Here is a 57,671-nt window from a genome sequence, read left to right as displayed (position 1 = left end):
GGGGATTTCTTGATGCACCGTTTCCGCCCGGAGTATAATGAGGTGAAAGCAGCCGGTTCCGGTATGCTGGAGTTTTCGAATATAGGGAAAATATATACGAATGATCTGCTATGGGCCCGTGAGGCGGCTGTCTTCGGAGAGGATGATTGGAATGTCTTACCTAGCTTGCGTTTGAATGCGGGGCTTCGGTTTAGCCTGTTCAATGTAGAGCGGAAGGCTTATACCTTATTGGAGCCTCGCGCTTCCTTGAGATGGTTGCTACGTGACGATCTTAGCTTCAAAGCCTCATACGCCCGTATGGGGCAATATATCCATTTATTGGGCAACAGTTATATAAATTTGCCGACGGATGCGTGGATGCCTGTTACCCGTAAGTTGAAACCTTTAATCAGCGATCAAGTCTCCGCTGGTTTCTATTATAATCTGATGCGTTCTTATAGTTTCTCGGTAGAGGGGTATTATAAATGGATGAAGAACCTGTTGGATTATAAAGACGGCTATTCCTTCTTGCCCGGTACGGCGGCTTGGGAGGAAAAAATGGCGGTCGGCAAGGGACGTTCGTATGGCGTGGAGTTCTTGGCTCGCAAGGAAAGCGGACGTACGACCGGTTGGATAGGATATACACTTTCATGGTCGGATCGGCGTTTCGATGAGATCGATAACGGGCGACGCTTTCCGGCACGTTACGATAACCGGCATAAGCTGAATATCGTGGTTTCACATAAACTGTCGGATAAGGTGGAACTGACAGCCGCTTGGACGTATACTTCCGGCAATCGAATGACCTTGTCGTTGGAGAGTTATGAGCAAGCTGGTACGCTTACTATTTCCAACCAATACAAGATAAATAACTGGTGGGAACCATCCGGGGAAGTGGTGGATTTGTATACACGTCGTAATAATTACCAGATGCCGGCTTATCATCGTCTGGATTTGGGACTTAATATTTACCGTCCGAAGAAGAAGGGACGAATGGGCATCTGGAATATCAGTATTTATAATGTATATAGCCGGATGAATCCGTTTATGGTCTATAAAAGTGATAACTGGGAACGAACGAATAACTTAGTCCCAGATTCTTCTTCTCCCTATAGCGGTAAAACAAAACCTTGTTTTAAGTTGATAGGTATTATGCCTATCATACCTTCCCTATCATATACTTATAAATTCTAGGAAGATGAAACAGATAAAGAATATTCTAATAAATACGATTTGTATAGTAAGCCTGTTTGGTTTGATGTCTTGCATCAAGGAGATCGACCTTGAATCCTTACGGCCGGATCCTACCTTGGTAGTGAACTGTGTCGCTATAACCGGCGAACCCTTAACCGTAAGTGTCTCCCGTACTTGGTTTTTCACGGATGATCATCCGAACGTGACTTTGGATAAAGCCGAGGTGAATTTATTCGTGAATGGCGTTTTTAAAGAGCGTATGAGCTTTCAGGAGGGGGATGAGGCATTTAACACGAAAGGTTATTTCAAGTCTGATTTTATACCAGTGAAAGGGGATCGTATCCGTGTGGAAGCTTCTTATCCGGAATATGGGGTGGCAAGCGCTGAGACGGTCATGCCAGCGCCTGCTCAGGTCTTGAAAGCGGGGGTAGCATATGCTACGGTAGCTGGCTCTTTTGGTTCTGCTCGCCAGAATGCGATTTATCAGGTAACGCTCAAAGATAACCCTGCCGAGGAGAATTATTATTTACTCCGTATGGAAGAGGGCATTCCTGTTTTTGATGGAATAGCTAAGGAATATACAGGAGAATATAAATGGTTCTCGGTGAGTCCAAACTATGCGACTGAACCTGTTTTTGGGGAATCCTTGACTGCCTTGGATCAGATATTAGGCAATGATTGGATCTCCGGAAATGGGGGGAAAGTCTTTTCAGACGAATTGATCAACGGTAAAGAATATACCTTGCGCCTAACGGATGAGTATTATTATGAACCTTATTATGGATCATATCCGCTAAAAGTAGTTCCAGATTCGATAGGGATAGAAGATCTAAATGAGGAAGATTTTCTTCCGATTCCTCCTAAGCACCTACGGGTACACCTATATGCTATCTCGGCGGAATACTATCGATATCTGAAAGTTTTGCAAGATAAAGACACGGATTCAGTTTCGAACCTTTTGATCAATGGCGGTCTGGCCGAACCGATCCGTGTATTTAGCAATATAGACGGTGGCGTCGGTATCCTAGGCAGTTGCCACGTAGGAATGTTTGAGACGGAAATAGCGTCTTCCTCACATTCCAATCTTGAAGCGGCCCGATTTGAAGACGGGATAGACTAGGAACTGTGGTTCCATTTTCCGTCGTACCGGGTTGTATTCATAGTTGATACCGGCTCCCATCCAAAAATTATCAGTAACCTTGAACTCCATTGAGCCGCCCACTTGGGTATGGTAGAGAAAAGGGTTGCTGAGCATATGGGGGTTGTTGTACTCGTCGGCGTAATAAGCGTATTGTCCCCAGCCTTTCAGTTTCAACCAGTCAGTAGGTTGATATTCCACTTGTACGTTTGCGCCCGCTGTTATTCCGGGACTAGGGTTGAAGGGACTAAAGAAACGACCCCCGAATCCTCCGCCATAAAGACTCCAATTGCCGCTGTGCCAAGAAATACCCCCGTTCATGATCGTCATGCCTCCGACTCCCGGCCATGTATATTGAACACCGTTAGCGATAAGATCGAAACTTTCGTTTAGCCGTTTCATATAAGTCTCATTGAAATCCAACGCCATTGGCGATACCTCCCGAAGCATCGGGGTATATACGTTAAAGAACGGCTGATAGGCGGCGGAAGATATCTGCATATCCATCGGACGCTCTTGTAGGGACGTATGGGGAATATCGGGCGTGAACTCCCGCAGTTTAATATCGATATCCCGTGTCCCCGCAGGGGTAAATGTCTTATAAGAGGCTTTCGGGATGTTCAACTCATACGTCTTGTTTTTAGGCAGGACGATGATTTTACCTTCTTTATTTAAAATAAACAAAAAGTCAGACTGTGCCTGGATTCCAACGACACATATCCATGCCATGAATATAAATAATCCTCGTCTCATACACTCTCCTCCTATTTTTGATGTGAAGGTAACTTTTTTTTGAATAAGATGCAACTTTTAGGATACCTATTTCATCCATATAATAGAGAGCATAAGTACTTATGGATGAACAACTGTTAATCGATGGATGTATGCGAGGCGAATCATGGGCTCGTAAGGAATTGTACGAGCAATATGCTCCTGCTATGATGAGTGTTTGCATGCGTTACGTGGGTGACAGGGAGACGGCCCGTGATCTTCTGCAGGACGGGTTCGTGAAGATATTTACGAAGATCCGGTCGTATTCCGGCTCCGGGGCTTTCGGGGGGTGGATACGGCGGATCTTTGTCACTACGGCTCTTGAATATCTCCGGTCTTCAGAGAACACGAGGCTAAGTGTAGGTTTGGATGGCTATGACGACAGTTTGGAAGATATCAACTACTCCGTATTGGACCGTTTATCGGCGGACGACTTGTTGGCTTGCGTGGCCCAATTGCCGTCGGGATATCGTACGGTCTTCAACTTATATGCGATAGAGGGATATACGCATAGCGAGATCGCCGAGATGCTGCATGTACAGGAGGCGACTTCCCGCTCCCAGTTTATCCGGGCGAGGAACGCTTTGCAAAAGAGTGTACAATCTTTAATAAGGCATGAAAATGCGGGATGATAAGGATCATAACGAACGGCTGGATGATTTCAGCGGCTATATGCGGCAGCGCTTGGAAGAGCACCGGTTGCCGGTAGATGCCGGCTGCTGGGATGAGGTGGAGGCCCGGATGAACCGGAGAGCGAGACCACGGGGTTGGTTGTGGACGGGAGGCTTGGTCGCCGCCGCAGTGCTGGCCTTGGTTATTTGGCTGCTACCTTCCCCGGAGAAGATGCCATTGGAGGAATTGAGCCCCTTTCAGAAAGAGATATCGGAGAAAGCGGAGGAAATGAATATTCTTCCGGAGCGTCCCGTTTTACCTGTAGAGCCTGTAAAGAAACGTATAGCGAAAGTGCTGAAATGGGGAAAAAGGGCTAAGCCTTCTGCTATTGTTTGGGAAAAGGAAACGATCCGGAAGGATGAGAGGCGTGAGACTATCGAGATTATTGAGAAGGATGCGATTGCGGCTATCGTAGAAGAACCGTCTGTGAAGGAGGATGCGTCCGAGGATTCGACGGACATAGTCGTTAAGCGAGGTGACTCTACGGTCCCTCTACCGGAAGGCGAACGGAGTCCCCGACGAAAAGCCTCTTTGAAAAAGAAAGCCAAGAAGAGTAAACGGAACAAGTGGTTATTGGCCGCCGCCGTTGGCTCTAGTGGTTATGTAGATAGCTTTTTAAATACGGATATGAGTTATGGCGATGCTTCTTCTCCGGGAGATATGAATAATTCGGCAGGAAGCCCCGATCCGGATAAGCCGGATAAAGACGATGATGAAAAGGAGAGTGGTAATACGCCTCCCCAAACGGTCTCATTCCGTAATGCCCCGGTATTACGGAGTTCTAAGGTGGATGAGAACTTCTTGGATAATCGTTCGTTCGAATCTTATCCGGACGTTAGCTACTCCCTTCCGATATCATTCGGTTTTACGGTACGGAAGGATTTGAGCCGGCGTATAGCCGTGGAAAGTGGATTGATGTATACGTATTTATCCACTACATTCAAGAGGGGAGGGGATTTCCCGTCAGAGGTGAAATCGTCTTTGCATTATCTGGGTATTCCCTTGAATCTGGTGGTTTATTTATGGAAGAATCAGCGATGGAATGTCTATCTCTCCGGAGGCTTTATGATGGAGAAGGGTTTGCAGGCCGTGTATAGTGGCTATATCGCCGGAAACGGAACGACTATCTCCAAGAGCAAAAAGGAGGGCATCCACGGTATGCAATGGTCCGTGAATGCCTCGGTCGGTGCCGCTTATCGTTTCTATGGGGATTGGAGTCTCTATTTAGAGCCTCGCTTCTCCCATTATTTCGACTGTGATCAACCGGCTAGTATTCGTACGGACAAGCCGTTGGGATTTGGGTTGAGCGCAGGTATACGATATGCTTTTTAATGATTAAATCTATTATAATTATGCGGAAACTTTTTTATTGGGCGTTTGCCTTTAGCCTTTGCGTCTTAATGGGATGCAAGGATGATGGAGTGAGAGTGGAGGTCGTGCGGTATGCTATCAACGAACCGGTATTCATGTCGATCTCCGAGTTTCGGAATTCAGTGAAGGTGACGGATGAGGTGGTGCCAATCACCAAGCGGGGTAAGATCTGTTTCTATAAGGGTTACCTGTATATTTCTTCCCCAGATAAGGGCATCCATATCGTGGATAACAGGAATCCGGCATCTCCCCGGATAGCGGGCTTTGTAGAGTTGATCGGTAACGAGGATCTCTCGATCAAGGATGATAAATTGTATGCGGATTCGTATGTGGATCTGGTCTGGTTCGATATCTCCGATCCGGAGAGACCTGAATTGGAAGGTCGTGTGGAGAACGCTTTCCGTTATGCGCTTCCGACCATAGAGAATGGCTATGGGTTCGATTATAATATGTGTTATTCGGAAGAAGCGAGAGCGAAAGGTGTCGTGGTCGGTTGGGAACCGAAGGAACGGGAGGAAACTATTTACCATTATCCGAGTTATGGCGGTGATCTGATGGCGAACGATGCGGCGCCGGGTACTTCCACGCAGGGAGTGAACGGATCTATGGCTCGTTTTTCTATTTATGGTAAGTACTTATATACGGTAGAACAGAATGTCATGTGCGTTTTCGACCTTTCTGGGGACAAGCCTGTCTTGACGACAAACGACATTTGGTTGCAACGTGATGTTGAGACTCTTTTCAATTATGAGGATAAGCTGTTCATGGGAACTCCGACCGGTATGTTGATCTATTCGTTGGAAGATCCGCTCGTACCTAAGTATCGTTCTTCCGTAAGTCATGTCTTTGGCTGCGACCCGGTTGTCGTGGAGGATGATTTAGCGTATGTGACCGTGCATTCCGGAAATACTTGTGGGCAAAATGCCAATGAGCTGATGCTCATAGACGTAAGTGATGTGGACCAACCGAACCTGCTGGTTACTTATGGCATGAAATGTCCGAAAGGATTAGGTATCGATAACGGTACTTTATTCCTCTGTGACGAAGGGTTAAAGGTCTTCAACGCGAAAGATCCTATGACCTTGCTGGCTAATCAGCTTGTTCATTATGCAGGTATGGAGGGTTACGATGTAATCCCTTTTAAGAATACCTTGATGATGATCGCCGATGATGGCCTTTACCAATACGATTATTCCAATTTACAGGCAATATCTCAGTTAAGTAAATTGCCAATGGGCGAATAGAGTTTAATATTCCTCTTCGCTATTCGCTTCGCAAGGTGTTTACCGGATTGCGGGATGCCGCCTTATAACTATGCCTGCTTACGGTCAGTAGCGTAACCATCAATACGATACCGCCGGACAGCAGGCATGTTCCTATGGATATGTCCACCCGATATACGAAATTCTCCAGCCAACAACTCAGCGAATACCACGTGATAGGAACGGCAATCGCGAAAGCGATCCCTACCCAGCCGATAAACCGACGATTTAATAGATACAAGATCTCCTCGGCCGTAGCCCCGTTTACCTTACGGATACCGATTTCTTTCGTACGCTGCCGGATGGCATAGAGAGCCATGCCGAATAATCCGAAGGCGGTTAGCAGGAGGCTGATGATCGAGTACATGATGAGCAAATGTGCCAGTTCGATCGTTTTTCGGTTAGATAACATAAATTCCTCGTATATATCTTGATATTCGAAAGGTACGTTGGGGTTGATCTTTTCCCATGTTTGTTGCAGTAAAGCTAGAGCCTCGGCTCTGCGCTCCTTTTTCAGTCGGATTTGGACGAGGTTATAGGGGGGAGTATGCGTTAGGTAGGTCAAGCTAGGGTAAACCTCTTGTCGTAAGGTTCCTGTATATAGATTCTCCACGATCCCTGCTATAATCGCTATCGGTTCTCCTTCCTTTTCCATCTTCCCGAATTCAGTGTCGTAAAGGCGGACAGGCTTACCCACGGGATTCTCGCCTTTGGGCACGAGCAAACGTGCGTATTGTTCGTTAATATAGACGGGTGTGCTGTATTGTTTTAGAGCCTCTCGCTCTGAGAGTCCTTGATGAATGTTTATCTTCATAACCTTTAGGAAAGTACTATCACCTTCGTATTGGCCTAGCGTATAATTTAGTTCGTTTCCGTTTTCGTCTTTCAAGACCATTGTCCGCAAGTTGAACTGTATGATCCCGCTTCTCGAAAGGCACATCTCTTCTATGGAAGGATAACGCCGGATCTCTTCAGAGAAGGTCTGTATATGGTTCCCATTCCAGTCGGCTATTTCGATGAGGTCCCGGTAACGTTCACCGTTTGTCTGAGTGAGCGTTAGTTGCTGCCGTACGGTTAGCGTGGCGAATACCAGAGCTATTGAGATGGCGAATTGTAAGATGGAGAGCCCGCCTATGATTGTCCGCTTCCGGGTACCGGTGGTGAATGATTTATACTCGGAATGGGAAAGGGAGTTGATCTTATGGCTCATATATAATGAGGGGATAATGGATAGAGCTAGGATGAGTGCCACGATCACAGGTAAGACCTGTCCACTGAAGAAAAATCCCAAGGAGATACGTCCGGAAACGATCCGGTTGAAAGCCGGCAGGAAATCTAGTGTAAGTAATAAGGATAAAAAGAAAGCGATCAGCACGGTAAGGAAAGTATCCAAGAATAGCTGGCGATGGATTTGCCCAGCCGATGCTCCCATCACTTTCTGGGTGTAGATCATCTTTACCTGTTGCAAAATGCGGGAGAAACTTAGGTTGGCATAATTGAAACAGGCGATCACGAGGATTAGGATGGCCGAGAACAAACCAACGTACAGTAAGTCTTTCTGGTTTCGGTGGATATAGGGGATGTATTCTTGTGTATAGGTTTGCTCTTGGAAATAACTCTCTTGGAGGGTATAGAAATAATACTGTCCGGTTCCGTTGAAAGTAGGTACCTTATCATCCTTTAGTTTTTGAGTGAACGTATCGATGTTGAAGAGATCGTTTACCAGTAATAAGGTAGGGCCGCCATTGAATTGGGAGGTAGTGCCTGCCAATGCGTTGAACTTCAAGAATGATTGAGGGTACTCTTTGATAACGGCGGCGACCTCGTAGGTAATCGTCTCGTTCTCATAAGCGTACTTTGCCAAGAAGGTTTTACCGATAGGATCCTCGTTCCCGAAGAATATCTTCGCTTGGTATTCGGTCAACGCAATTGCGTTTGGTTGGGTTAATGCCTTGTTTATATCTCCTGCCATTACCTTGTAAGGGAAAAAGCGAGGAAAGGAGGGATCAGCTCTGACGATCGAGATTGGGTCGAAGCGCTTTTCTCCTATCGTGATGGAGGCGGCATTCTCTATGTTCAGTCGTAAATAATCCTCAACTTCCGGGTATTGGTCTTTTAGCTGCACAGGGATCGGCCCTTTAATAAAAGATACTTTCTCTCCGGAGGTCAAGGGAGAGTCTTGTGCCATATAGATGATATGCGACTTATTGGGATTATGGGCTTCTATCCTAGATTCATAAATGACGTATGAGATCAGTAGGTTGGTACAAGTGATGCCTGCCGCCAGGCTCAATAAGGAAATGACGGCGAACGTCTTGTTTCGCCACCAGCTACGGAATATAAGTTTTAGAGATATGGATTCCATGGTTTTATCTGTTTGTTGGTTCAAAGCTATCCGGTTGCGTGGAATATGGCAAATAAAATCGGAGGAAACGATCGTAAAGAACTGGATTTGTCTAAATATTGGACACTGAGACCCGGGAAAAGATCGTATCTTTGCGTACGAAAAAAAGAGGAGGCTTAATGCGTGACGCGAAGATTATAGTCGTAGATGACAATGAGGCGATATTGAGAAGTCTGCGGACGGTCTTGTCCCATGAGTTTAAGACGATCGTTACCGTATCATCTCCCGTATTATTGCCTGCCCTTTTGCGGAATGGAGATGTGGATTTGGTTTTACTGGATATGAACTTCGGCACTGGAAAGCAAGGCGGAGGGGAAGGACTTTTCTGGTTGGATCGTATCTTGGAGCTTAAGAATCCTCCGGCCGTTATCTTGATAACCGCTTTTGGGGATATCGAGTTGGCTGTATCTTCCCTTAAAAAGGGAGCCACGGACTTTATCGTGAAACCTTGGGATAACGAGAATTTGATTCAAGCACTTACCCACGTCTTGGAACGTCGTGCGGAATCAGATGAGAGAGAGATTTCCTCTGTGGCAGAATCTCTAGTCTCCCATCCTTGTACGTTGGAGGATATGGAGCGGCAGTTTATCGCCGAGGTATTGAAAGAAAAGAAAGGGAACCTGACGCTTGTGGCTCAACAATTGGATATTAGCCGCCAGACCCTTTATAATAAGATGCGGAAATACGGGTTGTAGATTATAAGGAGAGTAACCATGGTTAACCGGAATTTATACCTGAAGATTATAGGGAGCGTTTCCTTAATCGTACTTTTTGCGTTACTTGGATCTGTATTGTTGATAACCGGTATTTCTTATTTTTTATCCTTTGTATGTCTGTGTGTTATCCTGTTGATAACTCTGTTGCTAATCCAGTGGATAAACGGTACAAATCGTAAGATCGCTATTTTCTTCGAGTCGGTTCGTAATGGGAATACAACTTTGCGATACCCGGATAAAACGAATGATCCCTTTGTAAAGGACTTATATGCGGAAATGAATCGGATTATCCTCCTATTCAGTCAAAACCAGAATGAGATGGAAGAGAAGCGCTTGTATTACGAGAGCATCTTGCGGGTACTGACGCATGAGATTCGTAATTCGATTACGCCAATCCGTTCCTTATCTGCTGATCTGTTGAAATATTCCGATACATATACTCCGGAGCAATTACGGGAAGGTTTGGAGGTTATTCATGGGCAAGCGAAAAATCTATCCGCTTTCTTGGATTCCTACCATCGTCTGACGCATCTTCCGGAGCCGGAAAGAACCGAGGTGCCTATAACCTCTTTATTTCGGAAGATGGAACGGTTGTTGTGTGCCGAGGCGGGTAGCGACCGTATTCGTTTCTCCTCTGCGGAAGCTTTAACGGTACATGCGGACCAAAACTTGATTGTGCTGGCTCTGATTAACTTGATCCGTAACGCATTACAGGCGATAGAGGGGCAAGCGGATGCCATCGTCTCCGTAGAAGCCTTGGAGGCTGATGGTAGGGTATATATAACTATAACAGACAATGGCCCCGGCATTTCTCCGGAACTATTGTCTGCTATTTTTACGCCTTTTTTCTCTACGAAGTCCGGTGGTAGCGGCATCGGTCTCAGTATCTCCCACCGCATAATGCGATTGCATGGCGGCGATTTAACCGTTGATTCCTTGCCTGGTGTCCGTACCGAGTTTCGTATGACGTTCTAGAATATGACTTTCTTGATTTTTTCAACAATCAAGTTGAAAGGCTCGGCTTTTACATGGCTGCATATTCTCACAACGTCTCGTTCAGTGTAACCTCCTATTAATTGGCAAATAACGAAGCTTTTCTTTGTTAAGTTTTTTGTTAGCATAGAGTCTTCTAAAGGAAATGTATATTGTGGATTATAGTTTTTGGAAGATATCATAGCTAGGTAAAAGAAATCTTCAGCTGCTTGCAAATCATCGTTTGAGATGACGATAGCCATGTGAGGTTTGGTTATTCCATTAGGAAATAGATAATTGACTTCTACAACATCTCGTTGATGTATTTTCATTCGATGAGATATTTGGATATATATGCTGCCATGGATTGTCTGGAATGGGCTAGAAATAAATCTTTCTCATTCATAGGACTGAAAGGTTGGCTATCGCTTTTCCTTTGGTTGGAAATGTTGTGTTTAGCCATCTTGGGCGACGAAACATTTCTAGTTGGTCTGGTTTTTGTCGTTCTCATATCTTTTGTTTTTATGTTATTGGCAAATATACGTATTTATTTCAAAAGATCTCCTGTTTAAATGGAAAAAGAGATTATGGCTAAAGCTTATGGTATAACTATCGCTTTGGCCATAATCTCTTATAAGATTGTCTGATCAATACCCCAACTCAAATGGTTGCTCTACGGCAGGTACGCCTTCGGACATCCATTTAGGCATTTTATCGTTCTTTAGGTAATGGTTGAAGAATTGGAACATGCGGCGTTGGAAATCGATGCGGTTTGCCATATGCATCGGCCAATGCGGTTCGCCTGTATAATTCAGTAACCAGCAAGGTTTACCTAACCGTTTCATGGCAACGAAATACTCGATACCTTGGTACCAAGGCACATGACCATCGGCATCGTTGTGCATGATCAATATTGGGGTCTGCACCTTATCCATCGTGAACAACGGCGAGTTTTCCAGATAACGAAGCGGAGAACTCCATGGCGTAGCTCCTAAACGGCTTTGTGTATGCTCGTATTGGAAAGAGCGGGCCATGCCGGAACCCCAACGGATACCGCCATAAGCGCTAAACATATTTACGACAGGCGCCCCAGACTCGATAGCGGAGAATAAATTCGTGCGAGTCGCTAAATAAGCTACTTGGTAACCTCCCCAGCTATGTCCTTGCGCACCGATCCCTTTTTCGTCGATATATCCTTTGGCGATCATCATGGTGATACCCGGCATCAAGCAGTTATAGCAGCTTTCTCCCGGATAACCATCTACATAGCGAATGTCCGGGTTGAAGATGACATATTCGTTGCTATTGTATAAGTGATAATCGATCGTAGAACGATGCGGTTCCGGCATACGGTAATTATATAAAGTCTCCGAATTCCGCTCGTAGAAGTTTACCATCATCGGGTACTTCTTGTTCGGATCAAAATTCGCCGGCTTATAAACGACACCTTCCAGTGGACGGCCGTCCAAGGAAATCCATGATACCAACTCGGCGGTACCCCAGATAAAACCTTCCTGCTGTTTGTCTCCGTGTGTCAATTGCACGGATTTCTTGAACGCCAAGGTCGAATAGTGGATATCCGGGTATTGCTGGAAGGTTTCCATCGTATAGATCACGTCATCCGTATTCTTCGCCTTGTTGATAGATCGCAGCATATAATTGCCCGCCAGCAAAGTCTTCGGGGCGGCAGGAGCGGAGAGGCGTGCGTTGTAGAATCCGTATCCTTTTGTGGCCTCGTTGAATCCTTTTAATAATTGCAGTTTGCCGAGGTCGATAAAGCGAGCCTCTTTATCCAGTTGTTCCAAGCGGTAGGAAAGTTTCTCCTTCCTTCCGTTCACGGTCAGGTTGATCGGTGGGGTAGCTGCGGTCGGATCGAATTTCCAGATGTCGTAACGATCATAGATCAAGAGATTTTGATCATTCGCGGTCCAGCCGGCGGCTCCATGCGCATAAGGATAATCGGGAACGTCGTTCTCCTCGTCCCAAGCCGGGAAGCTTTCCGGAGTGGTTAGGCGATATTGCTTACCTTCCGCCAAGGCGATCGTGTACCAGCAGCTATCCGTCTCGCCATACCAATACGCATATTTACCTTGTGGGGAGAGGCGGAAACGGCCATAATCCGCTTGGGCGATTTGCTTGCGCTCCCCGTTATCCAACGATACGGTATAATAGTCGCTGCGTGTGCGGGCCTCCCACATGGAAGACAAAGAATAGGGACGGGAAGTGGAAAGGAGCGCCAAGGCTGCGTCACCCTCGTTACCCAATTGGATATTCGGTAATTCCTCATTCGCCAATTGGAAGATAGAGCCGTTGCCCAGATTATAAACCGCTTGATAGCTTTTCTTTAAGTCTTTTTCCTTGTTATAATTCTGTACGGTATATTGTACGGGCTCATCCCAACTCCAAACCTGTACGTTCGGACGATTCTCGGCTAGTTGGGTCGTGTCTTTTTGCCTCGGCTCCGGTGAGGTACCGAAGAATAGGCGGGAAGCGGATTTCGAGAATTGAAGCATCCCGTTCTCATTGATTACCCATTCAGCAGGGAAAGCCTTGTTTCCACGGGTGGCGATTTCTTTCGCGGGAGCGTTATGTTCGGATAGCCATAAGCTTAACGCTTTGTAAGAAGAATCTTTGTCGGCGCAATATAAGAAAGCCAGCCGTTCCCCTTTCTCGTCGAACGTGGTTTGTTTGAATACGCCTTTTCCCTCTTTGATGAGCGCCGGACTTCCTTTCTCCGGATTCAAAGTGAATATACCCGCTTCTCCTTCCGCCGCGCTCGTGTAATATAGCATACCGCTTTTCTTGGCGAATTGGAAATCCGTTACGGTCGGGAACTGGAAGGTCTTGCTTCCATCCAGCGAACGGACGTACAAAGTGGAGTCCTTCCGGCCTCTTTGATAAGCGATCCAATCCGCCTCGTCCGCTAATTTGAAGGTTTTGAGGGAGTCTATCGTCTCCTTTTTACCGGCGACGGAATAGATTACCAAGGTGTTCATCGGCATCTTGTCCTCTTTCGTCTTCAATACTTTCAGGGAATCTACCGTAGACTTTCCGGGTGTTTGCGTGACAACCAGATAACCCGAGGAAGCGGAGAACGCGAACTTATCGGCCGGAGAAAAAGTGGCGGTCTCTTGCCCTTGGGCCGCATACAAATAAACGGTAGCGTCACCTTCCCAAGGTTCCATCTTGCAAGCTACCCATTTTCCGTTGTCCGAGATCTCCCGGTCCGTGATTCGTTGCCAAGTGATCAGGTCATCAACTGTTAGGCTTTTAGAGGCGTTTTGCGCAAAGGCTGGGGAAAGACTTCCCAGACATGCTACAAAAGCCAAGTACTTTAAGTGTCTCATCGTGGTTGTATATTGATTTTGAAGCAAAGATAATGGCTTTATCAGAATCTTTGTTGCTTTTGACCGGAATTTGCTTCTGGAAAAACACGTACGTGTTTCCGAGAAAACATGTACGTGTTTTTTGTAAAAGTCGTACGTGTTTTCTGGATAAGGTAATGGCGTTTTTAATGTGTTGATTATCAGTGTTCTTTTTGAGCGTTCTAATGATCGCAGTTATAAGCGGCTTACAATGGGCATTATAAAGGTGTTACAATGCCTATTGTAAAGACCTTATAATGGGCATTGTGGTGATAGGAAATTCCTTTGGTCAACGGTAGGAAAAAAGGTTTGTAAGTGGTTAGTTATTCACTTCCCAAGCCGTAAGTTATTCACTAGGTATAGCCGTAAGTTATTCACTCGACAAGCCGTTAGTTATTCACTTGGGAGACCCAAAACAGGGCAGTTTATATTGAATATGTTATTTATTGTAGGAAGATTTTTAGTAAGCCTTTATTCAATGTACGCACGTACATTATATTATATACATGAAAATGAACGGTGAAAACGATCGTTTAGATTAGTCTTTTGCAAAGGTACGCGTTTCTTTGACACTTGCAACCCTTCCTTGCTATTTTTTTTGCCCCTTATCGGCTTTCTTATCAATAGAATAGCCTATCCTTTACGAAACAACCGATTCGGCAGACGAACCTCTCTTTTTCCTCCTTTAAAAACGCAAGATCTAAACGATGGTTTAGACTAGTCGTTTTCTAACGGTAGTCTGCTATCAGAAAATAGCTAAGTGCTTAATTAACACTATTATTAATATTAAATTCTAAATTATGAACAGAAAGATTTCTACATTGTTAACGGCGGGTCTGCTTGTGGCGGGGTCGCTGTGCGGTAGTGCCTTCGCTCAGACGGTTTCCATTAAAGATTTGACCGGAATCGGATCTACAGCAGCGAATGAACTGAAAAACGGGGCTCGATATGTGATGGTAGATGCCTCTTCATCGCTAGCCTATGGTCATGAAATAAGCACTACTACCGGTAAGATTGTTGAGGTAGGGGAGACTATAAACACTCCGATTTTTTACGATGACAGCGATAGCAAAGACGACGTTAAGAAGTACATTTGGACGGTCAGCGTGACAGAGGCTCCGAGAGGTTTCTTCTCTTATACCCTCACCAATGCAGAGACTGGAAAGGCGTTGAGATACAACAGCGCATATAATGCGATAGAGAAAGACCCGACAGCGAAAGCCGAGGATACCTTTAAGGATTTCGTGTTTGAGGCTACAAGTACTGTCACTTCTACTCCCACTGGTGCGAAGTATTCTGCCTCTAATAACTACATGGTTGCCTATAAAGCGGGTGCGACTACTTGGAACGGTCTGTCATGGTCTGGCAGCCCATTGACCTCTACTGTTGCGATTTCTGCTCCTGCGTTCTATGAGGTTAAATCCGAGAAACTTGAGGATGCCTCCGAGTTGAACGCATTATATAACACTTCCGGATTCTCATTCGCATCCAAACGTCTTACCGATCAAACTGCGGAGCCGAATGGTAACTTGTTCAATACGAAGAGGGTGGTAGCTCGCTATGTGTCTAGCGCTATTGATGTTGACGCTACTCAGTATCCTTCTTATGCGGGTGGAAATGATGATTTACGTATCGAGCCGGGTATGTATTTCTTCACGGAGAACGCTCCGAAAGATGGTGCTGATTATAAAGAATGGATGAACGCTACGATCTTGGTCGTAAGCTCAACTGAGACTGTTGAGGCAACAAACGCAGGACGTGCCTCTGGTGACGGTTTCGCCTTGACTGAGGTGAAAGTCAGCGACTTGAACTTCTATCAAGGTACGGATGATGCTTGGAAGACAGCAGGTAACGAGATCTCTATCAATAACGCTAAGTTCCGTGTACAGAAGAGCTATGTGGACGCTTATCCGTATGAGCTGAACGTAGACGGCTTCCGTTATCGCAAGCAAGGCAGCAAAGCTGAGCATGGAGAAGCAAATGTTAAGTTGCATGTGTTGGAACATAATGACGATTTCTTCTTGACGACTACGCATGATATAGCTAACGACCAGTTCATCTTCCAGTTGGCTGCCGCCGGTATGAAGAAAGGTATCGATTTGTTGAATACAGAGGCTAAGGTTGCCGCTTACACGATCCGTATCTTAGACGGTAAGGAATATGCGCCATCTACCGATAATATCGACAAGAAAGACATCAAGAGCGTATACGGCAAGTACTTGACGAACGCTGTTAACAACGCTTCTCAATTCGAGTTGGTAGCTAAGGCTAAGGTTCTTTCTCAATTGGAGACTCCGGCTTATCAATGGGCTATTTCCAGCGTAGACGATACATATAAGGTGACATTCACGAACCGTGAGACCGGCGAGTATTTCACAGCAAGCTTGTTCCCGAAGACTGATTTGGGTGAGAATGTTTACGAACTGGCTGTTGCTAATAATGAGAAGGTTACTGCTATCTATGTAAACGAGAACACATACAATGAGACAGAGGGTGGCGACGCAAACTTGCAACAACTAATCGTTGAGTTGACTCCGGCTGAGGTTGATCCGTACGCAGGTTTCTTGAACCTAGACGATGAGACTTTGGTGACGATGGCTTTCGCTCGCGATAACAACGAGACTTCCAATAAGTGGTATGCGGCTGTTAAGAATCAAATCGGTTCTACAACTGAATTCCAATTAAACAAGAACGGTAAGTTCTCTAACGAGGTATTTGGTGCCGCTCAATGGCAATTGGTAAAAGAGGATAACAAACGTACGATCATCGAGCGTAGCTTCGTTTACAATAGGGATGGCCGTGTGACGGTACAGGCTAGAGCAGATAAGGGCTACGCTTATGTTTATCAGTTGCAGTATATCAATGATGGTATCGAGACTGAGAGATATTTCCCGCAAGGAGGAACTTTCGTTGACGAGAACGAATCGTTAGTTCGTGAAGATAACGCTCGATTCGTGATCAAGTTGGCCGCCGATGGTTCTGTTTACTTGATTCCGGTTACAAGTACAAGCGCATCTATCGCTTCAATTTTGAACGAGAATACGAAGTCTGTTGTAGACGCTACTTATGATGCAAGCAACGACATATGTGAATATGACACTCCGTCTTCAGTTTACGCATGGCCGTCAACTTCTACACAACAAGATTGGTTATTGAATACCTACTTGATCGTAGAGGCTCCGGAGATCAGCTATCCGGCAGAGGAAGGTCATATCTCTTTGGTAGGAGAGAGCAATTATGTTTCCATGAACGAGAATCGCGACGGTATCGTTGTTAATGAGAACCAATATTCTTTCTACTTGCAAGTAACCGATGAGGACGCTGTTGTTCCTTCCTTCTATATCTCTAACAAGGGTACGGTTGAAAATGGTGACAGACTGTTCTTATTCAACCCGGCAGACTCTGTAAGCTATTATGTGGCAGACGGTACATACGACAGAAAGTATCAATGGAACGAGGATGATACGAAGGCTATCTTTAAGCCGGCTACTCTTTGGGAAACTAAGGATACTTTGACTACAGTCGTTAAGGGTAATAAGGTTTCTGTAGCTAAGGAGGCTGATGATGAGGGCGTATTAGGCGGTTTGGATTACTTCAAGGTTCAGATCATCCAGTGTGAGGATAATGAGAACGAATATCGTATCCGTTCTGTAGCTAAGAAGGGCTCTTATTTGTATAGCATTAACGAGAAGTTGTCTTGGAGCGGTGACAAGAAAAACGCTATGCGTTTCACGATCTCTGCGGGCGATCCTACTTCTAACGAGTCTATCGCAGACGCTGCTGAAGGCGTTAAGGTAATCGCAGGCAACGGTGTTGTTGAGATCCAAGGCGCAGCCGGAAAGAACGTGGTTATCACGAACGTTCTTGGTAAGGTTATCACTAGCACGGTTCTTACATCCGACAACGCTACGATCGCCGCTCCTGCGGGTATCATCGTGGTAGCCGTTGATGGTGAGGCCGCTGTTAAGGCAGTCGTTAAATAAGAATAATGACGATAAATAACATAAATCGAAAATGCATTCCTGCGGGAGTTGTAGTGATTCAAGTACCCCGTGAGGGCGAACAGGCGGGAATGGATTAATATTAATACTAAAGTAATAAATTAAAGTTCATCTGCCGTTACCTCCGTGAGGAGCGAGGGCGGAAAAGGAATAAGCCCCGGCCGGTTCGTCCAGTCGGGGCTTTATTGGTTTGGAGATTCCGGTTTTACTCAGTAGGGGAATCAGCTTCAAGACAGTTCTGTTGAAGATGTATCGTGTTGTGGCAATAAGATGTATCATGTTGCAAGGATAAGATGTATCATGTTGTGCCATTCGTTAAAGCTTAAATGGCAAAGCTGCGCTTTTTATACCGCTTTCTTATAGGTTTCAGTAGGATAAATGTAGATGTTATTGAAAAATGTATATCTTTGCTTACTATTAGAAGGAAAAGCAAATGAGGAAGTTTATGAGAAAGATCGGATTGTTGTTGATTGCCGTGATGATGATTTTACCGGCGATGGCTCAGGTTTCTTTCGGCGTACGTGCCGGAGGCGCTTATTCTTCGTTGATCCAGAAGGTGGAGGATACGTATGAGGCGGGAGCCCGCTTCGGTTTCAGCATAGCGGGTTTGGCGGATATTCCTTTGAGCAAGAATAAAAAATGGTCGCTTCGTCCTGAGGTGGCGTTCGTGAACCAAGGTGGCGCTTATTATTCGAATCAGGATATACATGGGATGGCGCTTCATAATAAATGTTGGTATTACTCTTTGCAGATTCCCGTGAATGTGGCTTATACATTTACCTTCACGGACGTTCATCTGTCCGTATTCGCCGGTCCTACCTTTGATTGGTCCTTGTTTGGCAAGATGAAGAGCCGGGAGACCAATCCGGATCTCCATTTCGGCGTGTCCGATGAGAAGGACTTGAAACCTTGCGACTTTGGCATGAATGTCGGCCTATCGGTAGAATATAGTAACTTTTTCTTCTCCGTAAGCTCCCTATGCGGCATGATAGACCGCCGGGCCTTGAAGCGTGACGGCGAGACTTCCGTTTACCAGAATAACGTGACGTTCTCATTGGGATATTACTTCCGGAAATAGGATATGACTTATAATGATAAAAAAATAGAGTTTGCCGTTTTTTGTATCGAGGAGGTCGCTAAGCGGTTGAATGAACTTCCAGAGAATGTTTATCGTAAGCTCGAATGTTCTGGCTTAATGGATGATTTCATTATAGGTTGTTATGACGCTTTACATACGGAAAGCCGGGAGCATATTGTAGATGATATCATAGAGGCTCTTAGGAATCGGGAGAAAGGAGGGGCTTCATGCTAAAAGTATACCATGGCTCTACGTTGTGCGTGAGTAACCCTTTAGCGGGTGCTTGTCGGGATAATCTTGATTTTGGAAAAGGCTTTTACGTGACTGACTTAAAAGAGCAAGCGGAGACATGGGCTAAACGGGTCGCTATGGTAAAGAATTGCGAGGAGGCTTATTTGAACGTCTATAATCTGGATATTGAAACGATAAGGTTGGAATATCGTGTGCTGAGTTTTAGCTCATACGATAATGATTGGTTAGATTTCGTGATATCTAGCAGAAGAGGTGAGTGTCCGTGGAAAGGATACGACATGGTGGAAGGTGGTGTCGCTAACGATCGGGTATTTAATACGATTGAGCTTTATTATACAGGACTGATCCCGAAAGAAGAGGCGCTTAGACGTCTTCGTTTTGAAAAGCCCAATAACCAATTATGTCTGATCAATCAATCATTATTGGATAGCTGCTTGTTTTTTGTGGAAGCCATTCTATTAATAAAGGAGGGAGAGCTTTATGTCCCAAGCAAATGAAATATTACTCCAGATGAAATATGCCCGTATTATAAACGGTCTGGCTGAGCGGCTGCATATTGATAACCGTAAAGCGTTGCGTCTTTTCTATGAATCGAATACTTATGTCTATTTGCGGAAAAAAGTGGGAGACTTGCATTGTATGAGCGATGCTTACTTGATTGATGAGCTCATGATTGAATATACGAACAAGCAAGGATCTTAATAACTTGAAAAATAGTAGGATTTGTTTGGAAGTTCGGATAAAAGCCGTACCTTTGCAAGCCGATTATTATCAAATTGTACTAAGAGTTTAGTTCTTAGCACGTTGTTGCATCATGTGTCCGTTGTGACAATGTTGGTAAGGCTAGTTTTTTGAGTTATTAATTAATTTAATTTTTAAGCAGTGGATACTTTAAGTTTTAAGACCATTTCTGCAAACAAGGCAACTGTAAACAAAGAGTGGGTCATTGTTGATGCTGAAGGCCAGACGTTAGGTCGCCTTTGCGCTAAAGTAGCGAAGCTTTTGCGCGGTAAGTACAAACCCAATTTCACTCCGCACGTTGACTGTGGTGATAACGTAATCATCATCAATGCAGACAAAGTCGTTCTGACTGGTAACAAGTGGAACGATCGTATTTATTTGAGATATACCGGATATCCCGGTGGACAGATCGAGTATACTCCGGCTGATCTTTTGAAGAAAGGTGGCGACCGTCTGTTCCGTAAAGTAGTAAAAGGTATGTTGCCTAAGAACCGTCTGGGTGCAAAGTTGTTGAACAACATGTACGTTTATGAGGGAACTGAGCACAAGCACGAGGCTCAACAACCTAAGTTAATCGATATAAACTCATATAAATAATCACGATGGAAGTAGTAAATGCAATAGGAAGACGTAAAGCGGCAGTCGCTCGCGTATTCGTTAGCGAAGGTACGGGAAAGATCACGATCAACAAACGTGAGCTGGAAAAATACTTTCCTTCTTCAATCCTTCAGTTTATCGTAAAGCAGCCGTTAGCAAAGTTGAACGTCGCTGAGCAATATGATATTAAGATCAACCTTGACGGTGGTGGTTTCAAAGGTCAGTCTGAGGCTGCCCGTTTGGCTATCTCTCGTGCGTTGATAAAGATTAATCCGGAAGATAAGGCTGTCTTGAGAGCGGAAGGATTCGTAACTCGCGATCCTCGTGCTGTTGAGCGTAAGAAACCGGGTCGTCCGAAAGCTCGTAAGAGATTCCAGTTCAGTAAACGTTAATGTTATTTGTGAGTCCCTTACAAGTAAAGCGAAGCGTTTAGTATCTAAATTATCGGGATTCTTTTTACATGTGGACATGCGGAAAGACTACCTGATGGTTGAAATTAAACAAAGAAAGTAAACGATTTAAGAAAAAAACAATGTCAAGAGTAAATTTTGATCAATTATTAGAGGCTGGTGTACACTTCGGACACTTAAAAAGAAAGTGGAATCCCGCTATGGCTCCTTATATCTTCATGGAGCGCAATGGTATTCATATCATTGACCTTTATAAAACAGTTGCTAAAGTAGACGAAGCCGCTGAAGTTATGAAGAACTTGGCTAAACAAGGCAAGAAAGTTCTTTTCGTGGCTACCAAAAAACAAGCTAAACAAGTTGTCGCTGATAAGGCTGCTTCCGTAGGTATGCCTTACGTTATCGAGCGCTGGCCGGGTGGTATGTTGACCAACTTCCCGACGATCCGTAAAGCTATCAAGAAGATGGCTACTATCGATAAGATGACAAAAGATGGTACATTTGATAATCTTTCTAAGAGAGAAAAACTTCAAATCACTCGCCAACGCGCTAAGTTGGAGAAGACTTTAGGTTCTATCGTAGACCTTACTCGTCTTCCGTCAGCGTTGTTCGTTGTAGACGTGATGAAAGAGCATATCGCTGTTCGTGAGGCTAACCGTTTGGGTATCCCTGTATTCGGTATGGTTGATACGAACTCTAATCCGAACAATATCGACTACGTTATCCCGGCTAACGATGACGCTACAAAGTCTGTAGAGGTTATCTTGGGCGCTATCTGCGAGGCTATGAACGAAGGCTTGCAAGAGCGTAAGGCTGAGAAAATTGACGCAGAGGCTGCTGAGGAAGCTCCGAAAAGAGAGCGTAAGGCGAAAGCTGCTGTTAAGAAAGAACGTACGAAGAAAGAAGACGACGATGCGTTGAACGCTAACGTTGCCGGTAAGTTCGCGAAAGACGAAGAATAATTCGATTGACAATTGACGTTGACAATTGACAATTAGAATACAAATACAATGGGCAGTTGGCTTTTGACAGGATTTGTCAATTGGCAACTGTCCATTGTCAATTTTTGAAAGTATAAACATTTTAAAGATAAAGGAAATAAGATTATGGCTGTAACAATGGCTGATATTACCAAGCTGCGCAAAATGAGTGGAGCTGGTATGATGGACTGTAAGAAGGCTTTGACAGAGTCTGACGGTGACATCGAGAAAGCAATGGAAATTATCCGTAAAAAAGGACAGGCTATCGCCGCTAAACGTTCTGATCGTGAGGCTGCCGAGGGTTGTGTGTTAGCTAAGAAGGATGGCGAGTTTGCCGCTATCATCGCTTTGAAGTGCGAAACAGACTTCGTGGCTAAGAATGAGGACTTCGTAGCTTTGACTCAGGCTATCTTGGACGCTGCCGTGGCTAACAAATGCCGTACTTTGGACGAGGTGAAAGCTTTGCCTATGGGCAAGGGTACTATCCAAGAAGCTGTTACGGATCGTAGCGGTATCACTGGCGAGAAAATGGAGTTGGATGGCTACTGCGTAGTTGAAGGTGCTTACACTACTGTATACAACCATATGGGTAAGAACCAACTTTGTACGATCGCCGCTTTCAACAAGGAGTCTGAGGAAGCCGCTCACAATATCGTTATGCAGATCGCCGCTATGAACCCGATCGCTATCGATGAGGCTGGTGTTCCTGAGTCTGTAAAAGAGAAAGAGATCCAGGTTGCTATCGAGAAGACGAAGGCTGAGCAGGTACAGAAGGCTGTAGAGGCTGCATTGAAGAAGGCTGGTATTAATCCTTCGCATGTAGATAGCGAGGCTCACATGGAAAGTAACATGGATAAGGGCTGGATCACGGCAGAGGATGTAGCTAAGGCTAAAGAAATCATCGCTACTGTTTCCGCTGAGAAGGCGGCTAACTTACCTCAACAGATGATCGAGAATATCGCTAAGGGTCGTCTGGGCAAGTTCTTGAAAGAGGTTTGCTTGTTGAACCAAGAAGACATTATGGATGGCAAGAAGACTGTAAGAGAGACAATGAAGGAGATCGATCCTGAGTTACAAATCTTGGCGTTCAAACGTTTCACTTTGCGTGCTGAATAATTGCGGTAACGTATTTGATATAAAGAAAAAGGCGGTACAACCCAATGTATCGCCTTTTTTATGAAGTATAGCTTACTTGCCCATAGAAGATATACTTACTTGTCCAATGCAGTATATCTTACTTTGCCAAGTAAGTATATCTGTTTAATTTTTTCTTATTTCAATGCGGCCAACGCATCCTTAATACGTTTGATCGCCTCCACGATATTCTCATCGCTGGTAGCGTAACTCATGCGGATACACTCAGGTGCCCCGAAAGAGGTACCACCTACGCAAGCTACGTGCGCTACTTCTAAGAGATACATAGCTAAGTCATCAGCGTTGTTGATTACACGGGTTCCATCTGTCTTGCCGTAATAATAACTACATTTGGGGAATAAGTAGAAGGCGCCTTCCGGCTTATTCACCTCGAAGCCCGGAACTTCTTTCGCTAAATTAACGATTAAGTCACGACGACGTTCGAAGGCCTTGCGCATTTCCTCAACGGGTTCTTGTGAGCCTGTATAAGCCGCTTCCGCCGCTTTTTGAGATACGGAGCAAGGGCCAGAGGTATATTGTCCTTGTAATTTATTAACCGCTTTCACGATCCATTCCGGTCCGGCGATGAAACCGATACGCCAGCCAGTCATCGCATACGCTTTGGAAACGCCGTTTACGATAACCGTACGGTCTTTCATTCCTTTGATAGAAGCGATGCTGTTGTGTTTACCAATATAGTTAATATGTTCGTAGATCTCATCCGCTATAACGATGATATCCGGATGCTTTTTCAATACTTCCGCTAAACCTGCCAATTCCTCGGCGCTGTAAACAGAACCCGTCGGGTTGGAGGGAGAGCAAAGGATTAACGCTTTTGTCTTAGGTGTAATAGCGGCTTCCAGCTGAGCTGGAGTGATCTTGAAATCTTGCTCGATACCAGCCGGAACGATAACGGGAGTTCCTTCCGCTAACTTCACCATCTCCGGATAGCTTACCCAGAAAGGGGCAGGGATGATAACCTCGTCCCCCGGATTTACCAATACCATGACCGTGTTACAAACGGATTGTTTGGCACCGTTTGCGCAAGAGATCTGGCCTGCTGTATATTCCAGTCCATTCTCGTTCTTCAATTTGGCAACGATAGCATTACGTAATGCCGGATAACCCGCTACGGGAGAATAACGTGAGAAATTATCGTCAATCGCCTTCTTTGCGGCTTCTTTAATGAAGTCGGGAGTATTGAAATCGGGTTCTCCCACACTTAAGTTGATAACATCGATACCTTGAGCTTTCAACTCACCGCTCTTTTGTGACATCGCCAATGTTGCTGAAGGCGATAAACTCGCTAAACGATCTGAGACTTGTGTCATGACATTGCTTTTTGTATAGGTTGTTTTATTATTATGCGACAAAAGTAATCAATAATCGGAATTCTTGCAACGTTCTGATAACTATTTAATGTTATGCAGCACATGCCCCATACGTTCTTTCTTCGTTTTCATGTAGAATTCGTTGTATGGATTTGGTTTCACCTCGATAGGAACGTTCTCTACTACCTCAAGTCCGTAAGCTTCCAGACCTACGCGTTTTACCGGATTATTGCTCATCAGGCGCATTTTCGTTACGCCGATATGACGTAAGATCTGTGCTCCGACACCATAATCTCGCTCATCCGCTTGATGGCCTAAATGCAAGTTCGCGTCCACCGTATCCAAACCATCCTCTTGGAGCTTGTATGCTTTCATCTTCTCCATCAATCCGATGCCTCGTCCTTCTTGGTTCAGGTAAACGATAACGCCTTTGCCTTCTTGGTCGATGCGGCGCATAGCCTCGTGCAGTTGCTCTCCGCACTCGCAACGCATGGAACCGAAGATATCACCTGTAGCGCAAGATGAGTGCACGCGTACTAAGATAGGCTCGTCTTTCTCGAATTTACCCTTTATCAAAGCTATATGCTCTAATCCATTGCTTTTCTGGCGGAAAGGAATGAGACGGAAATGTCCGTACTCGGTAGGGAGATCTACCTCTACGCCGTTCTCTACGATCGATTCGGTCCGGAGGCGATAAGCGATCAGGTCCTTGATGCAAATAATCTTGATATCGAATTTCTTGGCTACCTCAATTAATTGCGGCAGACGTGCCATGGTTCCATCCTCGTTGATGATCTCGATCAAGGCTCCGGCGGGATATAAACCGGCTAACCGGGCCAAATCCACGGCAGCCTCTGTATGACCCGCACGGCGAAGTACGCCACGAGAGCGGGCACGGAGCGGATTGATATGTCCGGGACGTCCCAGATCGGATGGCTTGGTCTTTGGATCTGCCAGCGCCAAGATCGTTTCCGCACGGTCGTACATGGAAACGCCGGTCGTACATTTCCCTCCTAATTTATCTACTGTTATCGTGAAAGGAGTACCTAATAAAGAGGTGTTATTGGCAACTTGCATATCCAGCTCCAACTCTTGGCAACGTTCTTCCGTGATCGGGGCGCATAATACACCTCGTCCGTTTTTCAACATGAAGTTGATTTTTTCCGGGGTTACTTTCTCGGCCGCGATGATAAAGTCTCCTTCATTCTCCCGGTCCTCGTCGTCTACAACGATTAAGAACTTTCCTTCACGGAAATCCTCGATAGCTTCTTCGATGGTGTTTAATTGAATCTCGCTCATATTTATTGATTATTTATATCCGAGTTATTTTTTAGCAAATGTAATGAATATATCATATTGATCAGCTCCTTACTGGTCTTTTGTACCATGACGATATCATGCCGTAGCAATTTACGTTGGTACGTAGCCAATAGGTAGATTGGCAATCCCAGTGGGAAGAAAATACCGATAGCCAAGGCAAGTTTCCCGTTTATATGCTTGCTTAGCTTATTATTGTAACCTCCGATGACCGGGTAGTCCATCAATTTATTCAGGAGTAAATTCTGGTCGGAATTACTTAATTCCTCCACGATATTTTCCGTGTCCTGAGCTAACAGTTCCGCTGTGTTATCTTTTCCGCCTTGTTTCCAAAATGTCAGATAATTGATCCAACGTTTATGGTTTGCCAGATAAGTCGTGCTTTCTTCCACCAATTTCTCCAGTTGAGGAAGGGTGGCCTCATAATCGGGGGTGTATATGATAACCTCTTTCCGCTCCACTTTTCTCCCTTCACGCTTACCTATTAAGTTCTTCAAGGCATTCACGTAAGTGTCGGCATTCAAGATAACAGAATCTTTTACCGCTTTATAGGTTAGGAATATACCCATAGGTGTTAGGACCACGGAGCTAAGCCACATACCTTCCCATGCGTCCCAAACGCCGTCGCGTGCCATCTTGAAGCCCATATTATCTATAATATAATAGAAGATAAACAAGATTACCGAGATAACGACCGGTACGCCCAACCCACCTTTACGGATGATGGCTCCTAAGGGCGCTCCGATAAAGAAGAACATGATGCAAGCGAACGATACAGTGAATTTCTTATGCCATTCCGTCAAGTGACGGCGTACCTTATAGGCCTCGTCGCCAACCGTGGCCGCGCGGAAATAATAGTCGGTCTTGATATTCTCGATCGAGGACTTGGCTCGGCCTAATAAAGCCGCTTTACTACTCGGTGCCTGCGCTTGGTAAAGACTGTCGAAATCCAACTTGATGGTAGGAGTGATTACCGGCAGTTTTTCCTGCTGCTCGTCTGGCTGCCCCTCGGCTTCACTCTCTTTTTTAGCCCGTAAGGACTTTAGTGTTTTTACGTATGAGGCATCGTAAATGCTTTTTGCGTTCACGTCCTTGATGCTATCCAAGCGTACGCCCATCGAATCGATAGAGGTTTGTAAATCCTTCAAGTTTTTTCCCATATATTGGTTCTGCATGAAAGATTCGTCGGTACGGTTGAAATTCGCATCGAATTCAATCAAGATATCTTTGCTGCTGAATGATTCTCGTCGATAGGGGACGGCGGTTCTCGCTTGCGTCGTGTTGGCTTGGCTTTTACCTACGTTCTCGAAAGATTCTCCGTTAAATAAAGATAGGACAAGGAATAATTTATCGGCGGATGTCTTTAACCGTCCGGAGTCCGCTACGATTACACGGGCGTTATTGAATCCTTCCGAATAATCATAGATCATCACGTCTTTTAATAAACCGTCCTTCGGGTCCTTTTTCTTCACATATACATTGAATCCGGGAATATCTTTGTAGAATGAACCTTCCGGAATATCCAATTCCGGTGATTTCTGGCGCATGGAATATAATAATGTATATAGCTTGACTTGGACAACGGGCATTACGTTGTTTTGGAAGAAAAAGGCGCCCACGCTCACAAATAGTAGCGTTACGATCAAAGGACGCATGATATGTATCAATGATACCCCGGCAGACTTCATGGCCAGTAATTCCAGACGTTCCCCTAAATTTCCAAAAGTCATTAATGAGGCTAATAGAATAGCCAAGGGAAGTGCCATCGGGACAAGAAACAAGGCCGCATACATAAACATCTCCGCTAGTACAGGGATGCCGAGGCCTTTTCCCACCATATCGTCGATGTATCGCCAAAGAAATTGCATCAACACAATAAACAGACAAATACCGAATGTCATAAGAAACAACGGCAGGAATGTCTGCAGCATAAATGTATATAATCGTTTTATTCTCAACATTGCCTAATCTGGTTGAAGTGGCAAAAGTAGTGTAAAAAACGATAACACCCCACAGATTTCTGTAAAACTACTCTAAATACCAAGCGTTCGCTTCAAATCTTCCACTTGCGAGTCCCATAAATTAATGGAATCTTTTTTCTCCCCGGGTTCGGAGAAATCCGTAATCTCAAGTGCCGTAGAACCTGTTAATTCGATTGTATGGATTATAAATTCGAAATAAGCGCTCTCATCTTCCTCGTCTACCCAGCGGTAACGGATAAAGTTCTCCGGCTTGGAGTCGATCACTGTTGCCTCTTGGGCCTCTTTACTCCATTTAAAGGTATAGAGATTATCATTTATAATGACCTCGTCGGCGAACCAAGCGGAAAGTCCCAAAGCGGTGGTTAGGTGATTCCACAAGCTTCGTCGTGAAACTTTATCGAAAATGTATTCGATATGAAACTTCTCTTTCTTCATTGTTCTTATCCTTATATTTGCCGCAAGATACATAAAAGATTTGAAAACGACTAATTTTAATGATGAAAAAAGTAACTAATAACTAACTGATTAGGTGGAGGCCTTAAAAATTAAGCGAATTTTTTTATTGAAAATGTTGTGTAATTCAAAAATAACCCCTACTTTTGCACCGTCAATAAGAGAGACAGTGACAATAAAATGATGGCGAGATAGCTCAGCTGGTTAGAGCGCATGATTCATAATCATGAGGTCCCCGGTTCAATCCCGGGTCTCGCTACCTAGAAAAGGAGGTCGATTTTTCGATCTCCTTTTTTCTTTTGCTATCAGATGGTCTTTTGGGAGGATAAAAAAACCTGAACAATCTTTCTCGTAAACGATCTTGATTGTTCAGGCAAAATAATTATGTAACCTCGCGGTTATGTTAATTAGGTTTGCCTACATCATAATTTAAGGGTAATTATATATGTAAGCAGGGTCATAGGGTAAAATTTCGCAAATTGCTTTGCTTGATTTATAAATACAAAGATATGTATGTCTAAATGTTTTGAGTGATGGTATTTGTCTCAATAGGAGAATGTATTTCTATCATATAAATAACGCACGCCTCGGAAATCATCTGAAGCGTGCGTTTAGCATATAAAATTTAAATCTAGTTACCCTTGTTTATGTAGTGACCCTGCTGTGATTTTTATATGCTTACCCTAATGTCTGTTGCGAATATATTCATAATATTCATAGGTTGTATCTTTATTTGATCGGTATTTGTATCAGTTTAGTGTGTAAAACTATCAACAGGTGGAGTGGGCCTTGTGATGAAGCGGGTTTCCGTTAATATTTAAATAAAGTTAAGACGGTGTTCGTGTCAATATCATGGGTATTCCTATCACGGAGAATGCGGTTTTTGAGAGAAAAACAGCGCACGCCCGAAATTCTCTAATCTCGTGACGTGCGCCAAAGCATATAAAAATTGAGGGTATCTTAATTCAGTGTTATATGTTGGATAACGGTTGCCCAGTCGGCAATTACAATATTAGCCGAAACTTCTCCAGAGTACTTGAAAGTGATCTCGGTGCGTTTTCCGGGGTTTGCAGCGAATAATTCTCCGTTTTTGTCTTTTTCGCTAGAAAAAATAAGATCACCGTCCTTGTAAAGCTCTATCGTTATATTTTGAGCCGGAAAAATGGCTTGGGCTTCTGTTGTCAAATTACCTTTTTCGTCAAAAGAAGCGGGGAAAGCGAATTCAACCTCTTCTCCTGTTGGGTTGCCATTGTAGTCCAATGAGCTTTTTGTATTTTTAATTCGATATTCAAAATTTCCGGCATTACTCCCTAGATACTTGATCAGTCCTTTCGTTGAAAGCTGGAAAATTGAAGTTTTGCGAATGATTTGTAATTCGTTTGATACGGTGGATTTTGTTGAAGAGTTCTTATGAAGCGTAACTTGTCCATAGAACAAATCGCTCGGAATATTAGCTATGCCGTTATTCTCTTTTAGACTGACTTGCAAATCGGATATAATATTGGCTTTGCTCATGTTTGAAATCTCTTCGTTTCCAGAATTGATTCCACTCCATGCGATCACGGTTATGTCATTACTGTTCGGGCAGTTAATGTCTATAGCCCGGCGAGATAAAATTGTAGATTTGTTTACATTAATCTGCTCGAAGAAATCGTTGTTTTGATCGAAGACAAATAATGTAGCTCCATTCACCTCTCCCTTGGTCGTAATGTCGTTACCATCTGAATTCATTGCTTTTAATACCACGGAGAATGGCACTTCGGCTTGTTCAATAACCTCACTCGTTGTTGCTACTACGTCATTTGAATCATCCGTGCAAGCGGAGAATGACAAAACTGTGAAAATAACAGAAACCGCAAATACGCAATTTGCGAAAAAATTACCCTTTTTCATGACCCTACTTTTTATATGCTTTACCCTTAATCTAAGTGACTTGGTTTTTTTTGACCGCCCCTCAACGGTCTTTCCTTATCACTACATCGCGAATTTATGTATAAAAATCATAGGTTGTATCTTTTATGATGGGTATTTTTATCAAAAAAGTGGGTAAAACTATCATTATACCTCTATGTCCCTTTATTGATGCATGTTTTGGATGATGCTTAAATAATGTTAATTAGTTTGTTCCTATCAATTTGAGTGGTAAATATATCATCGCTGGTCCTTACTGATAGCCTTGCCTCTGTTGTGTGATAGGAATGCAGTTGTTGTTAACGTCTATTAAAACGCCAGTAAAAAACGTTCGTTTAAATCTTGCGTTTTTATGTGTATAAATTATGAAGTCTCATTGATAATCATGTTATTTTTTTATTATTTTTATCCAACTGAATAACTGAAATTTAAATAAAATTTTTGACCTTTGTAAGGCTGCAAAAAAGTTGAAGATAAAAACGCAAGATTTAAACGAACGTTTTTTACTGGCGTTTTATATAAATAACATCTTAATAATCAATGATATGAGATCAAAAGGTTTTAAAGCGAAATTTATGATGGCATTTTGGGGCTTGTTCGTTGAAGCTCATTATATTGCTGCGGCCAATGATACAATGGAGGGCTCTCAAGGAATTCTACCTTTTATCATTTTACTGATAGTGTCCATATGTGTAATAGCTTTTTTGAGTTATTATATGTATAGGTTGAAGAAAGAGTATATTGCCAAAGATGGTGAGCTTATGGCGAGAAACGATGAGCTTCTTCGGTCTGTCGATGCGTTAAGCGTAAAAAATCGGGAGATCCAACAAATGTTGGTCAATAAAATCCGTGAGACTGATAATTGGAATAGGGATAATGAGGTAGAACGGGAGGATTTGAAAAAGCGCCTTGAGGAAATGGAAAAGCTCCATAATTCGTTTTTTGTTGAAACGATTCATGAAATGCGTACTCCACTATCGCTTGTGCTTGGTTCGTTGAGTGAGTTGTTGCAACGTAAAAATGATATTGACTCTAGTGAAGCGACTCAATTATTGTCTGCTTACCGTAATACCTTGGCTCTTCAAGACCTTATCGAGCAATTGCGAAATACCCGTCATGGAGATGACGTGGCAAACCATCTTCGGATAGCTCGTTATGACATGATCAGTATAACAAAGCAGATTTGTGATTTATTCGTGGACTGGATAGCCATGAATAATGTGGAATTTCATATTAATACCCAAACCTCTGTTCTTTGGGTCTGGATAGATCGTCGGAAGATGGAGTTTGCCTTGCGTGTACTTTTATCTAATGCGTTAAAAAATACCTACCGCTTTGGAAAGATCTCGATCAATATTTCCGTGGTGCGCTCGAATGGCAAGGCTTATTGTTCTTTCTCTATCCAAGATGATGGGTTAGGAGAAAGCGAAAGTACCCGTTTGGGTTTGAAACAGATCGTGGATATGACAGAATCCTCCGGCGCTATTTTCGAAGGAATTTCATCGGAGGACGAGACGGGAACCCAATATACGATATTGATTCCTTTGGGGAGAAGCCATTATATGGAACGTGCCGTGGAATTCATCGAGCCGGATGGTGATCTGGTAAAGCTGAATGAGATGCAGAAGGAGGAGATCGCCGAGTTGATCCAAGTTGTTCCGAAAAAGAAAGAGACCGGGAAGAAAATGCTGGTGATTGATGACAGTGATCAGATTCGTTGGTTCCTGCGTCATGTTTTTGCCAGTGAGTATCATGTTTCGGAAGCTCATAATGGCCAGGAGGGTGTAGAGATCGCACGAGCTGAACGGCCGGATCTTATTTTATGTGACGTGATGATGCCCGTTAAAGATGGGCTTGCTACCTGTCGTGAAATCAAAGGCATCCCAGAATTAGCGCAAGTGCCAGTTGTCTTGCTAACCGCAAAGGTAGAGAGTGAGGATGTTATAGCTGGCATTGAATGTGGCGCCGATGATTATATAACCAAGCCATTCGATGTAGAGGTGCTACGAAGTAAGGTAAACAGTTTGTTGAAACGTAGGGATGAGATGAGACGTTTCTATACGTCGAGTCCTGTAGGTGCGCATCCCGAGGTAGAGAAAACGGTAAAGAAAGATGATTCCCCTTCCAATCTTTTTATGGATGCGGTTATCTCGACGATCGAGAAACATTTGGATGACCCTAGTTTTGAGGCGAAGATTTTGGCGGATTCTTTAAACATGAGTCTCCCTACATTATATAGAAAGATAAAACTCTACTCGGATAGTAGTATATTGGAGCTTACCCGTATGGTACGTTTGAAGAAAGCCGCCGAACTGATCAGTATGCAGCGATACTCTATCCAAGAGGTTTCGGAAATGGTCGGCTTCAACGATACCGCCACTTTCCGTAAGCGTTTTACGGAACAATACGGCGTCACTCCTTCACAGTATCTGCCGGGTAAGAATTAATCGTTTTGCCATTTCCCGAAAATCGCCGGGGAATGGCAAAATTTTTTAGTTGTTTTTTGATACGATATTTTTCAACCTCTTTTTGATAGCCTTACAACGGTGCTAATCAGCCCGGAAATATCCCGAATGAAAATTTATAGTTTTACCTCTTATTTATGAAAGTAACACCTATTTACTTTTTTTTATAGTCCAAATACCTTTGCGATGTCATCAACGAACAACAGATTGGTCATGGGGAAGATTTGAACAAAGAGTTCTTGTTATGTGACTGAAAATGTAAAAAGTGATTGAGAAAGAAAGGTTTATATAAAAGATTTATTAACTCATAAAATTATATGTATATGAAACTTAGAAATTTATTATTCGGAACAATGATCGCTTGCGCATTCGCGGCGTGTTCAAACGAGGATGATCCTATCGTAGGACCGGATCAACCGCAAACAGGGGAAAATAACGCAACACTGACTATTTCTGTGAAAAATGTGGCTAGAAGTTTGACTAAAGCTGCAGCGGAGGGGACACAGACTGAAAATGAAGCTAAAATTACAAACTTAACAGTTGCTCTTTATGATGCTGAAACTGGAGCGCTTGTCGCTTCAACCTCTGATATTGCCAATGAGGATGCTGCTGCGGATAATGATGAGGTTCAATTTGCCGGACTGACAGAAGGTGCGCAATTACGTGCTATCGCATTTGCTAATATGCCTGAAATCTCACTGGCTGGTACAACAATTGACAACTTTGTATCTCCTGTATATACGATGCCAGCTGCCGGATTCGCAGAAAACTATTTACCAATGAGTAGTGGTTTGTCTGATCCATTCACTTTACAAGCAGGTAAAAACTATTATGGATATACTAAAACAGTGGGAGAAGGTGAACATATTCTTGTAGCAGATCCCTTGTACTTGATAAGAAATGTAGCGCGCATTGATTTTACGGGACTTAGTTTAGACATGACTAAAGCTACAAAAGATGAATACGTTGAAGGAACTGCGACAATTGTACCAGAATGTGTATTCATCATGCATGGGCGGACGAAGTCCAATGCAGCAGATATGGGTAATGGCAATAGCTGGTGGAATGTCGTTAGCAATACCGTATGGGGTAATGTGTCCGCAACTTATGCTGCTAATGCTACAGATTATGCTTCAGGTTATAGAGGAGATTTCGTGAATGATGACGCTATGTTTACGAATATGAGAGGTTCTATTATTGAAGGATACAAGGCCAGTTTACCAGCCACCGCATTGGTACAGAATATCGCAACTGAAGATGGTGTGTCTGCGACTATCAAAATCGCCCCTAAATTCTATGTGTTCGAAAATCCCCAAGTTAAGGCTGCTCGTGAAATGAATGGTGCTGAAAATTTCAAACCAGAGGATCTTTCAACTGAAATTGTAGTTAAAGGTACTTATAAGCTCGAAAATGCTAAAAAGAGCGGAAGTGATGCAGTATACAACTATGCGGAGAAAACAGCATATTGGCCTATTAAAATTGCTGCGACGAATGAAATGGCAGCAGCTACGGCTGAGTATTTAAAGGATGGAAAGATCCATCGTAATATAATTTACAGTATTGACGCAACTTTAGCCGGTAGAGGATATGATGATCCTACTGTTCCTCCAACAGACTTTGTTGAGTTGTTTGTTAAGACAAAGGTGCTTGATTGGGGTAGCGCAAATCAATCTTCAGTTGTCGAATAATATCTATTCTTTGAATAACGTCCAAAAGGCATTCCTTTTATCGGGAGTGCCTTTTTTGCATGTATAATTCTGGTTATAAATTGATCCGGAGACTACAAAATTTACTATCTTTTCCTTATGATGGCGATCCCATATGTCTTGAACCTAAGAGCCGGAATATTATTTCATGAGAATATCTACAATATCTACAATTCAACCTTATACTTATTGTAAATAAATATGTTATATAGTGGTTGCAGATGGAATAACATCTACAATTTTCATTCTGCATCTACCATGTTTTAATGGGAAACGCAAAAAAATCACTTCCCAAGCTTGCGGACTCGTATATTTAGTATTATACGATTTTATAAGAGACAGACAAAGGGATTAAAGCCAATAAGAGTTTCAATAGGTGAAGTTAGTGGTTTCATACTGAAGAAACTTTTATTTCATACTAAAGAAACAAAAGTTTCTCTATAGCAAAACTTTTGTTTTTCTATGCAAAAAACTATTATTTATTGAAATACAGAATGTTATACATTATTTATCGTTAGTAGTAATTGTTCGTGCTAATCTTTCCGGTAACCTAATGATGGTAGATCGAAGTTTGTAGTGGTAGATGTTCACTATCTACCACCACAAGATAAATTATTTACAATCAAAAGATTACATAAATAATGGTAGATATGGTAGATGATTTGGATTATTTACACATAGAATGGCATCTGGGGCGTGTCCGGAGAGAACAACTTCTTAAACATAAATCTTTTGACTTTCTAACTTTGCCAACGGGCATTGACATATTATATTTATAACAAAAAAGGCATTCCCTGTTGATAGAGAATGCCTTTTGATTATTATTCAAAGAATAAGTATTATTCGATAACAGGAGCTTGAGTAGCTGTACCCCAATTCATGACCATTGTCCTAACAAACAAGTCGGCTGTAGGATCATCCTTCGGCTGCGTAGGATCTGCATAACCATTACCGGCGATAGTAGCAGAAATCTGATAAACCACGTTTCTATGTACCTGACCGTAATACATGTTTTCGCTATCCAATCCATCGAGACCAATCTTTATCGGCCAATAGCGCAAGACAGGAGCATCCTCTTTACCAAATGTCCAAGATGTGTTATCATTCATTATAGCTTTTATATAAACTTCACCACTGACAACCAATTCGGATGCCAAAGTTGTTTTATCCAGGACGAAAGCTTGATCTTCCTCTTCCGGATCTTCTTGTTCTCTGGCCGCTCCTGTCTGATTATTAGGCAACACATAAAAATATAAAGAGTTCGCAAGAGTAATTGCTTTATCTCCGGAAATAGTAGCATCTTCCCAATTCTGAGTATATGTTGTTTCTGCTGTACTCAATGCCTTTATATAATTAGCAGCATCGACAGTTCCAGCAAAACGGCCGAATGAGTTACTAGAGTTAGTCCCGGAATAATAATCATCTCCATCAGCAGTTTCATAAGTAGCGGCAATATTACCCCAAACCTTATCTGGCAGATTGAACCACTCTGTATTACTTTGGCTTTGGTCTGCCACCTTAGCTTTTGTACGACCATGTAATACAAAAACATCCTTAGGCACAAACTTAATCGTTCCTGATTTGTATTTTTGACTACCATCAACCTTGACTTTAGTCATATCCAAATCAAGGGCATTCAATTCCACACGAGCCACATTTCTAATTAATCCTAAAGGTTTTCCAGATTCAATACTGTGTCCTCCTGTAGTGTTTGAGTAACCATAATAATTTTCACCTTCGGCAAGAGTGAATTTAGGGCTAATACCACTACTCATAGGTAACCCATTCGCTCCTTCTCCGGAAAAGACATAGTAAGCAGATGTCAACTCAAAAGAGTTAGCGGTTGCGGTAAGAGCATCCTTTGGAACATTCGCGAAAGCCAAAGCACGATAAGAAGCACCAGCCTTTAATCCCTTAAACTGAATCTCATTGTTTGAATCAGTAACCTCTTCATCCTCATTAGCTGTAAGATCACTAACTTGTAAGAATGTTCCGTCCTCATTATAAAGGGCTACAAATAAATTGTAAATCTTAGCTTCGCCTTCCTTGGCGTTCTCATCCTCGCCGGCTTTTGTCTGTGTGCTCTTTGTTAAGTTTTTCACCACAATCGTAAGATCAGCGGTGCCTGCTTCCGGTGTAGGTGTCGGATCCACGCTAGGGATAGGATCATCCTCGTTTGAACACGCCGCAAATGCGCAAGCGATCATTGTCCCGAATAATAAATTTCTAAGTTCTATTGGGGAATGGTTATAGGGGGGTGTTCTTTAGTTGATTAGGCTTTTGTTGTGTGAAGGGAAGTAACAACTCAGTAGTATTAATTACCCTCAACGTTACTTCTTTAATCGAGGTTTTTATTACATTTGCCGTATGATCTCCCGTCAGGGCGAGACTCCGTTGGAAAAAACAATTTATGTATTGAAGAATATGAATCTATTTGATATGTCCCCATTTAAAGAAAAAGAGGCATACTTCCGACGCTTGCTCGACGTAGCGAATGTGAATGCCTTGTCCCCCAAGGAGCGTGCGACGTACGATGAGAATCTGAAGATCTACCGTGACTGGAAGGCCACGATGGAGTACGCCGTGGAGGAGGCGGAAACAAAAGGTAAAGCAGAAGGTGAGCGTTTGGCTACCCTACGCAACGCTCGTAACATGAAGAAAGCCGGTGTCGATCTTTCATTAATCGCCGAATGCACGGGGCTTTCGTTGGAAATAATACAAAGTCTCTGATCTGATAAGCCAGTTGCGGACTGAAACTATAGCGGATGACACGGATCTTGGGGAGAAGTATCTTTCTTGATCCGTGCCATCCGAATCTGAAGTGATCTCCGTCTCATGCGTCTAACACCCCATTAAACCGGTCTATTGCCTGTCTTTTACTAGCATCGATGATTTTTGCGTATACTTGTGTGGAGATGATGTTCTTGTGTCCTAGTAATTTACATACCGTATACAAGTCAATGCCAAGAGCTAGTGAAAGAGTGGCGAAAGTATGGCGGCTTACGTGGAATAAGATAGGCAAACAGAGCACCGGAAACGAGAAGAAAGGATAACGTAATCCGCTGGAAACTAACCATTTCTCTATATTCTTCCACTTATAAAAAAAGCAGGAAAGTGGAGATTATTGAAGATGTTCAGTTACCAAACCGTTAGCAGGTCAGTTACCGAAAGGAAACGAGGTAACGCGAAGCAAATCGGATAATTAAAAACGCCGATATATTACACTGATTGTCATTGTTTTGCATGCCGAAGAACGCTTATAAAACAGGTAATTTTGCAACTAAAGTTATAAGCGTATGAAAGTAGAAAAATTCAAGGTTTTGCTCTACCTCAAAAAGAGCGGACTGGACAAGTCGGGCAAAGCTCCGATAATGGGACGCATCACCGTGAACCGGACGATGGCGCAGTTCAGCTGCAAGCTCTCCTGCACTCCCGGGCTGTGGAATCCCCGTGAAAGCCGGCTGAACGGCAAGAGCAGGGAGGCGGTGGAAACAAATGCGAAAATCGACAAGTTGCTGCTTGACATCAATGCCGCCTTCGATTCCCTTCTGGAACGCAAGGGGGAATTTGACGCAGCTTCCGTCAAGGATGCCTTCCAGGGCAGCATGAAGACGCAGATGACCCTGATGAAAATGCTGGATGCCCTCAGGGATGAGGTGAAGAGCCGTATCGGGATAGACCGGGCAAAAGGTACCTATCCGGCATACGACTTTACCTGCCGTACCATGCGCGAGTTCATTGAAACCAAATTCAAGACGAAAGACCTGGCCTTCGGGCAGCTTACGGAACAGTTCATCCACGACTATGAGAATTTCATCCTTGACGAGAAAGGGTATGCCGTGGACACTGTACGGCATTACCTGGCAATTCTCAAGAAAACGTGCAAAAGGGCTTATCAGGAAGGACACTCCGAGCGGTTCATGTTCCAGCACTACGTCCTCCCGAAACAGACCGTCAAGACTCCCAAGGCACTGTGCCGTGAAAGCTTCGAGAAAATCCGTGACGTGGAGATAGCCCCGCACCGCACGACCCACCGTCTGGCAAGGGACCTGTTCCTCTTCGCCTGCTATACCGGGGTCGCCTACAGCGATGCCGTGACCGTCACCCGGGAAAACCTGTACACCGGCGAGGACGGCAAGCTATGGCTGAAATACCGCCGTAAAAAGAACGAGCTCCGCGCAAGCGTGAAGCTGCTGCCGGAAGCCGTCGCCCTGATAGAGAAATATCATGATGACAGCAGGGACACGCTGTTCCCGATGATCCACTATCCGAGCATGAGAAACCACATGAAGGCGCTGGCCGTACTGGCAGGGATAAAGGAGAACCTGTGCTACCATGTCGGACGCCACTCGTTCGCCTCGCTCGTCACCCTTGAAGCGGGCGTTCCGATAGAGACCATCAGCAGTATGCTGGGGCATAGCAACATACAGACGACCCAGGTCTATGCCCGCGTCACCCCGAAAAAGCTCTTCGAGGACATGGACAGGCTTATCGAGGCTACCGGAGATTTGAAACTTGTTCTATAACCCATAAACAATGAGAATCATGAGAAGTACCTTTTCCATACTGTTCTATATCAACCGCGGCAAGATAAAGGCTGACGGAACCACGGCGGTCATGTGCCGCATCACCATAGACGGCAGGAACACCGCCATCACCACTGGGATATGCTGCAAGCCGGAAGACTGGAACGCCCGAACCGGGACCATACGCACGGTAAGGGAAAACGCCAGACTGCAGGAGTACCGGAAGTATATCGAACAGACTTACGAGGAAATTCTGAGGACACAGGGTGTCGTCAGTGCGGAGATTATCAAGAACCGGGTGACAAGGCAGTTCGTCGTTCCGACACATCTGCTCCGGATGGGCGAGATAGAGCGTGAACGTCTCAGAATACGTAGCAGGGAGATCAATTCCACCTCCACCTACCGGCAATCACAGTATTTCCAGAAGTACCTGACGGACTACCTTGTTTCACTGGGGAAGAAGGACATCGCCTTTGAAGAAATAACGGAAGACTTCGGCAGGAACTACAAGGCATTCCTTATCAGGAACAAGAATTTCAGCACCTCGCAGACCAACCGCTGCCTCTGCTGGCTGAACCGCCTCTTGTATCTTGCCGTGGACAACGAGATCCTGCGCACCAATCCGGTGGAGAATGTCGAATATGAGAAGAAAACCGCACCCAAGCACAAGTATGTCACCCGTGAAGAGATGAAAAGGATACTGGCCATGCCCCTGAATGAAGGACGTGCGGAACTGGGCAGGCGTGCATTCATCTTCTCCTATTTCACCGGGCTTGCCTATGCCGACATCAAGCAGCTCCATCCGTGCCATATCGGGACGACGGCGGAGGGTCGGCGGTTCATCCGCATCAACCGGAAGAAGACCGGGGTGGAAGCGTTCATCCCCCTGCACCCGATAGCCGAGCAGATACTGTCCCTATACAATACCACCGACATACACAGTCCCGTGTTCCCGTTGCCGAGCCGGGATTCCATCTGGCACGAGATACGGGAAATCGGCGTGATCCTGGGCAGGCACGATGACCTTTCGTACCATCAGGCCCGGCACGGGTTCGGGGTCCTGCTCATTTCAGAGAGCGTATCCATCGAGAGCATAGCCAAGATGATGGGACACTCGAACATTTCCACCACACAAGGGTATGCTAGGATAACGGAAGAAAAAATTTCAAGGGAAATGGACAGACTGATGGAAAAGAGAAGCCAAAGCCGCACACATTCCGGCTCTGACAGCCAATGACAATTTCGCAGCCGCCTGCTTCCTCGCCGTCCATGAAGTTAGTACAGACTTCATTGAAAGTGAAAAGGTCGGGCGGCCGTGCCGTTTCGGGCAGAATCTTCCTTTGCAGGCAAAGCGTATTCAGCCCGAAAACCTTTCCACTTTCACGTCTGTACAGGGAAGGCTGACGGCAGCGGAAACAAGCGACCGACGGAAAAGTCGATACAACAAAAAAGGAACAGCATACAGACAGTAGGAAACTACCGGTCCGTATGCTGTTCTGATTGTTCTGATTTTCTATAGGAGGGCGTTTTTTTGAAACACAATGAAAAAGGCAGGCGGCAAACTGCGCTCCCTCCAAAAAATCAATCCGTTTTTTCGACCACCTGCCAATATCCGCCCTTGTCCGGCTGAACTGCTTCTGTCTTCATTCGCTGTTTTCATGCTTAAAATTCTGAAATATAATGTATCACAAGTGATTTGACAATATACATTTAGCCGGTGTCCTCCTTATATCTGCTGCATTATGATTTCATTTTTGTATTACTTGCCATTGCCATTATTGTAAATGACATCCAAAAATTCTTCTGCAAGTCTTATATCTTTAATTCTTATAATATTGTCTTCTTCCGTCGGATAGCCAAGGATATTGATACTGCCATACCAGACGGAGGATTTGTCCATAACACATGAACATAATGATAATTCAGGTACAATCTTTACGAACAACCCCTGTCTTCTGAGATAATCCGACTGCTCGTTTTCTGTCAATGTAAGAATGGCCACTTCAATACCGTCTCTTTGGAGTTCTTTCAAGATATTGACAAATTTATTTCGTTCCATATGATAGAGCTTAGGGGAAGATATCACAATGGATTGTCTTGAGGCTTTTAATTCTTTTATAAACGGATGACAGAATGTTATGCCGTTGAAAATCTGTTCTTCATGCGGAGACGACTGTAAACCTTCGGTTGCATCAAACAATGTCTGACAATCCTTGGAAAGTACCCGATAGCCGATGACGGAATAGCCTTTGAGCCTCTTGCGATACATGCTCTCACAGACAGGTTCGTGTATATCGATATAATCATAGATACGGACATCGGCTTTCCCTTCGTTCTCCCGGTGCAGACGGCCTGCATACTGGGCAACCAACCCTTTCCATGATATGGGGAGGGCTAAAAAGAGCGTATCAAGCCGGGGATAGTCAAATCCTTCTCCTACATATTTTCCGGTAGCGACTATTACAAGAGGGGAATTTTGCGGAATGTCATGCAATCCTTGCAGGATTTCACGCTTGCTTTTGGCTGTTCCTTCTCCCGTCAGTTGGATGACATGTGAGATATGCGGTTTTAACATTTCGGAAAGCAGCTTTACATGCGATGTCCTGCCGGTCAGGATAATCGGTGTCCTGCCTGCCGTTACTGCATTTAACACATCCTCCACGATGAGCGTATTCCGTAATTCAGACTCTGCAAGCGATTGTGACAATAAGGCGAACGACTGCCTGTTTTCAGTTACAGAGCGATAGGATGTGAATCTTGGAACAAGATAACGCAGGAATGACTGCTTCTGTATCTGGGTCTTGGCATCTGCCGAAAAGCGGATTGGTCCGCACTGCATGAAGATAATGGGTTGCAGTCCGTCCTTGCGGATAGGTGTGGCAGTAAGTCCATAGACATGATGTGCCGTAATATGTCTGAGCACATTCTCAAACGTTATGGAAGAAACATGGTGGCATTCATCCACGATCACCATCCCATATTCCCGTACAAAAGGTCTTACCTCGCCATTTTCAAAACATGATTGCATAAGGGCGATGTCAATGACTCCGTGCAAGGTGTTTGAGGTTGAATCCAAGCAGCCTATGGGAGAAAACACTTTTTTCCTGCCACGTTTTCTTGACGTGGCAGGCTCGGCAAATTCTATCTCAAGAAAGTCGGTAAGGCGTTCGTGCCATTGCAGGAGCAGCGCTTTGGAATGTACCAGCACGAGTGTGCTTACCTTTTTTCGGGCAATCAGAGCAGCTGCTGTTACTGTTTTCCCAAAAGCGGTCGTTGCCGCCAATACCCCGTTCGTGTATGGCATTAAGGAATTGATGGCATCAAGTTGCTCGTCACGTTCCTTGCCCTTGAATGCAACGGCAACAGGCTTGCCGTGATTGGTTTCATCAATCATTTCATAAGCAACTCCAAGAGATTCCAGCATAGTTGTTACGGCATCCTCACAACCGCGGGGCAGGGCGAGGTAATCATCCGTAAAGTCTGCACGGCAAATAATACGCGGAATGTTATAGGTAGAGATGCGCATTGCTTGTTTGCTGTAAAATTCCGGATTTTTGAATGCGGCTATACGCTTGAGATGATTGGCCACCTTTTCGGATATGGAGTTTAGGGGGATGTATAGTCTGTCCGATTTTTTAATTTTCAGTTTTCCGTTAAAATCTTTCTGCGTGACATCCTGAGATACAGGAAGCACCCAAGGCTTTGTTTCTGAAGAAGTTGCCAACGAACCGAAATCTTCTTGTCTGTGCTGGACCAATAACATGTCCAAGTCATGCTCATTAAGCTTTTTTACATTGTATAAATAAGCCCATTGGTTTTTGAACTGAAGGAAGTTTTCATCCACAAAGACACTGTTTCCCATTTTCCGTGCCCTGCCTTGCAATGGAAGGGCTATCAGATTTCCGAATCCGCCTTCAGGCATTCTGTCCTGATTGGGGAAGAAACGGTCGTATGAATTGAAGGTAATATGTCCGTTGCGCTTCATGGCCTCAGTAAGGATGGCATTGCCTAATTTCCTGGCTTTACCGGCAGCAACCGGTTCTTCGAAAAATATCCATACATGCGCCCCGTTACCGGAGCGTGAACGTTCGATACTGTACGGAATTCCCCAATTCCTACAAACGGCAGTGAAAGCCAGCACATCTTCCTTATATCCGCGAGTGCAATTCTTGTCATCAAAATCAGCGCAAAGAAAAGAGCATTTATTGTCAGGGGTGACAGCATATAAACCTATAACATCACACCCGTATTCATCTTTTCCCTCCAAATGGCGGTAGATTTCCCGGCTTGTCAGAGGAGCAAGGTTGCGATTCGGGCAATCCGAGCACTTGTATCGTTTCTTGTCGCAGACTCCTCTTCGCCATTCATTGGTACAGACCGGTTGATAGCCTCCCTTTCCCGTTGTCCTGCTGAACCATCTTCGTGCAAAAACATCCGTTCTTCCCTTGAAAAAGCTGCTGAACAATGCTATTTTCTCATCAGGCGTGAAATTGACAGAAGGAAATATTACAGGAGAAAAAATCGGCTCCTTATCAGAGATTTCCGATGCGGAATACGCAATGCCGTGTTGAAGAAGAATTGATTTCAACTCTTCGTTCTCGGCAAGTAATGCATTATATTTCCCGACAAGCGTGTCGTATTTCTTTTGCAGCTCTTCCATCCCGTTATGCTGCCATCAGTCCGCAAAGCAAAGCGATTCCGAAACTTAGAAATGTTCCGGCAAGGACATATTCGGTTTTTGCTGTATCCGTATCCTTGAACCTCAATATGGATTTTGCGGCTATGATAAAACCGATTGCTTCATACCTGCCTATTATTACAAATATGATTGTGAGAATACGTTCCAGGTTTCCTATCAATGCTCCGGCATTTTTGATATTCTCACAGGATAGTGTTTCTCCGATTTGGTACCTTTTCAAAACCAGCTTGATCAGGACATTGGCGGGTTTGATGCACAACAGTACCGCCAGTATGAATAAAGGCATGGAGAAGTTCCCGGTATAATCCACAAATTGTACAGGCAATTCAGTGGTGATATCAAACTCGGTAGCCACAGCAGCCAATATTGCCAGATGTGCAGCCTGGTCAAGGACAAAACTCCACAATCCTTTGGGACAATAGGCTTTGACAAGATCAATGGCCAGATGTGACAGGGCAATGGTCAAGGCATAAAACCCGAAATCGCTGACCGGGACCAAAGCCCATGATACTACAGCTACAAGAAGCGAATGTACATACAGGAAGCAGCTTCTGAACTTCTTTTCCTCTTTCTGTGAGCAGTATTTGTCATTTTGCAGGTAGAAATCGGCTATGACGTGGCCCAACAGCAAACTTAAAAACAGCCAGCTATTCATATTCGTTAAAATTTATCTGTTCAAAATACTTCAAGGCTTCCTCTATGCAATACCATTTTGTAGCCGATGAAGCCTTGTTTACACCGGATTGTGATATTCCCAGATTTCGGGCTATATCCGTTTCCTTCAATCCAAGCAGTTTGTAATAAATGACCTCGCTTTGGCGCAGGGTCATGTCATTCATGATGGCATCGGTCAGCAATGCGATCGTCTGTAAGGGGCAGGATAATTGTCTTTTGCTTGTACATACAGACAAAGTTCCTTTATTCAAGGCATTCATTCCCTCAAGTGAACGCCCCGACATATAAATGGACTCGCCATCCCAAATGCCCTGTTCCGTGTCCACTATACGCATGTTTCCAATACCGATAGCCATCCTGATACCATATGTCTGAAAGCTCTTCGCTTTCCTGTTTTCTGTAATCGGGAAAGACTTGATGCATGATTTGATTACAAGAGCTATACGAAAGACATTGGATACATTCTGCATTACACATTCGATATAATCGCCTTTGATTTGACGACCGTAAAAATCCGGGTATTTTGTTTTGAGCAAAGCAAACAGTGCTTCTATCCTTTGCTTTAGTCTGATAGTTTCATCCACGGATAACGAAGTGGATGAAACTATATCTGCCGAAATGGTTGCAAACATATTACTATTGTTTTGGCTGTAAATGTATGAATATAATTTGGTATAGCCAAGAAATATACCCTAAAAAGGGTGTAACATTACTATATACCCAATAAAGGGTGTATAAGTATTGCATTACAAAACCAATCCGCATCATTTAGTGAACCTGTGATGCGGATTCTGAAATGAAAAGTTGAACTTGGCGGATACCCATTATATGGGGTAATATTAAAACCCGGTTCTTCCATTCTGATGGTACGCCTCCTTGTACCCGTCCATCAACGTACGTTCTATGTCGGAAGCCCTGTACAGAATCCTGCCGCCTATCTGGATATAGGGCAATATGCCGTTGTTGCGGTAATCCTGAAGGCTTCTGCGGCTGACCTTCAGTTTGACGGCCAGTTCCTTGTCGGTATAATAGTGTTCCCCGTCCAGGGACGGCTTGTTGTTTTTACGTATTTTCTCCACCTTTTCCGATAGTTCTTCCAGCGACGAGAGGAAGGCTCTCACGCGCATGTCGTTTTCTGGTGTCAGCAGCCGGATGTTGCCATTGTCATTCATAAGTCAGATATCTGTTTGTTGGTTGGTTTGTTGGTTGGCTTGTTTGTTTGTTGGTCACATTGCATATTCTTTCCTTGCCGGCTGTTATACACCGTTTCATTTCCGCCACGGGAAAGACGGCCTTCACGTCCTCCGGCCTGTAATATACCTTGTGGCTTATTTTGGTGTAAGCCAGCGTTCCGTTCTCCCGCATCGTCTGCAAGGTTCTCGGACTGATGCAGAGCAGCCTGCACACGTCATCGCTGTCAAGCCACTCCTTTTCTCCCAAGTCCTCCTGTTCCCGGCAGAGCCGTTCCACCTTTTCCGCAAAAATCTCAAATCCCGAGAGCATCCTCTCGAAAGTCGCCTTGTCTATGACTACTACTTCCATATTCCTGTAATTTTTAAGTTCGTTTGACATTGATTTTTCATGCAAAACGAAACGGCGGAATCAGGCTGTGCCTACCGTTTCCTGTGCGAAGGAAACAAAAAAACGGAAACAGTCCGCAAACCGGACGGCATGTGTCACCGTCAGACATTCCTTTTCACCGCAGGAGGATAATTGCAGGCGGTAAAAAGCAGAAAAGGACACACTCATTTCTTTGAAGCAAAGGTAGCCGTTCCCCACCGGAGCGCAAGGCCGGGCCCTGCGGGTCGGCGGGGAAAAAATCATCCTCGCGCTTTGCGCTCCGGTATTTTTTCCTGCCGAGCCTTGACGCTTTTCCGGAGGTAGAACAGCTGTAAGGCATTCAAAGAAACAAGAGTGCCCGCACCACGGGCCGGATGTCTAACAGATAAATGGAAAAAGGATATGGCAACAAAAGACGTAAAAGAATTCAACGGATGGTTTGACCGTTCATACGCGAGATTGAAGGAGAGACTCTCCATCTATGGAAAAATCGACGAGGACGCATTCCATGACGCCTATCTGGCAGTCAGGAAACAGGTCATGTTCGCAAGCGGCGGGATCGATGAGTTGGAATCCTATTTCTTCGGATGCTACCGGAGAATCCTACAGTCGGGGGCAAGGGATGAAAGCCGTTACGACAGTCCCGGAGACGAGTATTTCGCAAGACTGGGCGAGACGGACTGCGCGGAAGAGACAGAAGAACGGGAAGAGATGCTGACCGGATGCGACAGGCTGGTAAGGGACATACAGAAGTTCCTCAGGCGGCATTTCTCCTACGAGGATTACAGGATATTCATGCTGCGGTTCTACGAGACCGGAAGCTCGTTCCGCACCATAGCCAGGCACATGGGCGAGAAGACCTCGGTGGTGACGCGCAGGGCACAGGCGATGATGGAATCCGTCCGGGCAAACCGGAAATTCATCGCCAGAAGAAGGCTGATCATGGCCGGAGAGGCGGCATGACACGAATAAAGGAAAACAATGTATAACGAAAAAATATCGATGATTATGAAACTGACAGTTTATGACAAGAGCAATTCCCATCCGGCACTGACCTACAAGGGCAAACGGATCATCACGGTATGCCGTGACGGAAGCATGTATTTGAGCCGGATACTGAGCCGAGAACTGAGCCTGCACGCAGGAAACAGGCTGTGTATCGCCAGGGACGAAGACAGGCCCAAGGACTGGTACATGTTCGTCTCGGATGACGAGAACGGCTTCACGATCTGGAACGACCCGCGTTGCGCCCGCTTCTCGAACAGCTTCATCGCCGGCATGATACTCGATGCGGCAAAAGTCGAGAAATGCGCCGGCTTCATGGTGGCGAAAGAGCCGGTGAATGTGGACGGCAGACTATGCTACCGGATAATACTTGACAACCCGATACCGAAAGGGGTAAGTGTAAGGACCACCGGTACGAAATAAGCCCGACACCTGAAAGAAAAAGCAAGGGGCATCCGGAGGAAGGAAGAAGAAGAACCGACCTCCGGGTGTCCCTTTTTTCATGCGGCCGCAGGCAGAAGGAACGGGATGGATTTTCATTTTCTTGAACGGTACGCCTCCCTATAGCCGTCCATCAGGGTACGCTCTATGTCGGAAGCCCTGTACAGAATCTTGCCGCCCACCTGAATATAGGGCAGTATGCCGTTGCTTCGGTAATCCTGCAATGTCCTGCGGCTCACTTTAAGCAGGTGCGACACTTCCTTGTCAGTCAGCAGCTCATCGCCATATACGGGAGGTCGGCGTTGGCTGAACAACTTTTCGAACGAAGCCAGAAGCCGGTCGAAATTCGAGTGGAATTTGCATACCCACTCATGGTCTTTTTCTCTGATTTCACTACTCATACGGTTTGTCTTTAATTGATACTTCAACTGCTAAATGCCTTTGCCTTTCCATTTCGCCTCTTTCCGTCTCTCTTCCACATCCACAATGACCCGTTCCACGTCTTCCTGACGGTAGTAGGTGCGGTTGCCAATCTTGGTAAAGGCGAGTGTGCCGTTGTCACGGAGGGTCTGCAATGTCCTCGGGCTGATACGCAGTTTCCGGCAGACGGCATGGCTGTCCATCCATCGTTCTGCCTTCTTCTCCCCGTGCTGTCGGCAGAGGTCATCCATCCGCTGCACGAAGTAATCCAACTTGGCAGCCATCTCCTCAAAGGTTCTTTTTTCAAAACTTACTATTTCCATAATCTCATTGTTTACTTCCATTTGATACTTTTCCATCTTGTACCGCCAAGGCAAAGCCGGCTTACTGCCTTATCCGATACATCTGACAGGAGGGAACAAGTGGCATGGCTGCAGCAAGCCACCAGTCTGTCTTTCCTGTTCCCGGTACAAATTAAAGCAGTAATAATCACACTGCAATGGATTTGCAGACGGCTGACGGTCTGTTTCATCATCTGTCATCATGTTGCATGGCCGGTGGACAGTATGACCCGACTGAGCAAAGCCGCCATATGATTATTACTGCCTGAACTGACTGCAGCAAGTATACCGGTACGATTGCAACGGGTTATCCTATATCCGGTAAAGTGTCCGTTGGATTCAGTCTCCATACTGCCATGAAATCATTGTCCGATTCCATGGGCGCCCGTGCGGGTGTGGCAAATCACAGCAGTCGCCACCGTTTGTCCGGTGCATATAATGCAGAACCGGTCATAATTGCCACACTCACTCCATTTGCTTGACACAGTGCACTATACACGCTTTCTTTGCTGCCGATAACCGGTCAAGGTACATACCAAGGCCACTGTATTGACTTATTAAAATTCAAAGATTATGGCTACAAGAAAAAGCTTTGACAAAGAGCGGTGGGAAGCTATGACAGGTATGGAAATGTCACAGCTCCTTCCTGAGTGTGAAAACCCTGAAAGTGCAGGAGAGGTTACTGACCATGCCGGGAATGAAATCCTGCCGACAGTCACGGAACAATCCGGGATCCAGGAGCCGGCAGAGAAAGACGGTTCCGCTCCTGCATCCAAGTGCCGGATTAGCGGCAGGCAACGCAGGCTGTCACTGGAAGAATACCGCAGCACATTCCTGCAGGTTCCCAGAATAGAAGACCGCAAGCCCGTATTCGTGAGCTGCGAGGTAAGGGACAGGCTGGACGAGTATGTCCGCAAGCTCGGAAGCCGCAGGATGAGCGTGTCCGGACTGCTGGAAAATATCGCCCGGCAGCATCTTGAAATCTATTCGGAAGACTTCGAGCGGTGGCGCAAACTGTAAAAGACACCCGGTGCAAAATCCATCCGCATCATGGAATGATGGCATTCCGGCATTCAGAACCCGCCAGAGGCGGTCAACGGACGGAACATCAGTTTCGGGAGTTAGCGAGGTTATCTTTCGGGCATCCCGAAAACCTCGCTCCACTCCCGGAGTCGCGGAGGCAATCCGCTCCCAACGGTCGCAGATTGCAGGACATATCATCACAGTAAAATGACCAATCACAGTAAACCAAGTAATATGAGTGACAAGGATAAAACCAGACCCAGAGGCAGACCGAAAGCAAGTGGTATCCGCAAGCTTTCCAAATCCGTGACGGTAAAGTTCTCCAGGATTGATTACGAGCGGTTGCTGCACCGCAGCAGACAGGCGAACCGCACATTGGCGGAGTTCATCCGGGAAGCCGCATTCGAAGCAAGGATTGTGGCCAGGCATTCGACGGAGGAAGCAGCCGTCATACGCAATCTTGTGGGAATGGCGAACAACCTGAACCAGCTTGCCAGGCTGTCCCACCAGACAGGATTCTACCGGACAAGGAATGCCGTCATGGAACTGCTCGAAAAGCTGAAAGTGATCATGAACGAATATAAAAAAGTGGAAAGGAGAAATACATGATAGGCAAAATCAAGAAAGGCAAATCCTTTGGCGGTTGCATCCGCTACGTGATGGGAAAGGACAATGCCGAGATAATCGGTTCCGATGGCGTATTGCTGGGCAATAACCGTGAAATAGCGGACAGTTTCAACTGCCAGTGCCTGCTTAATCCGAAGATAAAACAGCCCGTCGGACACATCGCGTTAAGCTTCAAACCGGAAGACAAGCCGGTATTGAGCAATGAATTCATGGCTAAGATAGCGATGGAATACATGGATCTGATGGGCATCAGGAACACCCAGTTCATACTGGTAAGGCATCACCATACCGACAATCCGCATTGCCATCTGGTCTATAACCGCATCGGTTATGATGGTAAAGTAATCTCCTCACAGGGCGATTACAAGCGTAATGAGATTGCCACCAAAAGACTTAAAGACAAGTACGGACTGACCTATGCGGAGGATAAAGGCAAAACCAATGTAACGAAACTGCATGATTCGGAACGCATTAAATACGAGATTTATCATGCCGTGAAGCAAGCGTTGAAACGCGCCAGGACATGGAAAGAACTTGTGGTCGGTCTGGCCTTGCAGGGTATAAAACTGGAATTTGTCGGAAGAGGCGGCAAAATGAAATCCGCCGGTGACATTCAAGGCATACGCCTTACCAAAGACGGCCTGACCTTCAAAGGCTCGCAAATCAGCAGGGAGTTCAGCTTTGCAAAACTGAATGCCATTCTGGGCGGAAACAGTCCGGATACCGGAGTGGATTTAGAGGTTAAAAAGCAAAATCAAGCTCCGTCAAACCGCAACCGGAAGGAACAGGAACCATCCAATATGGCATTTATTGAAAGCAACGGACTGGGGTTGTTTTCTTCTTTTGGCGAGTCTGTTCCGGAAGAACAGATCCCGTATGACGAACTGCTGCGCAAGCGCAAGAAGAAAAAGAAACGGAAAGGGCTTGGATTATAAGTCTGCCCCAAACAATCAATCATTAAAGTGTAAAACGTTAAAATCAATGAATTTATGAAACAGGAAGAGTTTATGGAAAGCATCTACGGATGCCTGGAGAGAATCGAAAACAAGATAAACGGGCTGTCCATGCCTCAATCGGCGGGCGGTGATGCCGAAGCGGACAAAGAGGTCATACAGGAACTGAATGCCTTAAAGACAGGCTTCAAACGTGTGCTGGAGGCTCTTGTCATGATCAAGGGCGATACAGCCAATCTACAGAAAAGAAACTCCATGCCGGACAAGTTCATGGAAACCCTGTCTGTATTGAAAAGCGAACAGCAGGCGTACCACAAGAATCAGAACGAGTTCCTGGAACGGTTCGCCCAAACAGAGAAAGACACCATCCTGCACATATCGGAGAAGATGGAATCGCTTTCTACTTCCGTCAGGAACAGGATGGAAGAACCAGATGTTGTCTGTCACAGACACAGCATCAGCATAGATACACCTTATATATTCTGGACCCTGATCATACTGGTAACGTACTCGATAGTTGTATCTGTGGCTTTCTACATCGAAAAGCGACCTGATAATGACCGTATGGATAACGATTTGAAATACCGCTATATCAAGATGAAAGGTGAAGCCACTCCGAATGAAATATCAGAATTGGAAAACATTTTTGAACTGAACCGTGACAATGCCGGTATTGAACAGATACGCGAGGACGTGGAGGCATACGAGGATGCCGTCCGGAAGCAGGCTGCCCTTACCGAGCAGGTACGCCTGAAAGAGCAGGCCGCAAAGGAGTTGGACAGCAAGGCGAAGTCCATCAAAAGCAAGTCTATCGGGAACGAATCTAAAAAATAGCCTATGGCCAGTGTAAAAGCAAAATTCAGACCTTCCGTCATAGAGGGAAAGGAAGGTACCGTCTATTATCAGATTATCCAGAACCGTGTAATCCGTCAGTTAAAGACGGATTACCGGATATTTGCAGATGAATGGAATGATGCTGAAAACAATATCATCATCGGTAATTCAGAGCGAAGCAATCTGCTTCTCTCCTTGCAGGAACGTATGAAATGGGACCTGAAGCGGTTTGAAATGACCATTCGTAAATTGGGAAATCAGAAAAGTACATTTACGGCGGATGAGATTATTGGTTCCTTTCAGAACGGAACGGATGAACAGTCATTCTTCAACTTCATGCAGGGTGTCATCGCCCATCTCAGACAGATGGGCAAGATACGCACGGCCGAGAACTATTCCTGCACCCTGAAAAGTTTCATGCAGTTCAGGCAGGACCGGGATATTCTGCTGTCTGAAATTGATTCGGATTTGATGCAGCTTTATGAAGCCTATCTTCATGGGAAAGGTGTCGTACGGAATACCAGTTCATTCTATATGCGTATTCTGAGGGCGGTATATAACCGTGCCCTGGAAAAGGAACTGGTGGAACAGCGCAATCCTTTCAGGCATGTCTATACGGGAGTGGACAAGACCGTCAAGCGTGCCGTTCCCTTATCCGCCATCAAGCGCATGAAGAACCTGGATCTGTCTTTGCAGCCTAATCTGGAATTTGCAAGGGACATGTTCCTGTTCAGCTTCTATACCCGTGGCATGTCGTTCATAGATATGGCTCACCTGAAAAAGAAAGATCTTCAGAACGGCTTCTTATCGTATCGCAGACGAAAGACCGGGCAGCAGCTGGTTATCAGGTGGGAAAAATGTATGCAGGAGATTGTCGGCAAGTATCCGGAAAACAGTCTCAGTCCCTATCTTCTGCCAATATTGAAATATCCTTTTGAAGATACGAACAAGCAGTACAGGAATGTGATGTCCGTAATAAACCGGAAACTGAAAGAAATAGCCGGACTGGCCGATATATCCGTTGCTCTGAGCATGTACTGTGCCCGCCATTCATGGGCAAGCGCAGCCAAAAGCAAGAATGTTCCGATTTCCGTCATCAGCGAGGGGATGGGACATGATTCGGAAATGACTACGCAAATTTATCTGGCTTCATTGGATAACTCCGTAGTGGACAAGGCTAATTTCAGTATTTTGAGAGAGCTATAATACTACAACTGTTTAGGAAAAGTTGTCATTTCTTGTTAAGAGAGAAGATTTATATCCTAATTGTACTGTCTTTTAATAGATTATGCGATTAGAATCTTTATTTTTCCTAAATATTACCAATTTTCTAAATGATTGAGTGTGAAGAAAAAAACATTTTAATATGGTCTATTTATCTATTTTGCTTATATTTGCAATGTTTTATCTCTCTCTTAACAAGAGGTGATGATTTTTATGCGTATCAACAAACTTAATAATAATAAATATGAAATACTTTTTTTATAAAACATTAAATCTATGTATTCCAGTCATAGGATTATTATATACTAGTTGTGATTCATGTTCAACAAGTGCTCCAGACGACAAATATCTATGTGAATTCCACAATAAATATTTTCAATATACAGGAAATGAATCAAAACTTAATGAGAATGATCTGTCTTTGTTTGTAGATTATTCTACTTGCATTACTTTGGGACAACATTCACCATTCTTTCAAAGTTTAGTTCCTTCATTTGTTGCTGCTACAAAACACTATTATTCTATAAAAGGTGATAAGATTGTCGAAGAACAAAATATAAATGTATTTCAAGCATTAAGCAATATAGTAGAGGTAAATTATGCCGACTTAAAGCAAGCAGCTAATTTAATCGTTAATGGCAACTCTGAAGGTGTGCTTTTAACTGACGGTGAGTATTACCAGAAGAATATAGCTGGTGGCGGAATCAGTGATCCATATATGGCCAATGCATTCAAACAATGGCTTAAGAAAGGACATGATATATATATACTTGCAGAACCATATTTAGAAGGACCTCAGAAATATAACAAGAAGAGATTCTATTTCTTGTTTACAGATAGCAGGTTAGAAGGTAATATCTATAAGAGAATATGTGAAACTACTAAATTAGAAAATTATCCGGATGTTGAAATGTTCCATTTATCGGCAAGTCATCCTACAATTATGGCGGAAAATGGAAAAAGTAAAGTAAATGAAATTGTTTCTGCATCAAACAAAAACTATGGTCTTTATGAAATTCAAGACTGGCCAGTAGATTGGAAATCTATAGAGGGTTATATTATGGGCGCTGTAGATGAAACAACAGGTGATCCACTGCAATATGGTAATCCTGTTATCTCCGGCTTAAAGGTCGATAGAAACAGTTATGGAGGTTTTAGAATTTCTGATATATCAGTTAAGGTTTACGATATAAATGCAGACTATAACAACTTCTACACTGAAACTGAAGCCCCTTCTGGTTTGAATTTGTCTTCTATCAGTTTAACTGAGTCTGTTAATGCATTTGTATATGACAAGGAAGAATTCAACAAATACGGTAATATAAACATACACTTTGATGTTCCTATGTGGAACCCAACTTTCTTATCATGCAAACCGTTTAACTTCACCAAGATAGATATTAATGTATCTGGTATTGAAAACGTATTTGAGAATTATGAAGAAATGTTCAATTTTGATGCTATAGGTTTACCTGGCAAACAGAACACCTCAGTTTCTGAAAGTGTTAAACAAGCATTATTTGACAAGGACATACAGAATATGATGAAGAATGCAAATCTGTATACCATCTACATAAAAAGCAATAAATATTAATCATTAAATTTTCTATTATGATAACAAGAATAACAACTTTACCTCAGTTGGAGGCTTTACAGAACAGTACAATGATTTATGCAGTTATCTCAGCGTTAATAGCTTTGTTGATCGCATTCATTATTTCTTTCATTATCAAATACCAGGGTGGTCAGGACAAATCTTATATAACCAGAAGAATATGGTTTATAGTCATAGGTATAGTTTCTGCAGCAGGTTTTTATCTTTATAATGATTTAGTTGTTAAGGGACAGATCGTTAATGCCGGTTTCAAGAGTATGTTTGTTGAAACCAATATTACATGTATTGGGATTCTTCTTGGAATCTATTTTGTTCTAGGTATTCTGATAATGTTTATCTTCAGAAATTCAAAATTTGGTTCTATTTTAGGTAAGGGGAAAGAATAAATAAGTAAGTTATGGCTCAACAATATTTTGTATTAGGGATTGGTGGTACAGGAATGCGTTGCATTGAATCCCTCATTCATTTATGTGCTATGGGTATGTTTGATGATACAGACATACATCTTTTAGCACTTGATACAGATAAAGATAATGGTAATTTTGCCAGATTGAAAGAAGTAAAGGAAGCCTATGTTAAAGCAAAAGGAACTGATGCTTCACTTCGTACAGCTTTAAACGAAACTTTCTTTTCGGCCAATATCAATTACTATGAATTTTCGCCTAATTATGAAGTCAAGAGCGATTTCATGTCTGTATTTAACTATGGGGATACTAAGTTCAATAATCCGGAGCAAACAGCTATAGCGGATTTGGTATTGACTAAAAACGTAGAAACATTTAACCTTCGTCACGGTTATAGGGCACAGACCCATCTCGGCTCCATGATGATGTATCATTCAATATTGGAAGCAGCCCGTTCAAATAAAAATTCTGAATTAAAGACATATTTGCAGAAACTCATTCAAGTAGCTCAAAATGGAGGTGCTAGAGTATTTATTCTTGGTTCAGTATTTGGTGGAACAGGTGCTTCTTCGATTCCTATCATACCTCAGGCTATATCAAAAGCTGCTGAGATAATGAGTAACGGAGCAGTTAATATTCTCAATAATGCATATTTTGGGTCTACATTATTGACTGCCTATTTTAACTTTAAATCACCTACAGGAGCAGAATTGGTTAATCAGAAAATTATTGCAACCAGTGATAAATTTGCATTAAACTCTCAGGTTGCAATGATGTTTTATGATGATGACAGTACTGTAAAAAGTACATATCAAAAATTTTACATGTTGGGGACTCCTGGTTTGGACTGGAACCCTATGGCTAAAAAGGAACAGTCAGAAACAATTACTGGTGGTGCAAACCAATGTAATGATTCTCATTATATCGAGCTTATGGCCGCTTGTGCTGCACTTCATTTTCTTAAGGTTCCTGAAGATGATTTACGAACAAGAAAGCAGAACCATGACACAGAGTATTTGTATAGAGCTGTTGACGACAGTGGAAAATTGGAATTCAGAGATTTTGTTGGCCAAGAAATGGAACAGGAATTTGCTAAGAAACTTGGTATGCTAACAGTGTTTTCTTTATTCTGCAATGGAGAGGATGATTTTGTTAATAGTGTAAAATCAGGACATCAAAAGGATATTGTGAATTTCCTGGATATAGATAACACTCAAATCAAGGATGGTGTAAAAGAATATTTTAAATTGTTCCATTTTTCTATTAATCAAGATGACACATTGTATGAAGGTTGGTTACGTCAGCTTCATAGGTCTGCAGGTGGTGATGATAAGTTCATTCTGAATGCTGCTTTATTTGCACCACAGAAGAAAAAAGAACTAATGAAATACAAGTGGAATAAGGACTTATATAAAACGACTGGTATAGGCAAAGATAATAAGTTTGATGTTGGATTAATTAGCTCTAAATTTAACGAGTTTAAAAGAGCATTTAAGGATGAAAACCAAAAAGAAATGCCATCTATGACCAATCGTGGAGAACAATTATATAAAAGAATATATAACACACTTGTTTCACTTTATAAATTCTAATTCATTATGTCAAAAGCTCTACTAATAAAAAGTCAAATAGACAAGAACGGAGGAGAAGTTGGTAAGTGGAACAACTTCAATAATGCTCCTTCATATATACAGGGTATTCATACAGGAAAAATGTTAGAGGATATCTCTGCAGAAAAACTAGGTGCATTAATTTCTGGTATACCTACTCCATGGGCAAGAGCCAAACTTTTTAAGTTTGCCTTTTCTACCATAGCTGCACCAGATCCAAATATAAACACAGAAGGTCTATTACAGTTCTATAATATGCTTCATGCCGAATGGAAAGGCTTGATGGCTGTAATAGCATTATACCCTGACAGAATTAGATTTTCTGATCCTGTTTATATGGATGTCAGAGGGGGAGATTATGATATAGCTTCTGCCTTTGGTAGAATGCTGTTCAATGAAAAGGATGTTTGGAGTAACCAGGATGACTTGGCTCGAAATCCGGATGCCCAACCATTTATTCAACTGATCTATTATAGAGAACATCTTGTTGGTGGTACATCTCCTCTTACCGGTTGTTTTACAGGTGTTGATTATAGTAACTTGGGTAATGATGCTTCAGATATTAATTGGTATCGTCAAGGAAAGTTTGAGGACCCGATGAATTATCTTACTCCAGAAGAAGTGCAAAAGGTTTATTTGTTTGTTAAAAACATGAACCGTAACCAACAGGCTTTTGAGACTAAAATCAATTCTCAGAGAGGAAACAATCTAAGGATAGAATTGACAGGATTCAAGGCTGTAAGCAGACAGTGGGAAAATGAACTTAGTGCTAAAGGTAATGGTTTGCTTCGTCAAGTGGGCCCTATTGCTCAATACGGTAATCTGTCAGCTCCATTTGCAGATTTGTTCAAGAGTGATGTACCGGTTTACATGAAGCAGGATTTCACCTTCACTTATTTTGATGACGGTAACTGTCAGGTTATAGGTGATATACAGAACCTCTTAAGCAAGGATAATTTTGTAGTTGGATGGTGTGAAGATAAAAATGAGCTAACAAAACTTTCTCAGGCTCCAGTGTATTACTTAAGAGTTCCTGATTTAAGTGATGGATCATGCTCTTACTTTTCCCTGCCGTTATCAGAGCAAGGCATTGACATCTTTAAAAATAGTCTGTCTTCTTTATTGGGTTACTCTTCAACTTCAGGAAACACTAAACTTACTGCCAAGATAAATGATGCTGGTCAGTTAGCTGTAACTTTGGTAGTTGAAATTGACGGTGAACCTGTTACGCTTAACAAGAGAGAATACAAGATTCAATGGATGACTTCTAATGGCAGAGTTATTTTATGGCCTAACTTTGTCAGTGAAAATTGGAATAAATACTATTTATATTCTGAGTTTACAAGTGATGTAAATGAGAACTTTATACCATTCTTTAAATCTGAAGGTAAGATACTAAGAAATATAAGGGGTGAGTTCTTAACTTCGGATTATGAGATAGCACCAGAAGAAGATCGTCAGGTTGATGTTAAACAGGCTCACCCGATAAACCTGGGGGATTAAGCATACAGCTTT

Annotated in this window: 50 protein-coding genes and 1 tRNA gene (1 of these 51 running past the window's edge); 33 read left to right on the top strand and 18 right to left on the bottom strand. The window is 43.9% G+C overall.

Annotation, left to right across the window (positions count from 1 at the left end):
- Together DWX33_RS08035 and DWX33_RS08030 are read left to right on the top strand one after the other, a co-directional pair.
- Positions 1-1,173, top strand: the end of a protein-coding gene (locus tag DWX33_RS08035; RefSeq protein WP_122380165.1) for a TonB-dependent receptor. Its footprint begins 1,584 nt before the window's first position; only the last 1,173 of its 2,757 coding nucleotides appear in the window; its start codon lies beyond the left edge, outside the window; its stop codon occupies positions 1,171-1,173.
- Positions 1,174-1,177: 4 nt separating this feature from the next.
- Entirely contained in the window at positions 1,178-2,293 is a 1,116-nt protein-coding gene (locus tag DWX33_RS08030; protein WP_122380164.1) for a DUF4249 domain-containing protein, read from the top strand.
- Here DWX33_RS08030 and DWX33_RS08025 read toward each other — a convergent pair.
- Positions 2,246-3,064 carry a hypothetical protein gene (locus DWX33_RS08025; RefSeq protein WP_122380163.1) on the bottom strand — a complete coding sequence of 273 codons (819 nt, stop codon included), beginning with the start codon at positions 3,062-3,064 and terminating at the stop codon, positions 2,246-2,248. The two genes, DWX33_RS08030 and DWX33_RS08025, sit on opposite strands and share 48 nt — an antisense overlap.
- 101 nt (positions 3,065-3,165) lie before the next feature.
- Between DWX33_RS08025 and DWX33_RS08020 the strand changes: the two genes are divergently transcribed.
- Genes DWX33_RS08020 through DWX33_RS08010 form a run of 3 tightly spaced genes read left to right on the top strand, consistent with a single transcriptional unit; the run spans position 3,166 to position 6,369 of the window.
- Entirely contained in the window at positions 3,166-3,714 is a 549-nt protein-coding gene (locus DWX33_RS08020) for an RNA polymerase sigma factor (protein WP_122380162.1), read from the top strand.
- Positions 3,704-5,086 carry a porin family protein gene (locus DWX33_RS08015; RefSeq protein ID WP_122380161.1) on the top strand — a complete coding sequence of 461 codons (1,383 nt, stop codon included), beginning with the start codon at positions 3,704-3,706 and terminating at the stop codon, positions 5,084-5,086. Before DWX33_RS08020 ends, DWX33_RS08015 begins: the two co-directional genes overlap by 11 nt.
- 20 nt (positions 5,087-5,106) lie before the next feature.
- Positions 5,107-6,369, top strand: a complete 1,263-nt coding sequence (locus tag DWX33_RS08010) for an LVIVD repeat-containing protein (RefSeq protein ID WP_122380160.1) — start codon at positions 5,107-5,109, stop codon at positions 6,367-6,369.
- A gap of 19 nt (positions 6,370-6,388) precedes the next feature.
- Here DWX33_RS08010 and DWX33_RS08005 read toward each other — a convergent pair whose 3' ends face one another.
- Complete coding sequence (locus DWX33_RS08005) at positions 6,389-8,752, bottom strand: ABC transporter permease (protein ID WP_122380159.1); 2,364 nt, start codon at positions 8,750-8,752, stop codon at positions 6,389-6,391.
- A gap of 158 nt (positions 8,753-8,910) precedes the next feature.
- Here DWX33_RS08005 and DWX33_RS08000 point away from each other — a divergent pair, with 158 nt between their 5' ends.
- Positions 8,911-9,486 carry a response regulator gene (locus DWX33_RS08000; protein WP_005867508.1) on the top strand — a complete coding sequence of 192 codons (576 nt, stop codon included), beginning with the start codon at positions 8,911-8,913 and terminating at the stop codon, positions 9,484-9,486.
- 18 nt (positions 9,487-9,504) lie between these two features.
- Positions 9,505-10,482 carry an ATP-binding protein gene (locus DWX33_RS07995; RefSeq protein WP_005867510.1) on the top strand — a complete coding sequence of 326 codons (978 nt, stop codon included), beginning with the start codon at positions 9,505-9,507 and terminating at the stop codon, positions 10,480-10,482.
- On the opposite strand, the gene DWX33_RS07990 is transcribed toward DWX33_RS07995, so the two are convergent.
- Together DWX33_RS07990 and DWX33_RS07980 are read right to left on the bottom strand one after the other, a co-directional pair.
- The gene (locus tag DWX33_RS07990; RefSeq protein WP_008772819.1) at positions 10,479-10,811 is read right to left on the bottom strand and encodes a type II toxin-antitoxin system PemK/MazF family toxin; all 333 of its coding nucleotides are present in this window, start codon (positions 10,809-10,811) and stop codon (positions 10,479-10,481) included. The genes DWX33_RS07995 and DWX33_RS07990 overlap by 4 nt on opposite strands.
- A 315-nt stretch (positions 10,812-11,126) precedes the next feature.
- Positions 11,127-13,826 carry a prolyl oligopeptidase family serine peptidase gene (locus DWX33_RS07980; protein WP_122380158.1) on the bottom strand — a complete coding sequence of 900 codons (2,700 nt, stop codon included), beginning with the start codon at positions 13,824-13,826 and terminating at the stop codon, positions 11,127-11,129.
- Positions 13,827-14,644: 818 nt separating this feature from the next.
- Here DWX33_RS07980 and DWX33_RS07975 point away from each other — a divergent pair.
- The 9 genes from DWX33_RS07975 to tsf all read left to right on the top strand — a co-directional run bounded on the left by DWX33_RS07975 (position 14,645) and on the right by tsf (position 23,016).
- Positions 14,645-17,827: a DUF6383 domain-containing protein gene (locus tag DWX33_RS07975; protein WP_122380157.1), complete on the top strand. Its 3,183-nt coding sequence runs from the start codon at positions 14,645-14,647 to the stop codon at positions 17,825-17,827.
- Between the two features lie 463 nt (positions 17,828-18,290).
- Complete coding sequence (locus DWX33_RS07970; RefSeq protein ID WP_008777864.1) at positions 18,291-18,923, top strand: porin family protein; 633 nt, start codon at positions 18,291-18,293, stop codon at positions 18,921-18,923.
- 3 nt (positions 18,924-18,926) lie between these two features.
- Complete coding sequence (locus DWX33_RS07965) at positions 18,927-19,157, top strand: DUF3791 domain-containing protein (protein ID WP_121772024.1); 231 nt, start codon at positions 18,927-18,929, stop codon at positions 19,155-19,157.
- Positions 19,151-19,672 (top strand): DUF3990 domain-containing protein, encoded by a 522-nt coding sequence (locus tag DWX33_RS07960; protein WP_181987506.1) that lies wholly within the window; start codon positions 19,151-19,153, stop codon positions 19,670-19,672. Before DWX33_RS07965 ends, DWX33_RS07960 begins: the two co-directional genes overlap by 7 nt.
- Positions 19,673-19,685: 13 nt before the next feature.
- On the top strand, positions 19,686-19,877 hold the full coding sequence (locus DWX33_RS22515; RefSeq protein WP_229033138.1) for a DUF3791 domain-containing protein: 192 nt from the start codon (positions 19,686-19,688) through the stop codon (positions 19,875-19,877).
- 180 nt (positions 19,878-20,057) lie between these two features.
- Positions 20,058-20,513: a 50S ribosomal protein L13 gene (gene rplM, locus DWX33_RS07955; RefSeq protein ID WP_005859486.1), complete on the top strand. Its 456-nt coding sequence runs from the start codon at positions 20,058-20,060 to the stop codon at positions 20,511-20,513.
- A gap of 5 nt (positions 20,514-20,518) precedes the next feature.
- Positions 20,519-20,905 (top strand): 30S ribosomal protein S9, encoded by a 387-nt coding sequence (gene rpsI, locus DWX33_RS07950; RefSeq protein ID WP_005859484.1) that lies wholly within the window; start codon positions 20,519-20,521, stop codon positions 20,903-20,905.
- 140 nt (positions 20,906-21,045) lie between these two features.
- A complete protein-coding gene (rpsB, locus tag DWX33_RS07945) occupies positions 21,046-21,882 on the top strand; it encodes a 30S ribosomal protein S2 (RefSeq protein WP_005859482.1) in 837 nt (278 codons plus the stop codon).
- A 144-nt stretch (positions 21,883-22,026) separates the two neighbouring features.
- Complete coding sequence (gene tsf, locus DWX33_RS07940; RefSeq protein ID WP_005859480.1) at positions 22,027-23,016, top strand: translation elongation factor Ts; 990 nt, start codon at positions 22,027-22,029, stop codon at positions 23,014-23,016.
- A 155-nt stretch (positions 23,017-23,171) separates the two neighbouring features.
- Here the strand turns inward: tsf and DWX33_RS07935 are convergent, their stop codons facing one another.
- The 4 genes from DWX33_RS07935 to DWX33_RS07920 form a co-directional block, all read right to left on the bottom strand.
- A complete protein-coding gene (locus DWX33_RS07935; RefSeq protein WP_121960662.1) occupies positions 23,172-24,365 on the bottom strand; it encodes a pyridoxal phosphate-dependent aminotransferase in 1,194 nt (397 codons plus the stop codon).
- Positions 24,366-24,446: 81 nt separating this feature from the next.
- Positions 24,447-25,664 carry a bifunctional 3,4-dihydroxy-2-butanone-4-phosphate synthase/GTP cyclohydrolase II gene (locus DWX33_RS07930; protein ID WP_005859476.1) on the bottom strand — a complete coding sequence of 406 codons (1,218 nt, stop codon included), beginning with the start codon at positions 25,662-25,664 and terminating at the stop codon, positions 24,447-24,449.
- 2 nt (positions 25,665-25,666) lie between these two features.
- Entirely contained in the window at positions 25,667-27,613 is a 1,947-nt protein-coding gene (locus DWX33_RS07925; protein WP_057328304.1) for an LptF/LptG family permease, read from the bottom strand.
- Positions 27,614-27,715: 102 nt separating this feature from the next.
- Positions 27,716-28,099, bottom strand: coding sequence for an START-like domain-containing protein (locus tag DWX33_RS07920; RefSeq protein WP_005867543.1), 384 nt, complete (start codon positions 28,097-28,099; stop codon positions 27,716-27,718).
- A gap of 203 nt (positions 28,100-28,302) precedes the next feature.
- Between DWX33_RS07920 and DWX33_RS07915 the strand changes: the two genes are divergently transcribed.
- Positions 28,303-28,376 (top strand) — tRNA-Met (locus tag DWX33_RS07915).
- A gap of 701 nt (positions 28,377-29,077) precedes the next feature.
- Here DWX33_RS07915 and DWX33_RS07910 read toward each other — a convergent pair.
- Positions 29,078-30,010, bottom strand: coding sequence for a FimB/Mfa2 family fimbrial subunit (locus tag DWX33_RS07910; RefSeq protein WP_005867545.1), 933 nt, complete (start codon positions 30,008-30,010; stop codon positions 29,078-29,080).
- A 563-nt stretch (positions 30,011-30,573) separates the two neighbouring features.
- On the opposite strand from DWX33_RS07910, the gene DWX33_RS07905 reads away from it, so the two are divergent.
- Together DWX33_RS07905 and DWX33_RS07900 are read left to right on the top strand one after the other, a co-directional pair.
- Positions 30,574-32,475, top strand: coding sequence for a response regulator (locus DWX33_RS07905; RefSeq protein WP_122297518.1), 1,902 nt, complete (start codon positions 30,574-30,576; stop codon positions 32,473-32,475).
- A 341-nt stretch (positions 32,476-32,816) separates the two neighbouring features.
- The gene (locus DWX33_RS07900; protein WP_233570140.1) at positions 32,817-34,181 is read left to right on the top strand and encodes a fimbrial protein; all 1,365 of its coding nucleotides are present in this window, start codon (positions 32,817-32,819) and stop codon (positions 34,179-34,181) included.
- Between the two features lie 857 nt (positions 34,182-35,038).
- Here DWX33_RS07900 and DWX33_RS07895 read toward each other — a convergent pair.
- Positions 35,039-36,406: a fimbrial protein gene (locus tag DWX33_RS07895; RefSeq protein ID WP_005867551.1), complete on the bottom strand. Its 1,368-nt coding sequence runs from the start codon at positions 36,404-36,406 to the stop codon at positions 35,039-35,041.
- Between the two features lie 160 nt (positions 36,407-36,566).
- Between DWX33_RS07895 and DWX33_RS07890 the strand changes: the two genes are divergently transcribed.
- Complete coding sequence (locus DWX33_RS07890; protein WP_122143914.1) at positions 36,567-36,929, top strand: PD-(D/E)XK nuclease family transposase; 363 nt, start codon at positions 36,567-36,569, stop codon at positions 36,927-36,929.
- Positions 36,930-37,032: 103 nt separating this feature from the next.
- On the opposite strand, the gene DWX33_RS07885 is transcribed toward DWX33_RS07890, so the two are convergent.
- Positions 37,033-37,284, bottom strand: a complete 252-nt coding sequence (locus DWX33_RS07885) for a tyrosine-type recombinase/integrase (RefSeq protein ID WP_122145055.1) — start codon at positions 37,282-37,284, stop codon at positions 37,033-37,035.
- A 211-nt stretch (positions 37,285-37,495) separates the two neighbouring features.
- On the opposite strand from DWX33_RS07885, the gene DWX33_RS07880 reads away from it, so the two are divergent.
- Entirely contained in the window at positions 37,496-38,725 is a 1,230-nt protein-coding gene (locus tag DWX33_RS07880) for a site-specific integrase (protein ID WP_117893918.1), read from the top strand.
- 19 nt (positions 38,726-38,744) lie between these two features.
- Complete coding sequence (locus DWX33_RS07875; protein WP_008764264.1) at positions 38,745-39,962, top strand: site-specific integrase; 1,218 nt, start codon at positions 38,745-38,747, stop codon at positions 39,960-39,962.
- 522 nt (positions 39,963-40,484) lie between these two features.
- Here DWX33_RS07875 and DWX33_RS07865 read toward each other — a convergent pair.
- From DWX33_RS07865 to DWX33_RS07845, 5 genes are all read right to left on the bottom strand, one after another.
- Positions 40,485-43,385 (bottom strand): DEAD/DEAH box helicase family protein, encoded by a 2,901-nt coding sequence (locus tag DWX33_RS07865; RefSeq protein WP_117983998.1) that lies wholly within the window; start codon positions 43,383-43,385, stop codon positions 40,485-40,487.
- Between the two features lie 4 nt (positions 43,386-43,389).
- Complete coding sequence (locus DWX33_RS07860; protein ID WP_016662224.1) at positions 43,390-44,079, bottom strand: DUF3307 domain-containing protein; 690 nt, start codon at positions 44,077-44,079, stop codon at positions 43,390-43,392.
- Positions 44,072-44,731 (bottom strand): hypothetical protein, encoded by a 660-nt coding sequence (locus DWX33_RS07855; protein WP_016662225.1) that lies wholly within the window; start codon positions 44,729-44,731, stop codon positions 44,072-44,074. Before DWX33_RS07855 ends, DWX33_RS07860 begins: the two co-directional genes overlap by 8 nt.
- A gap of 207 nt (positions 44,732-44,938) precedes the next feature.
- Positions 44,939-45,271: a helix-turn-helix domain-containing protein gene (locus DWX33_RS07850; RefSeq protein ID WP_117689377.1), complete on the bottom strand. Its 333-nt coding sequence runs from the start codon at positions 45,269-45,271 to the stop codon at positions 44,939-44,941.
- Complete coding sequence (locus tag DWX33_RS07845) at positions 45,264-45,641, bottom strand: helix-turn-helix domain-containing protein (RefSeq protein WP_117983997.1); 378 nt, start codon at positions 45,639-45,641, stop codon at positions 45,264-45,266. Before DWX33_RS07845 ends, DWX33_RS07850 begins: the two co-directional genes overlap by 8 nt.
- 420 nt (positions 45,642-46,061) lie before the next feature.
- Here DWX33_RS07845 and DWX33_RS07835 point away from each other — a divergent pair, with 420 nt between their 5' ends.
- Positions 46,062-46,622, top strand: coding sequence for a hypothetical protein (locus DWX33_RS07835; protein ID WP_040315395.1), 561 nt, complete (start codon positions 46,062-46,064; stop codon positions 46,620-46,622).
- Positions 46,623-46,667: 45 nt separating this feature from the next.
- On the top strand, positions 46,668-47,087 hold the full coding sequence (locus DWX33_RS07830) for a hypothetical protein (RefSeq protein WP_117984006.1): 420 nt from the start codon (positions 46,668-46,670) through the stop codon (positions 47,085-47,087).
- A 113-nt stretch (positions 47,088-47,200) separates the two neighbouring features.
- Here the strand turns inward: DWX33_RS07830 and DWX33_RS07825 are convergent, their stop codons facing one another.
- Entirely contained in the window at positions 47,201-47,506 is a 306-nt protein-coding gene (locus DWX33_RS07825; RefSeq protein WP_005651898.1) for a helix-turn-helix domain-containing protein, read from the bottom strand.
- Positions 47,507-47,536: 30 nt separating this feature from the next.
- Entirely contained in the window at positions 47,537-47,848 is a 312-nt protein-coding gene (locus tag DWX33_RS07820; protein ID WP_117893114.1) for a helix-turn-helix domain-containing protein, read from the bottom strand.
- A gap of 591 nt (positions 47,849-48,439) precedes the next feature.
- Between DWX33_RS07820 and DWX33_RS07815 the strand changes: the two genes are divergently transcribed.
- The 9 genes from DWX33_RS07815 to DWX33_RS07775 all read left to right on the top strand — a co-directional run bounded on the left by DWX33_RS07815 (position 48,440) and on the right by DWX33_RS07775 (position 57,659).
- The gene (locus tag DWX33_RS07815; RefSeq protein ID WP_016662231.1) at positions 48,440-48,886 is read left to right on the top strand and encodes a DUF3408 domain-containing protein; all 447 of its coding nucleotides are present in this window, start codon (positions 48,440-48,442) and stop codon (positions 48,884-48,886) included.
- Between the two features lie 237 nt (positions 48,887-49,123).
- Positions 49,124-49,498 carry a plasmid mobilization relaxosome protein MobC gene (mobC, locus tag DWX33_RS07810; protein ID WP_005651904.1) on the top strand — a complete coding sequence of 125 codons (375 nt, stop codon included), beginning with the start codon at positions 49,124-49,126 and terminating at the stop codon, positions 49,496-49,498.
- Positions 49,495-50,451 (top strand): relaxase/mobilization nuclease domain-containing protein, encoded by a 957-nt coding sequence (locus DWX33_RS07805; protein WP_005651905.1) that lies wholly within the window; start codon positions 49,495-49,497, stop codon positions 50,449-50,451. Before mobC ends, DWX33_RS07805 begins: the two co-directional genes overlap by 4 nt.
- A gap of 54 nt (positions 50,452-50,505) precedes the next feature.
- The gene (locus tag DWX33_RS07800) at positions 50,506-51,303 is read left to right on the top strand and encodes a hypothetical protein (protein ID WP_117983994.1); all 798 of its coding nucleotides are present in this window, start codon (positions 50,506-50,508) and stop codon (positions 51,301-51,303) included.
- 3 nt (positions 51,304-51,306) lie between these two features.
- Positions 51,307-52,509 carry a site-specific integrase gene (locus DWX33_RS07795; protein ID WP_117983993.1) on the top strand — a complete coding sequence of 401 codons (1,203 nt, stop codon included), beginning with the start codon at positions 51,307-51,309 and terminating at the stop codon, positions 52,507-52,509.
- Positions 52,510-52,771: 262 nt separating this feature from the next.
- Positions 52,772-54,121, top strand: coding sequence for a hypothetical protein (locus DWX33_RS07790; RefSeq protein ID WP_227194119.1), 1,350 nt, complete (start codon positions 52,772-52,774; stop codon positions 54,119-54,121).
- 17 nt (positions 54,122-54,138) lie between these two features.
- Complete coding sequence (locus DWX33_RS07785) at positions 54,139-54,528, top strand: hypothetical protein (RefSeq protein WP_005651909.1); 390 nt, start codon at positions 54,139-54,141, stop codon at positions 54,526-54,528.
- Positions 54,529-54,539: 11 nt separating this feature from the next.
- Positions 54,540-56,138, top strand: coding sequence for a hypothetical protein (locus tag DWX33_RS07780; RefSeq protein ID WP_005651910.1), 1,599 nt, complete (start codon positions 54,540-54,542; stop codon positions 56,136-56,138).
- A 6-nt stretch (positions 56,139-56,144) separates the two neighbouring features.
- A complete protein-coding gene (locus tag DWX33_RS07775; protein ID WP_233570138.1) occupies positions 56,145-57,659 on the top strand; it encodes a hypothetical protein in 1,515 nt (504 codons plus the stop codon).
- The last annotated feature ends 12 nt before the right edge of the window (positions 57,660-57,671 follow it).

The sequence above is a fragment of the Parabacteroides sp. AF19-14 genome (assembly GCF_003635485.1).
GTDB lineage: Bacteria > Bacteroidota > Bacteroidia > Bacteroidales > Tannerellaceae > Parabacteroides > Parabacteroides distasonis.
The sequence above is the reverse complement of the archived record's forward strand: the minus strand, read 5'-3'. Positions and strand labels throughout refer to the sequence as shown.

Coding starts and splice junctions, on each gene's coding strand:
- DWX33_RS07935 (WP_121960662.1), bottom strand. CDS start 24,365: ATGACACAAGTCTCAGATCGTTTAGCGAGTTTATCGCCTTCAGCAACA.
- DWX33_RS07970 (WP_008777864.1), top strand. CDS start 18,291: ATGAGAAAGATCGGATTGTTGTTGATTGCCGTGATGATGATTTTACCG.
- DWX33_RS22515 (WP_229033138.1), top strand. CDS start 19,686: ATGAAATATGCCCGTATTATAAACGGTCTGGCTGAGCGGCTGCATATT.
- DWX33_RS07790 (WP_227194119.1), top strand. CDS start 52,772: ATGAAATACTTTTTTTATAAAACATTAAATCTATGTATTCCAGTCATA.
- rpsI (WP_005859484.1), top strand. CDS start 20,519: ATGGAAGTAGTAAATGCAATAGGAAGACGTAAAGCGGCAGTCGCTCGC.
- DWX33_RS07990 (WP_008772819.1), bottom strand. CDS start 10,811: ATGAAAATACATCAACGAGATGTTGTAGAAGTCAATTATCTATTTCCT.
- DWX33_RS07850 (WP_117689377.1), bottom strand. CDS start 45,271: ATGAATGACAATGGCAACATCCGGCTGCTGACACCAGAAAACGACATG.
- DWX33_RS07820 (WP_117893114.1), bottom strand. CDS start 47,848: ATGGAAATAGTAAGTTTTGAAAAAAGAACCTTTGAGGAGATGGCTGCC.
- DWX33_RS07865 (WP_117983998.1), bottom strand. CDS start 43,385: ATGGAAGAGCTGCAAAAGAAATACGACACGCTTGTCGGGAAATATAAT.
- DWX33_RS07965 (WP_121772024.1), top strand. CDS start 18,927: ATGACTTATAATGATAAAAAAATAGAGTTTGCCGTTTTTTGTATCGAG.
- DWX33_RS07815 (WP_016662231.1), top strand. CDS start 48,440: ATGGCTACAAGAAAAAGCTTTGACAAAGAGCGGTGGGAAGCTATGACA.
- DWX33_RS07845 (WP_117983997.1), bottom strand. CDS start 45,641: ATGGAAGTAGTAGTCATAGACAAGGCGACTTTCGAGAGGATGCTCTCG.
- DWX33_RS07785 (WP_005651909.1), top strand. CDS start 54,139: ATGATAACAAGAATAACAACTTTACCTCAGTTGGAGGCTTTACAGAAC.
- DWX33_RS08025 (WP_122380163.1), bottom strand. CDS start 3,064: ATGAGACGAGGATTATTTATATTCATGGCATGGATATGTGTCGTTGGA.
- DWX33_RS07825 (WP_005651898.1), bottom strand. CDS start 47,506: ATGAGTAGTGAAATCAGAGAAAAAGACCATGAGTGGGTATGCAAATTC.
- DWX33_RS07830 (WP_117984006.1), top strand. CDS start 46,668: ATGAAACTGACAGTTTATGACAAGAGCAATTCCCATCCGGCACTGACC.
- DWX33_RS07860 (WP_016662224.1), bottom strand. CDS start 44,079: ATGAATAGCTGGCTGTTTTTAAGTTTGCTGTTGGGCCACGTCATAGCC.
- DWX33_RS07835 (WP_040315395.1), top strand. CDS start 46,062: ATGGCAACAAAAGACGTAAAAGAATTCAACGGATGGTTTGACCGTTCA.
- DWX33_RS08000 (WP_005867508.1), top strand. CDS start 8,911: ATGCGTGACGCGAAGATTATAGTCGTAGATGACAATGAGGCGATATTG.
- DWX33_RS07895 (WP_005867551.1), bottom strand. CDS start 36,406: ATGATCGCTTGCGCATTTGCGGCGTGTTCAAACGAGGATGATCCTATC.
- DWX33_RS07975 (WP_122380157.1), top strand. CDS start 14,645: ATGAACAGAAAGATTTCTACATTGTTAACGGCGGGTCTGCTTGTGGCG.
- DWX33_RS08010 (WP_122380160.1), top strand. CDS start 5,107: ATGCGGAAACTTTTTTATTGGGCGTTTGCCTTTAGCCTTTGCGTCTTA.
- DWX33_RS07890 (WP_122143914.1), top strand. CDS start 36,567: ATGATCTCCCGTCAGGGCGAGACTCCGTTGGAAAAAACAATTTATGTA.
- DWX33_RS07920 (WP_005867543.1), bottom strand. CDS start 28,099: ATGAAGAAAGAGAAGTTTCATATCGAATACATTTTCGATAAAGTTTCA.
- DWX33_RS07910 (WP_005867545.1), bottom strand. CDS start 30,010: ATGAAAAAGGGTAATTTTTTCGCAAATTGCGTATTTGCGGTTTCTGTT.
- DWX33_RS07775 (WP_233570138.1), top strand. CDS start 56,145: ATGTCAAAAGCTCTACTAATAAAAAGTCAAATAGACAAGAACGGAGGA.
- DWX33_RS07900 (WP_233570140.1), top strand. CDS start 32,817: ATGAAACTTAGAAATTTATTATTCGGAACAATGATCGCTTGCGCATTC.
- DWX33_RS07930 (WP_005859476.1), bottom strand. CDS start 25,664: ATGAGCGAGATTCAATTAAACACCATCGAAGAAGCTATCGAGGATTTC.
- DWX33_RS07875 (WP_008764264.1), top strand. CDS start 38,745: ATGAGAAGTACCTTTTCCATACTGTTCTATATCAACCGCGGCAAGATA.
- DWX33_RS07800 (WP_117983994.1), top strand. CDS start 50,506: ATGAAACAGGAAGAGTTTATGGAAAGCATCTACGGATGCCTGGAGAGA.
- DWX33_RS07855 (WP_016662225.1), bottom strand. CDS start 44,731: ATGTTTGCAACCATTTCGGCAGATATAGTTTCATCCACTTCGTTATCC.
- DWX33_RS07980 (WP_122380158.1), bottom strand. CDS start 13,826: ATGAGACACTTAAAGTACTTGGCTTTTGTAGCATGTCTGGGAAGTCTT.
- DWX33_RS08020 (WP_122380162.1), top strand. CDS start 3,166: ATGGATGAACAACTGTTAATCGATGGATGTATGCGAGGCGAATCATGG.
- DWX33_RS07805 (WP_005651905.1), top strand. CDS start 49,495: ATGATAGGCAAAATCAAGAAAGGCAAATCCTTTGGCGGTTGCATCCGC.
- DWX33_RS07880 (WP_117893918.1), top strand. CDS start 37,496: ATGAAAGTAGAAAAATTCAAGGTTTTGCTCTACCTCAAAAAGAGCGGA.
- DWX33_RS07905 (WP_122297518.1), top strand. CDS start 30,574: ATGAGATCAAAAGGTTTTAAAGCGAAATTTATGATGGCATTTTGGGGC.
- DWX33_RS07780 (WP_005651910.1), top strand. CDS start 54,540: ATGGCTCAACAATATTTTGTATTAGGGATTGGTGGTACAGGAATGCGT.
- DWX33_RS07925 (WP_057328304.1), bottom strand. CDS start 27,613: ATGCTGCAGACATTCCTGCCGTTGTTTCTTATGACATTCGGTATTTGT.
- DWX33_RS08015 (WP_122380161.1), top strand. CDS start 3,704: ATGCGGGATGATAAGGATCATAACGAACGGCTGGATGATTTCAGCGGC.
- DWX33_RS08030 (WP_122380164.1), top strand. CDS start 1,178: ATGAAACAGATAAAGAATATTCTAATAAATACGATTTGTATAGTAAGC.
- DWX33_RS07795 (WP_117983993.1), top strand. CDS start 51,307: ATGGCCAGTGTAAAAGCAAAATTCAGACCTTCCGTCATAGAGGGAAAG.
- DWX33_RS07960 (WP_181987506.1), top strand. CDS start 19,151: ATGCTAAAAGTATACCATGGCTCTACGTTGTGCGTGAGTAACCCTTTA.
- mobC (WP_005651904.1), top strand. CDS start 49,124: ATGAGTGACAAGGATAAAACCAGACCCAGAGGCAGACCGAAAGCAAGT.
- DWX33_RS07995 (WP_005867510.1), top strand. CDS start 9,505: ATGGTTAACCGGAATTTATACCTGAAGATTATAGGGAGCGTTTCCTTA.
- rpsB (WP_005859482.1), top strand. CDS start 21,046: ATGTCAAGAGTAAATTTTGATCAATTATTAGAGGCTGGTGTACACTTC.
- DWX33_RS08005 (WP_122380159.1), bottom strand. CDS start 8,752: ATGGAATCCATATCTCTAAAACTTATATTCCGTAGCTGGTGGCGAAAC.
- tsf (WP_005859480.1), top strand. CDS start 22,027: ATGGCTGTAACAATGGCTGATATTACCAAGCTGCGCAAAATGAGTGGA.